The sequence below is a fragment of the Streptomyces sp. NPDC060232 genome (assembly GCF_042726555.1).
In the GTDB taxonomy this organism is placed as follows: Bacteria; Actinomycetota; Actinomycetes; order Streptomycetales; family Streptomycetaceae; genus Streptomyces.
In genome coordinates this window covers 109,984-165,406 of the sequence record NZ_JBHXAG010000013.1, presented here as the reverse complement: position 1 = coordinate 165,406, position 55,423 = coordinate 109,984, and the positions used below count along the sequence as shown (strand labels likewise).

Genomic DNA, 55,423 nt, shown 5'->3' with positions numbered 1-55,423 from the left:
TGGTGATGGTCGCGTACAGCCGCTCCTTCAGCCGGGCGGCGGCAGCCGCCGCCACGTCGGCGGGCGAATCGGCGGCTCCGGCAGCGGCTCCGGCGTGATCCATGCCGTCAGCGTAGGTCCTGTCGTCGAAGCGGCGGGTCAGGCGCCGCCTCGACGACAGGGCCGAGGGGTGGGCGCCCCGGACGTGCCCTCTGTCCTGACGGGGGCTCACGCGCCACACTGGGGGCTCGGGGGTGCAACGCCCCCGTCACGAGGAGGCGGTGGCGTGGTGTCGGAGGACCCTGCGGAGCGGCCCGCTCCGGCCGTGCGGCCCGAGGTGTGGGAGACGTACGGACCGGCCGATCTCAGTGCCGTGCCCGTGTTCGCCGGAGGGTTCATCAACTTCGGCTACTGGCACTCCGTCGACCTCGAAGGGCCGCTCTCGCAGGACGACCGGATCCGTAGCGAGCAGGACCTCTACCGCCATGTGCTCGACGCGGTCGCCCCCGACGGCGGCCGCGCCGTGGAGGTCGGCTGCGGCCTCGGCCTCGGGTGCGCCCTGGCCCTCGACGAGTACGGACCCGCCGCGGTCACCGGCGTGGACATCCACCCCCAGCAGCTCAGGCGGGCCCGCGAAGCGAACTCCCCGCTCCTCGCCGCCGAGCCGCGCAGGCTGCGCTTCGTCCTCGGAGCAGCCGAGAGCCTGCCGCTCGACGACGCGGAGTACGACTGCCTGTACAGCGTCGAGGCGGTCCAGCACTTCCCGGACCTGACGGCGTTCGCCCGGGAGGCGGCGCGGGTGCTGCGCCCCGGCGGGCGGGTCGCGGTCGCCGGCTTCTTCAGCGTCGAGGGCGCGCCCGCCCCCGAGGAGCGGCTCGCGGGGCTGCTGGAGACGTTCGCGAGCGGACTCGACATCGCCCGGCCGGTCTCCCGGCTGGCGCAGGCCCTGGCCGAAGCCGGCTTCGGTGATGTCCGGGCCGACTCGATCGGCCCGCAGGTCTGGCCGGGCTGGGACCGCTGGCTCGCCCGCCTCTGGGCGCCGGGCACCTGGCCGCGGAACTTCATGGCCGCCTGGGAGCAGCAGATCCTGGACTACTACCTGGTCACGGCCGCCCGCCGGTAGGCATCCGGGGAGCAGCCGAACGTCCGGGAGTCCCGGGCCGACAGCGCTGGAACGCCTCCCGGGCATCGGGAACGAACGCCCGGTCGTGGACCAGGTCGGCCAGTTCGCCCTCGGTCACCCAGCTGTGCCAGGCGATCTCGGCAGGATCCGGCCGGAGGGGTGCCGTCACCACTTCGTGCAGGCCGAGCCAGTACGGGCTGATCGCCCCCGCGCACAGGAACGTGAGCACGAAACGAGGACGGGCGAGAACGCCCAGTTCCTCCGCCAGCTCCCTCGCGGCGGCATCCTCGTACGACTCGGCGACGTCCACGGCGCCGCGAGCATCCAGTTGAGCTGCCCCGGAAAACGGGCGACGTCGTCAGGCCGCCGGTGGACGAGGATCCGTCCCCTGTCGTCCCGGCACACGATCGTCGCCACACGGTGCAGCCCCGCGGCGAACGGCCTCCCTCCGGTCCACGACGCCCAGCACCTCGTCATGCTCGTCAACCCGCTCGACCAGTTCACCCATGGGGCACACGACGCCAGGGCGTGCCGGCGGCCGGCGACGAGGACCGCCGGGCCGGCGTCCAGGACCGGCTGCATCCGTACGAGCGGTACGAAGCGCGCGGCAGGCTCACCGGCCTCGTCCGGCTCCTCGACGGCATCCCGACGATGGGACATGAACCCCCGACCCGCACGGGATGACCGTCCGGCGCCGCCCGTCAGGGCGTGGGCGGCGCCTGCTGCAGGTACGCGGCGATCATGGCGAGGTCGTTGGCTATGGCCACCACGTCCTGGGTGTTCGGGCCAGGGGTCGAGGCGCCGTTCACGCCCGCGTAGAAGGGGTCGAAGCGGCCGCCGCCCCGGTCCAGGTACCCGGCGATCGTGATGGCCCCGACGGCCAGCCGGTCGTTGAGATCGTCCCCTCCGACCGCCGCACCGGTCTTGGCGAACACCTTCCCGCGCGCAGGGCAGTCGCGGCAGTTCAAGGCCAGCAGACCGTCGACGCCGAGGATGGGCAGCGCCTCCCGGAAGAGCCGCGCGTCGGGGGTCCGCTGCCAGTACGCCAGCATCTGCACCAGCGCGGCGGGCGTGGCCCGGTCGGCCGGGTTGCCGCCCCGGCCGTCCGCCAACTGCAGCTGACCGCGGTCCACGCCCGCCTCCTCCAGGAAGTCGGCGAGGACCGGAAAGCCGTCCTCGCACTGGCGGCTGCCGGTCGTGACGGCCATCAGGCAGATGCCCAGGTTGGCGCCCAGGTTGTGGCTGACCTTGAGGATCAGCTCGGCGTACTGGGCGTAGGGCGGGGAGGTGTACGCGGCCACCCGCGGGCGCCCGTCGTAGTCGCGGGGCAGCCTGGCGACCGGATGGGGGCCGGCCGGGTCCGCGGTGACCTCCACCCCGACGCGATCGAGCGCCTGGATCAGTGCGGCGCGCCCGAACGCGGCGGGGTCGGTGACGGGGGAGGTGCGCAGCAGCGGCTGGGCGCCCGCCGCGATCGTGCCCGACAGCCGGATCCGGGTGCCGCCGTCGGTGGCCGTCACCGTGATGTCGGCCGGTTCGCCGGCGGCGACGGTCTTCACCGTGGAACTGACCTGGTACGGGGCGACCTTCGGCCGCCAGTCCAGCCGGGCGGCGGCGCCCGCGCTGTCCCCGGGAGTGGTCAGGAGGTCGATCAGGTTGTCGTTGATGATCAGCGGCGTCGGGGTCGGGTCGAGGACCGGGTCGGGGGCGAACAGCCGGCTGTCGACGATCACGTCCCCGTCGACGCGGGTGATACCGGAGGCGCGCACCTGCCGGGCGAGCTCGTCGATCCCGGCGAGGGGGTTCTCCGGGGTCAGGGTCGCGCCGGTGAAGTCGTTGGCGTAGGTGTGGTCGAGATCCGTGTACGCGACCGTGCCGTCGGGGCGCGTCCTGCCGCCCATGGTCAGGTCTCCCTGGGCGACGAGGGCGAGATCGCCGGTCAGGGTGGCGCCGCTGCGGTCGCCGACCGCGTAGACCGGGGTCACGAAGCGGTGTTCGGAGCCGAGGGTGTGCCACGGGCCGGAGACGCTGACCAGCTTGGCGGTGGAGCCGGGGACGAAGAACTGGTCGGGGTACATGCTGTGCACCACGCGGCCGCCGTCCGACCCGGTCTGCAGCAGACCCCACTGGGCGTTGCGGTACTCCGGCTTCCGCATGATCTCCGTGATGCGCGGGTCGAGCCCGCCGGTGTCCCCGCCGCCGGACGACGAGGGCGTGGGAGTGGGGGACGGGGCCGCACCGGTCGCGGTACCGGAGGCCAGCGCCACGAACAGGAGCGCGGCGCAGGCGGCGGCCAGGCCGCGGCGCAGCGGGGCGGAGGGGTTCGGACTGTTCACAGCGCGCTCCGTTCGTCGCGGGCTGCCTTCCCGAGGCCTGTGAACAGCGTGGCACGGCCGATTCCGGCCTGCATGTCACCGCCGGCCGCACCTGGCCGGGAACCTCGCCGACGGGGGCGAGGCCCCGGACAGCGACCTGCCGGGGCCGGCCGAGGCGGGGCCGACCGCTCACGTCGGTCCCGTGAAGGGCCGGTCCGGCGGTCCGCCAGTCGGCGTCGCGCCGCAGCCGATGAGGGCCACCGCGAGCGCGGCAGCGGCCCGGATACGCGCGCCCGTCACACCTGCACGCACTCGCGTGCCACCGGGACGGGGCGGTGGCGTGCGATGTTCTTCGTCAGCAGCCTCGTGGACTCGCCGACACCGACCTCCTCGCCGCCGTCCGCCGCGGGCAGCCGCCCGTCCGCGAGCCGCAGTTCGGCGAGGGCGGTGTCCATCGCCTTGTGCGCGGCGAAGAGGCACGGGGTGCTGTAGATGGCCACGTCGACACCGAGTTCGGTCAGCTCGCTGAGCGAGAGCCGCGGTGACTTGCCGCCGGCGATCTGGTTGAACAGCAGGGGCTTGCCGCCCACGGCCCCGCGGATCCGCTCGATCCACTCGACGCTGCGCACCCCGTCGACGAGTACGACGTCCGCGTCGGTCGCCGCCAGGGCCTGCGCGCGGTGGATGATGTCGGCCTCCTCCGTCGCGTCGGTCCGCGCGACGACGACCAGGTCCTTGCGGGTCGCCAGGACCATCTCCAGCTTCTCCAGGTACTCCGTCAGCGGAAGCACCTGCTTGCCGTCGGCGTGCCCGCACCGCCGGGGACGCTTCTGGTCCTCCAGGATGACGCCGGAGGCGCCCATCCGCTCCAGCCCTTCCACGACATGGCAGGCCACCTCGGGGTCGACGTACCCGTCGTCGATGTCGACGAGCAGGTGGTGGCGGGGGAACGCGCCGCGCAGTCGCTGGACGAAGGCCATCATGTCGGGCCAGGCGATGAACCCGATGTCGGGCAGCCCGTAGTAGGAGGCGGCGAACCCGAAGCCGGACACGAACATCCCGTCGTAGTGCGCGGCCGTCACCGAGGCCGAGTACATGTCGTACACCCCGATGAGCGGCGTGGTGCCCGGCATCGCGATCTGTTCCCGCAGCTTGTTCCCGTAAGTCATCGTTCGGTTCCTCCGTGGAGCGCATCGGCACAGGGAGGGCAGAGAGCCGCGCCACCAGGGCTCTTTACCTGAAATAGATCTTTCCTTGGTGAAGTGCGGAAGCTTCGCGGATGAAGGCTTTACTCACCCCGATGGCCCAGCCGGTTCACCACAGGAACGCCGCTTGGAGGAGGGGACGGCCGTATTCACGCCTCCGTGGGCAGCCAGCAGCCGTGCAGCCCGAGCGGTACCCGGACGGGGATGCGGGCGCGGGCCACCGGCCCCGCCGCGGGGTCCTCGGCGGGGATGACCAGGAACCAGCTCGCCCCGTCCGTACGATCGGTGGCGAAGGTCAGCCAGTAGCCGTGCTCCTCGGAGTTCCGCCCCGGCTCGGGGGCGAAGACCGGCTCACCGACCGACAGGTCGCCCGCATCCCAGACGCAGGAACTTGCGCTCTTCGCGTCGTACCAGCGCACGGCGTCGTACTCGCCCGGCAGCAGGTCCAGGCGCCCGGTCTCGGTGGCCAGAGCGGTGCGCCGGTGGCGCCGGCCGATGAGCCGGTCGTCGACCCGGGGGAACTCCACCCGGGAGTCGTCCAGCGGGGTACGGGCCATGCGGCCGGCGACCGGGTCGATGCGCGCCCGCACCAGGCCGCCGCGCACGGGCTCGGCCGCGGCCCCCGGGGCTCCGCCGACGGTCAGCCTGCTCCACTGCACGAAGTCGAGGACCACGGGGGCGTCCTCGCCGGGACCGTCGTCGTAGGCGTTCACGGTGTGCCACAGCCAGAACGCCTCGTCGGAAGCCCAGCGCAGCGGTCCGCCGTCGCGCGGGATCAGCGCCACGCGCGTGCCCCGCTCGGGCCGCCACGCCAGGAACGAGCCGCCCGCCATGGCCGAGGCCAGGTCGAAGAAGGCCGGGGCGAGCACGAGGACGGCGTAGCGGGCGGTCAGGGCCATGTCGTGGATCATCATCGGCTCGTCCACCCCGACGACGGGCGTGGGCCCACGGGTGACAGAGCCGTCCCGGCCGATGACCGACCAGGTGAGGTAGGGCGGCTCCAGGCCGTAGCAGAAGACGACCATCTCGCCCGTGAGCGGATCGATCTTGGGGTGGGCGGTGATGCCGGCGGGCAGCGCCCCGTCGAAATCCTCGCGGCCCACGGTCGCCAGGCCCGCGTCGATCCGGAACGGGCACGCCGACTCGGCGAGGGCCAGCAGCCGTCCGGCGTGCCGGACGACGTTGATGTCGGGGAGGTGGGGTGCCAGACCGGGCCGGGCCGGTCCGGGTCAGGCGGGGGCGAAGAGGTCCGCGTGGGCGTCGTCGAGGACGAAGCCGTTGTCGAGGCGGACGCGCACCGTCACCCGCGGTCCGTGCTCGCCGTGGGCGATCCACTCGGGTTCCAGAGAGGCGATCTGCTCCGCCAGTTGCTGCCTGCTCGCCGGGGGCATCTGGTGGCCGAAGTCGTCCATGAGCGCCTTGAGCCGCACGTACTCGCGCACTTCGCGGCTCTGCTCCCGTTCCCGGGGTGCGTCCACCCGCTCGACGGTGCCCGCGGTGCCCGACGCGAGGGCGAGCGAGCCGACGACGGCGTCGCCGCCCGCCGGGGAGGCCTCGGCCGTGACGACCGTCCCGGCCAGCCTGAGGTCTGCCGCCAGCTTGACCCGCTGGCCTTCCTGGAGCTGGGGCGTCATCGATCGTTCACTTCTCCGGTCGGGGTCGAGGTCGGGGTCGAGGTCGGGGTCGGGGTCGGGGTCGGGTTCGCGGTCGGGGCGGCTGCCTTCGCCCCAGTGTCCCACCCCGTCCGGCGACGACGATCTTGCGTCACGCGCTCGCCGGCCGCTCAGCCGCGCGGCGACAGCGGGGGAGCCGGGGGCAGGGCCCAGCGGATCGCCCGGGTCACCGCATGGCCGCCCGCCCGGGCGGCCGGGCCCGGTATCCGCTCGGCGGCGGCACCCGAGCCGGTGGTGACGGCCGCCCTCGCCCACGGCGGCAGCAGGTCCACGGCCGCCGCCGCGAGCAGCGCGTACGGCAGCCGGGCGGCCCCCGGCAGCGGAGGATCGGTCAGCAGGAAGCGGGCGGTGTCCCGGGACGCGGCCGTCGGCCGCAGGCACGGCCGGAACCGCGCCATCCGCGAGGCCAGTTCCCGCATGTCCTCCGGCGGCCGGTCCGCGCCCAGCGCCCGGGCCACCCGCGCCGCGTCGGCGAGGTAGGCGTCGCAACCCGCCCGGTCCAGCGGGTGCCTGCCGTACCGCTGGTGGGCGCGCAGGAAGCAGTCCGCCTCGGCGATGTGCACCCACGCCAGCAGCTCCGGATCGTCGGCCCGGTACGGCACGCCGTCGGCCGTCCGGCCTCGCACGCGGGCGTGCACCTCCCGGACGCGTGCCACCGCCGCCTCGGCGTCCGCGCTCGTGCCGAAGGTGGTGACCGCCAGGAAGGTACTGGTCCGGTGCAGGCGCCCCCACGGGTCGCCGCGGTACCCGGAATGCGCCGCCACGGCCGCCATCGCCAGGGGGTGCAGGGACTGCAGCAGCAGGGCGGCGAGGCCGCCGACGAACATCGACGCGTCCCCGTGGACCCGCCTGACCGGCCGGTCCGGGGCGAACCAGCGGGGTCCGGGAGTCGAGTGGATCCGCTCCCGGTTTCGGGCTCCGTCGGGCCCGGCGACGCGGAGGAACACCGCCTCGCCGGCCTGCCGCCTGATCCGCCGGACGGCCGTCGTCGGGCTCGCCATGCGCCCAGTATGCGCCCGGCGCCGCCCCGCGGTCCCATGGACGGTAGGACAGTAGGACGGTACGACGGTCGGGACGGTTGAGAGGTGCCGCGCCGGGCAGGTGCCCCGTGTACGAGGAGGTACGTCATGGCTACCGAGGACGCGCCCGTACCGGAAGCCGCCGCCGGCACCGGGCACCACGACCGCTACGTGGTGCGGGTGAGCGGCGACATGGACCTGGACCACGCGGGCGAGCTGCGCGAGACGCTCGCCGCCGCCCTGTCGCAGGCGCCGGAAGGCGCCGACATCACCGTAGACCTGCGCAATTCCTCCTTCTGTGACTCCACGGGCCTCAACACGCTGCTGAACGCCCGGCGGCAGGGCGCCCGGACGGGCCATGTCCTGCGCTTGGCCGCCCCCAGCCACCAGCTGCTGCGTCTGCTCGAACTCACCGGTTCGAGCGGCTCCTTCCCCCTGGACGCCTCCGTGCCCGGCTGAGCGCACCGGGGACCGGTGCGCCCCCAGCCGGCGGCACGCCGACCCCGAAAGATCGGAGAAACCGCGATGATGAGCCCCGACGAGACCTACGGCGATGACGTCTACCAGCCGCAGGAGACCGACGAGTCCGCCGAGGCGCAGCCCGACCTGGAGAACACCCTCGACGAACCGGGCCTCGACGACACCCTCGACACCGCGTACGTGCCCCTCGACCGCCCCTTGGCGGTCGACGACAGGGGCACCACCGCCGCCGAGGCGCGCACGGGCGAGACGCTCGAACAGCGGCTGGCGCGGGAGCAGCCGGAGGTGTCGGACCAGGACGAGATCTCCGACGAGGCCGGTGACGCCATGCTGGCAGGACCGGACCGGGCGGGCCGCCTCGCCGCGGTGGACGACTCCGCTCCGCAGCGCCACATCTCCGTACTGGCCCGCGATGTCGGGATCGACGGCGGTGCCGCCTCGGCCGAGGAGGCCGCGGTCCACGTCGTCGAGGACCTGCCGGTAGAGGACCTGGACGCCTGATCAGCACCGTGCGCTCCGCTTCGGCGGCGGTCGGCCGGCGTCAGTGAGCCGGTGACCACATGGCGGTCAGGTGCCCCCGCCCGGGAGTCAGGTCCTCCCAGCCGCCCGCGAGGTCCACCACCACGACACCGGAGGTCGGGAACCCGTCCCGCAGCTGCTCCACAAGCTCCGCCGGCCCGGTCCCGCACAGGGCCGTGGCCAGCTCGTGGATGCCGGAGTTGTGGCCTACCAGCGCCAGGCGGCCGAGTCCCGCTCCGCGCTCCCGCACTACGGTGACCAGCGTGTTCGGCGCCGCGTTGTAGAGCCTCTCGTCGTAGACGGCGTCCGGCGGGTCGGGCAGGGCGGGCACCAGCAGCTGCCAGGTCTGGCGCGTCCTGCGCGAGGGCGAGCACAGCGCCAGGTCGGCCTTGTAGCCGTTCTCCGCCAGCCAGCGGCCCGTCCGGGGGGCGTCGGCCCTGCCACGCTCGCCCAGGGCACGCTCGAAGTCCTCGGCGGGATCCCCCTTCGGTACCGCCTTGGCGTGCCGTACCAGCAGCAGTCGGCACCCGGTCGTGTGCGGCGCTGGGTCCGAGGACATGGCGGTCTCCCTTGTGGCTGGTGCGCGTTCACGAGGACACGGGCATACGGGTACACGGTCATGGTGCGGTCGGCCCGCGGCGCGCGCACCCGCACCCGCACGCATCCGGCCCCGGCCCGGCCACGGGCGGACTACGCTCCACAGGATGGAACGCGCAGACGTACTCAGGCGAGTGATCGGCATCCTCACCGAGGCCCAGGACATCCGCCGGGCCGCCGAGGCCGGGGAGGACGCGGACGCCCCGGCCGCGACGGCCGGAGTGGCCACACAGCTCCTGAACGAGATGCTGCCGTCGATCAGCGTCCCCGCCGACGCGTCACCGCAGCAGGTGGCGACCCTGGTGGCGGAAGCGCTCGGGCCGGCCCTGCACACGATGGTCTCCGGCTTCAGCCTGGCGTTCACCAGCCTCGCGATCGCCCACGACGGCGGGCGTACGGACATCTCCTCGATCGAGGTACTCCAGGAACTCGCCCTGGAAGTCGAGGCAGGCACCTACGACGAGGGCCCGTGGGAAACCTGACCCGGCCCGGGCACCGGCCGCCGCCCATGGGCGGACGGCGTCACTGGGCGTCCCGATCCCGCAGGTGGGACATCGTCCGCTCCTGTCGCATGCGCAGCTCCTCCGGCGTCTTGCCCGCGACCGGCTTGCTGGCCTCGGGGTGCACCGGGTCCGGACCCGGGTGTTCCTGAGCCTGCTCCTCGCGGCCTCCGACCGGCTCCTGACGCCTGTCATCCGTACCCTTCATGGCTGTCGCTCCCTCGCAGATCCGATCGACGCGGACTTCGGACGTCCTCCACCTACCCCGCGGGTCACTCCCGACACGGCCGGAGCCACCTGCTCCGGTACGCGTCATCCGCCACAGGCTGGGAAGATGCCCAGACATGCCGGAAACGATCAGCAGCTTCGCCACCCGTGTCGCACGGCGCCGCCGCGAGCCGGTCGCCGTCCAGGCGCTCCGCTCCACCGCCGCGGCCGTGATCAGCTACGTCGTCGCGCTGCGCCTGAGCAGCGAACCGAACCCGCTGACCGCGCCGCTGACGGCGCTGCTCGTCGTCCAGGTCACGCTCTACTCCACGTTGACCACCAGCATCCGCCGGGTCAACTCGGTGGTCGTCGGGGTCCTGATCGCCATCGGGTTCAGCGTGCTCGTCGGCCTTACCTGGTGGAGCCTCGGGCTGCTGATCCTGGCCTCCCTGGTGGTGGGCCATCTGGTGCGCGTGGACGAGTTCGTGCCCGAGGTGGCGATCAGCGCCATGCTCGTCCTCGGCGTCACTCAGGTGGCGGACACCGCCTGGGACCGGGTGCTGGAAACCGTCATCGGCGCGGTGGTCGGGCTGCTGGTCAACCTCCTCCTCGCGCCACCCCTCTGGATCGGCCCGGCGGGCGACGCGATCAGCGATCTCGCCCTGCGCATGAGCCGCCTGCTCGACCACCTCGGCGAGGAGTCCCTCGGCCCGGGCAAGGTCGAACAGGCCGCCGCCCGGCTGCACGAGGCACGCCGCCTCGACAACGACATCGCGCAGGTCGACACCGCCCTGCGGCAGGCCGAGGACAGCATCAGGCTCAACCCGCGGGTCAAGGAGGGCCTGCTCTTCCGGCTGGTGCTGCGCACCGGCCTGGACACCCTGGAGATCTGCGCGGTGGTCCTCCGCGTGGCCTGCCGGACCCTGACCGACCTGGCCAAGGCCCGCCCCGACGGTCCGCTGTTCGAGCCCGCGACCGCGGCGGCCCTGCGCGAGGTGCTGCGCCACACCGCGGTCGCCGTGGAGAGCTTCGCCCAGCTGATCACCGCCCAGGTCAGTGCCAACGCGGAAGAGGCCGAGGCGCGCCTGACCGGCGAGCTGGAAGTGGCCCGGGCCCACCGCGACCGGCTCGCGGACCTGCTGCTGGCCTCCGCCCGCGAGGATCCCGAGCACTGGCAGTTGCGCGGTGCGCTGCTCACCGAGATCGACCGGGTCCTCGACGAGCTGGGCGTGGAGAAGCGCTCGCAGCGCCTGCTGGAGGAACTGGACCAGAACGCCCGCACCCGGCACACCGGCCGGCTGCGGGCGTGGACCCGCGGGCGCGGCCGCGCGAAGCGGCCGGAGTGAGCGAGCGGGATGTGCGTGCGGGATGAGCGAGCGGGATGAGCGTCGGGATGAGCGAGCGGATGTGCGTGCGCCGGGGCGGTCCGTGCGCGAGGGTGGGGGCATGGTGCATGTACTGGGCAGCAGGATCCTGCTCCGTCCCACGGACCCGGAGCGCTCCCGCGCGTTCTACGGCGAGACCCTCGGCCTCGCCGTGTACCGCGAGTTCGGCACGGGACCCGAGCGCGGCACGGTGTACTTCCTGGGCGGCGGCTTCCTTGAGGTGTCGGGACGGGCCGACGCGCCGCCCGCGCCGGCTATGCAGCTGTGGCTCCAAGTCGCCGACGTACAGGTGGCGTACGAGGAGCTGCACAGCCGCGGCGCCGAGGTACTGCGGCCTCCGCTGCGGGAACCATGGGGGCTGATCGAGATGTGGATCACAGACCCGGACGGCGTACGGATCGCCGTCGTGGAGGTCCCGGCGGACCATCCGTTGCGCTTCCGCCCCTGATCGGATGCGCTCGCGCCCCTGGACCGAGGCGGATCCGGTCCGCCGGGAACGCCAGGAATGCCCGGCGTCAGTAGTAGTGCTTGCGGCCGCCCACGGCGTGTCCGAGTGCGCCCAGCAGCCAGAGCACCAGGCCGATGACGACGAGGATCACGCCTATCGTCCAGAGGATCGAGATCCCCGTGACGAAGCCGATGATCAGCAGGATGACGCCAAGAACGATCATGACTACCTCCTGGTTCTTGTCGAACCGGTATGCAGGGCGTCTACCACGGTTGTGCGTCCTTATGCCTGTTTCCGCCCAGATGTCAGTCGGCCCGGGCCGGCAGTCCCGCGAGGCCTGTGTCGCGCATGATGCGCTCGACCGTGTCGGCGAGGGCGCTGTGGGCTCCGACGACGGTCTCGACGCCACCGGGGAGGAGGTCGCGCTCGCGGTACCAGTCCCGCAGCTCCCGGTCGGTGACCTGGGCCAGGAGGTCGGGATCGGCCTTGGAGGCGTGGCGGGCCAGCGTCTCCTCGATCGGGACGTCGAGGTAGTAGCAGCGCGAGACGCCGCGGTGGTCGCCGAGCAGGTCCAGGAGCATGTCGCCGTACCGGTCGGCGTAGAGGATGCCCTCGACCACCACGTGGTAGCCGGCGTCCAGCGCGTGGCGGGCGACCGTGTCGATCAGTGCGATGTTGGCGCCGCCGGGCACGTCGCGCTCCCTCAGCACGATCCGCCTCAGGTTGTCCTGGCCGACCAGGGCCACGCCGCGGCCGAACCGCTCGCGGATCCCCGCCGCCACGGAGGACTTGCCCGACGCCGAATTGCCCCGGACGACCACGAGCCGGGTCTCCTCGCCTCCCACGGCCCTGCGGGGGATCCCGGTGCGGCCGGGGCCGGGGCCCGGGCCCGGACCGCCGTCCCGGTGTTCCACGGTTTCGCCCGGCCGCTGGAAGTGCACGATCGCCGGGAGTCCGGCCCGGTAGGCGTCCAGCCCGGCCCGGCAGTACGCGACCATCGGAGCCGGCAGCGCGTCCAGCGGGTACCAGCCCATGCCGTCGCACCGGTCGGGCTCCATCACGCGCGGCCGGCCGGACCACCTGCGCACCTCGAAGAAGACGCCGAGCCGGGACGACGTGCCCCTCGGGGGCCGGTGGTGCACGGTGACCGCTGCCCGCACGTCCGCCGTGTCGATGAGGATCCCGGTCTCCTCGCGGGCCTCCCGGATCACGGCCTCGACGAAGTCCTCGTCCGCCTCCAGGTGACCGGACGGCAGGTGCCACATGCCGGTCGCGTACACCGGGCCGGCCCGCCGCGACAGCAGGACCTCGGGGCCGCCATCGCCGGCGCGGCGCAGCAGGAGGTGGACGTCGACCGGCAGCGTGTGCCGGTGCGGGGCGGTCATCGGCCGCTCCCCGGGTGGCTCCAGCCGAGTTCGGTGTAGGGGCGTCCGGCGCGGATGCCCTCGACCGCGGCCCGGGTGTAGGGGACGATCGGCTCCGGCAGGGCGTCGGGCGGCCACCAGTCCCACGACACGCAGCGGTCGGGCTCGCGCAGTTGCGGCTCGCCGAGCCATCGGCAGGCCCGGAAGACCAGTTGCATGCGGGGTTGCCCGCCCGGTCGGTCCACGACGTGCACCAGGTGGACGAGATCGACGTCGGCGGGGTCGATGACGAGCCCGGCCTCCTCCCGCGCCTCCCGGACCAGGCAACTCACGGCGGACTCCTGCTCACAGTGCCCCGCGAGGAAGTGGTGGGTGGAGCCCGCGTAGGCGGAATCCGGGTGCCGCAGCCCGAGCAGGACCTTGCCGTCGCGCTCCAGATAGAGGTGCACACCGACGATGTGGGCGACGGGCGCGTTCCCGGCCTCGACGCGCCCGCCCCTGGGCACAGTTGGCATGTTCAGTCCCTCTCCCGCCTCACCAACCCTCAGGTGAGGGCGTGGGCGTCGAGATGCTCCGATGCGAAGTACGCGGCAACTGTCCCAGAAACAGGCGGGAGAGCGAGGCGTTTGGCAGCGGACCCAGCCGTTCAGGCTTCCTTGTCAGCGAACCTTGGCCTTGGCCGGAGTTCCGTCCGGGGCGAAGGAGTGGCGAAAGGTGAAGGCGTGTGGCGCGGAGCCGTGGACGTGGAGGTGCTCCAGCCTGGAAACCCCGTCCTGCCACGTGGGTATCACGTCGTCGCAGACCCACCAGAACACGTGACCCGGGTGTCCTGTCCTCTCGAACCAGTCGTGACGCCGGTTCAGCGCCTCACGGTGCAGGCCGGTGTAGACGGCGTCGAAGGCGGGGCGCAGGTCGGTCCAGAGCGAGAGGGTCGCGGCCAGAGCGGTGGTTTCCACCGTACGGCCCTTGCCGTACCAGGTCGGTACGGCGAACTCTCCCCATGCACCCCAGTCCGCCTCGAAGTGTCCGCCCAGGTCGCCGTCTGCCGCTTCAGCATGCGCGAGATATCCGGGGTGCTGACTGATCCTCCGGTAGACGGCCTCACCGGTGTCGTAGAGCTCGCGCGTGAGAGGTGCGGGATCGGCGAGAGGTGACTTCAGGACGCCGAATGTGTACAGAGCAAGATGAGGCAAGCTTCTCTCCCTGGTCGGGGGTGCCTGGTGTGGACCCCGTCCGGTGGCTTTCGCATGGGGCGAGGATCCCGTCGCGGGTGGCTCAGCACCGAGGAACCTCTGTGCGACCGTTGCCGATCGCCGCAGACCAGGTGAAGGTAGCTGCCTCTGCGGGCCCTGTCGAAGTTGCGTTTTCCCCGTCCAAGTGGCCTCCGGCACAGGTCCCGACCGCGCAGGAGCAGCACCGGCTCCCCGGTACCTCCGGGAGCACAACTAGGGCCTGTATCGAGTTGCCCCGCGGCGTCGCGGCGCCCGGCACGCACTCTCGCCGCACCGACCGGAAGCCACGTACGTCCCGTACGAGCACTTCCGGCCGGCACGCCGAGAGCACGCACCGGACGCCGCTCCTGACGGGCAAACGTTGCCTGGCGCGGCACTAGCCCAGGCTGGACGGCTGGAAGCGCTGGGCTACGGCCAGGGGAGCCACACCGCCTGGACGGCATGAAGGCCTCCCACCCCGACGTGGTATCCCACCGCCGCCGACACACCCCGGCGTGCGTCCCCGTACCCGCGCCACTTTGACGACAGGACCTGGGTCGGCTGACGTGGGAATGCGGGGGCGGAGTTTCGATATGCCGGACCGGTCTCGGTCGAGCTGAAGGCTGCGGTCCGGCCTGGCGGGGGCGGGTGCAGGATCGGCTCGGTGGACCGCTGATCAAAGAGACAGGTCCTCATCACGTTGCCGGAAGCTCCAGGCCTCGATGTCGCGGTAGTGGATCGGGCCAGGGCCGCGGCCGAAGTTGCTGCCCACCAGGTGCAGGCGGGCGGCCCGCCATCGGCGGCCGGAGAATGCGGCGAGGCCGGCGGCGGCCTCCACCACGCACGCGGGGTCGTTGCGGCGGGTGCGGGCCAGAGTGAGGTGGGGGCGCAGGGGGCGGTCCTCGAAGGGGACACCGCACTCCTTGACCACGGCGCGCACCTCGGAGGCGAGGAGGTGCAGGCCTTCGAGGTCGCCGTCGATGCCGCTCCACAGCACCCGCTCGTCGAAGTGTCCGCCGCCCCGCAGCGCCAGTTCGAGGGGGCGGCGGGCCGCCGCCAGGTCCGCGAGCGGCGGACGCAGGAGCGGAACGGTTCCGACCGGGAGCTCCCCGAGGAACGCCAGGGTGATGTGCCAGTCCTCGATGCGGTTCCACCGCATGCCCGGATACGCCGCGTAGGCGGGCCGGAGCGCCCGTGCGAGCTCCTCCTTGGCGTCGTCGGGCGGGGCGAGCGCTATGAACACGCGAACGGTCGAGGGCTGGATCTGTTCCTTCACAGAAGTCTTCGTACCGTACGCCGCGCGCTCCAGTCATCTTCCGGCCCGCCGCTGCGCGCGACCGCTCAGCCGACGAGTACGCCCGGGGTGAGGATGCCCCGCGGGTCGAGCGCGCCCTTGGCGGCGCGCAGCGCGAGCGCGACGGGGTCGGGGCGCCGGCGATAGACGTGGGTGAGTCGGCAGTTGACGGATGCCCGGATGCCCGGACGCCCGGATGCCCGGAGGCCTTGAGCGCGGCCTCCCCGACCTCCTTGCGGACCGCTTCGATCAGGCCTGGGATCCGGTCCCAGGTGGCCGCCGTCTCGAAGGTCTCCGCGACGGCTCCCATCCGGGCCAGACCGTCGCGGAGGTAGGGCATCCGCAGGAAGGCCGAGCGCCAGGCGCTCACGGCCGCGTCGGCGCCCGCGGCGCCCGCCCCGTCCGTGCCGTCCGCGCTGCCGTGCGTGCCGCCGCCGCACCGGGGTCGGCCTGGACGGGGGAACGCGACCCCGGCCGCGGTGGGCGGCGCGGCGGCGGGAGCCGCGGGCACCGCCTGGCCCGCGGACCGCCTGACCGCCCACCGCGCGGCGGTGGTGGAGCCCGTCCACCGCACCCCCGCCCCGGCAGCTCCCGCCCCCGCCCGTCCGCTACAGCGGCTGGGCTCCTGCCGGGAGATGCGGTCAGTGCGTCGGCGGGGCCGGAGAGCGCTGCGTCAGCAGGTCGGCCACCTGCCGGGCGGTCTTCTCGCCCGCCCGTTGCCTGATCAGGCCCTCCTTGGCGGCACCGCGGACGCGGGCCGCGGTGGCCTGCGGGCCGGTGCCCGTCAGCGTCACGGTGACCAGGACCGGGTTCATGTTCCCGAAGCCGCCGCCGACGAGGGCCCGCACGACCCGTACCCCGGCGTGGGGCTCCGCACCGGCCGTGCGCACCGGGGTCCCCAGGCGCAGGAGGACATCGGCCGTGCGGGCGGCGGCCTCGGCCGGCGAGACACCCGTCAGGGTCACCTCGACCTCGTGCACGTTCTTCTTCAGCCGCCGGGCCGCGAACTTCGCGCCGAGCCGGCCGCCGGAGCCACCGCCGACGGCTCCCATCGAGCCCAGCGCTTCCGCGAGTATCAGGTCTTCGTCGTCCGTGTCCGTCACGGCGGTAGCGTACGCCGTCACCGCACGCGCCCCCGAACCGGTCCCTCCTGCAAGGAAGTTGACCGTCCGGCGCGGCTCTGGCGGGAAGTGTACGGCGCACGTGTCCGGAACCGCCGAGGCCATGAACAAACGCGGCGCGGCTCAAGATCACCGGTTCGAGGTAACCCCCACCCCTTCCGATGGGCGATCCGGTTCGCGGCTGGTTACTGTGCTTCCGGATCTAGAGGGATTGCCCGGGTATTCACCCAATTTTTCTTCTTCCATCGGTGACGTGCACAGGCATGCGCTGATCACCGCCCGCACGAAGGACACGAAGGAAAGGCCTGCGCGATGACCGTGGACACCAGCCCAGAGGCCCAGCTGGAGCCGACCCAGCAGACGAGTCTGGGCACGGCGGCCGCCCGCAACCTTGCCACCACGACCAAGTCCGCACCCCAGATGCAGGAGATCACCTCCCGGTGGCTCCTGAGGACGCTCCCCTGGGTGGAGACCAAGGGCGGCACCTACCGCGTCAACCGCCGCCTCACCTACACCGTCGGCGACGGCCGCATCGAGTTCGTCCAGGACGGGGCCACCGTCCGGGTGATCCCGCGTGAACTCGGCGAACTCGCCATGCTGCGCGGCTTCGAGGACGAGCAGGTACTGACCACGCTCGCCGACCGCTGCGTCCAGCGCGACTTCCGCGCCGGTGAGGTGCTGGTCGAGCGGGGTGCCCCTGCCGAGCGGATCCACCTCATCGCACACGGTCGCGTCAACCAGACCTCCGTCGGCAAGTACGGAGACGAGATCGCCGTCGCGGTACTGGCGGACGGCGACCGGTTCGGCGAGAACGCGCTGCTGGACGCCGACGCGACCGCCGACTACACGGCCACCGCCGAGACCTCCGGCACCCTGCTCACCCTCTCCCGCGCCGACTTCGCCGCCGTCCTCGACGCGGCGCCGAACCTCCGCGCCCACGTCGAGCGCTTCGGCTCGCTCCCGAACCAGCGGCAGAACAAGCACGGCGAGGCCGAGATCGCGATGTCCGCCGGCCACACCGGCGAGGCCGAACTCCCCGGCACCTTCGTCGACTACGAACTGAGGCCGCGCGAGTACGAGCTCTCCATCGCCCAGACGGTACTGCGCGTCCACACGCGCGTCGCCGACCTCTACAACGGGCCGCACAACCAGACCGAGGAACAGCTCAGGCTCACCATCGAGGCCCTGCGCGAGCGCCAGGAGTACGAGCTCGTCAACAACCGGGAGTTCGGCCTGCTCCACAACGCCGACTTCAAGCAGCGCATCCAGACCCACTCCGGCCCGCCCACCCCGGACGACATGGACGAACTGCTCTGCCGCCGCCGCGGCACCAGGTTCTTCTTCGCCCACCCCCGGACCATCGCGGCGATCGGGCGCGAGTTCAACGCCCGCGGGCTCTACCCGGACCACGTCGACCTCGGCGGCCAGCAGGTCCCGGCCTGGCGCGGGGTCCCGATCCTGCCCTGCAGCAAGATTCCCATCAGCAAGGAGAACACCAGCTCCATCCTCGCCATGCGCACGGGCGAGGACAACCAGGGCGTCATCGGCCTGCACCAGACCGGGCTGCCCGAGGAGTACGAGCCGGGCCTGTCCGTGCGCTTCATGGGCATCAGCGAGCAGGCGATCATCTCGTACCTGGTCACCACCTACTACTCCGCCGCGATCCTGGTGCCCGACGCGCTCGGCGTCATGGAGAACGTGCAGATCGGCCGCCGGCGCGACTGACGGGCGGGCCGCCGCCGGCCCGGCCCCTCCCGAATCCCGGCCGAACGCGCCCGGGATCCGGGACAGCACCACCCCGCCCGCCGGGGGTGTCCTGCCCATCACGGCGGGCTCGCGGCGCCTGGCGCCGTGCCTCGCCGCGACGTCCTCGCCCGGCGACGCTCCGCGTCGCCTTCCTCGTCCGCCTTGCGATCCTTCCCCTCAGCTCAGCTCAGCCCTGCGGGCCTGGGGAGACCCCATGACGTCATGCGCCGCTCCCTGAACCGGCCTGATCGACAAAAACCTAGGAGCCACGGATGCCCGTTCCCGGGCCTTCCCCTGCGCAGTCGAGCCTGCCTGCCGCCGCGGCGCGCTTCGGGACCCATGGTCACGGCCGCGGGGCCGACGCCGTCACCGTAGGCAAGCCCGCACTGCCGACCGGGCCCGCGCTGCCCTTCGGGCCGGCGGCCGCCCTGCCTGCCCACCTCGTCCCCGGTCCTCCGCCCGCACCGGGCGGAGGACCGGGCGGCGACCTGGTCGCGGAGCCGGCACGGGAGGCCGCCGCAGCGACGGCCGCACCGAACCCCGCCCTGGAGCGGATCATGCGCGGCCCCAGCGGCGTGGGCACGGCGGGGCTGTTCTTCACCCCCCGCCAGGCCCCGCCCGCAGAGCCGGCGCCCGCAGAGCCGGCGCCCGAGGCGCCCGCGCCCGCGGCGCAGGGCCGGCCGATCCCCGGCCTCTACCACCACCCGGTCCCGGAGCCCGACCCCGCCCGCGTGGCGGAGGTCAGCCGCCGCATCAAGCGCTGGGCGGTGGACGAGGTGGAGGCGTACCCGCCGGAGTGGGAGGACCAGTTCGACGGCTTCTCCGTCGGCCGCTACATGGTCGCCTGCCACCCGGACGCCCCGACCGTCGACCACCTGATGATCGCCACCAGGCTGATGGTCGCCGAGAACGTGGTCGACGACTGCTACTGCGAGGACCACGGCGGTTCGCCGGTCGGACTGGGCGGAAGGCTTCTGCTGGCGCACACCGCACTCGACCCCGTCCACACGACGGCGGAGTACGAGCCGGCGTGGGCGCAAACGCTCCTCTCGGACGCGCCCCGGCGCTCCTACCGCTCGGCCATGGAGTACTTCACCCGGGCGGCGACGCCGTCGCAGGCCGACCGGTACCGGCACGACATGGCCCGGCTGCACATGGGGTACCTCGCCGAGGCCGCCTGGGCCGAGACGAAGTACGTCCCGCAGGTGTCCGAGTACCTGACGATGCGCCAGTTCAACAACTTCCGCCCCTGCCCCACCATCACCGACACGGTGGGCGGCTACGAACTCCCGGCCGAGCTCCACGCGATGCCCGCCATGCAGCGGGTGATCGCGCTGGCGGGCAATGCCGCCACCATCGCCAACGACCTGTACTCGTACACCAAGGAACTCGAAAGCCCCGGCATGCACCTCAACCTGCCGGTGGTCATCGCGCAACGGGAGGGCCTCTCCGACAAGGAGGCCTACCTCAAGGCGGTCGAAGTCCACAACGACCTGATGCACGCCTTCGAGGCCGCGGCCGCCGAACTGGCCGTGTCCTGCCCCGATCCACGCGTGGTGCGCTTCCTCCGGGGCGTGGCCGTCTGGGTCGACGGCAACCACTACTGGCACCAGACCAACACCTACCGCTACAGCCTGCCCGACTTCTGGTAAGGATGGACTTATCCGTGACTAGCACCGATCTCCCCGTTGCCGCCCCCACCACGGCCTTCATTCCCGCCCCGGCGACGCCCTACCAGGGCGACATCGCCCGGTACTGGGACCACGAGGCCCGGCCGGTGAACCTGCGCCTCGGCGATGTCGACGGCCTGTACCACCACCACTACGGCATCGGTGACATCGACCACGCGGCCCTCGGGGACATCGAGGACAGCGCATACGAGAAGAAGCTGATCGCCGAGCTCCACCGCCTGGAGTCCGCGCAGGCGGACGTCCTGCTGAGCCACCTCGGCGCGATCGGCCGCGACGACACGCTCGTGGACGCAGGCTGTGGCCGCGGCGGTTCGATGGTCATGGCCCACCAGCGGTTCGGGTGCAAGGTCGAGGGCGTCACCCTGTCGGCCAAGCAGGCCGACTTCGCGAACCGGCGCGCCCGCGAGCTGGGCATCGGGGACTCCGTACGCGCCCGCGTCTGCAACATGCTCAACACGCCCTTCGAGACCGGGCAGGCCGCCGCCTCGTGGAACAACGAGTCGAGCATGTACGTCGACCTGCACGACCTGTTCGCCGAGCACTCCCGCGTCCTCGCGGTCGGCGGCCGCTACGTGACCATCACCGGTTGCTGGAACCCGCGTTACGGCCAGCCTTCGAAGTGGGTCTCCCAGATCAACGCGCACTTCGAGTGCAACATCCACTCCCGCCGCGAGTACATGCGCGCCATGGCCGACAACCGCCTCGTACCGCAGGCCGTGATCGACCTGACCCCCGAGACCCTGCCCTACTGGGAGCTGCGTGCGACGTCGTCGCTGGTCACCGGTATCGAGGAGGCCTTCATCAACTCCTACAAGGACGGCTCCTTCCAGTACGTCCTGATCGCCGCCGACCGCGTCTGACACCGCGCCGAGGAGGCCGGGCCCGTGCGGACGGGCCCGGTCGCCGCATGTCAGAGGTTGTCCTGTACCGGCCAACCTCGTAAGAGATCGATCAGATCTCGCGCTACTGTGCGCCCGTGAGTCTTCATGTCGTCATGGGTTTCGGGCCCGCGGGCGCCGCCACCGCCCGTCTGCTGGCCGAGCAAGGACATTCCGTACGCGTCGTCACCAGGTCGGGCAGAGTACCGGAACCGGGGATCGAGCACGTCGCGCTCGACGCGACCGACCGGGGGCGGCTGACGGCCGCCGCACGGGGCGCGGCGGCGATCCACCACTGTGCCGCGCCGCCCTACCACCGCTGGGTGCGCGACTGGCCGCCGCTCGCCGCCGCGGCCTGCGCCGCGGCCGAGGACACCGGGGCCGTACTGGTCATGCTGGGCAACCTCTACGGCTACGGGCCGGTGGACGGACCCATGACCGAAGGGCTGCCGCTCGCGGCGACCGGCCCCAAGGGCCGCGTACGGGCCGCCGCGTGGGAGCAGGCGCGGACCCTGCACGAGCAGGGCCGCATCAGGGCGGTCGAGGTACGGGCCAGCGACTTCTTCGGCCCCGGCGTCACCGACGGCGGGCACCTCGCCGGACGCGTCGTGCCGGCGCTGCTGCGCGGCAAGCCGGTCTCCACGCTCGGCGACCCGGACGCCCCGCACAGCTGGACCTACCTCCCCGACGTGGCCGCGGCGATGGCCGAGGTCGCCGGCGAGGAGCAGGCCTGGGGGCGCCCCTGGCACGTCCCGACCCGGCCTCCGCGCTCCGTACGGGAGATGGCCGACCTGCTCGCAGCCGCGGCGGGAACCGGTCCGGCGGTGGTGCGCAGGATCCCACCGGCAGTACTGGGCCTCGCGGGGCTGTTCTCCCCGCTGATGCGCGAACTGAAGGAGATCCGCTACCAGTTCGACCGCCCCTTCGTCGTCGATTCGAGCGCCTACGAGGCCGCGTTCGCGGTGCGCGCCACTCCCGTCGGCGAACAGGTCGACGCCACGCTCGACTGGTGGCGCGCACTCCCGACCACCGCCCGATGACCGCCGTGACGGGGACGGGGCCCCCGGTGGCGGGGCGCGAGGCGATAGCGGTCGTGGGCATGGCGTGCCGGTTCCCGGGAGCCCGGAACCCGAACGAGTACTGGCGGCTCCTGACGGCCCCGCGGGCACAGTTCTCCACCATCCCGGACGCGCGCTGGCGCAGCGCCGCCTTCCTCGGCGACGACTTCCGCGACGCATCGTCCACCTACACCGACACGATGGCGCTGCTGCCCGACGTGGGCCACTTCGACGCCGCGCACTACGGGATACCGCCGCGCCGGGCCGCCGCGATGGACCCCCAGCACCGGCTGCTCATCGACCTCGCCCGGGAGGCGATCCAGGACGCGGGGTGGGAGGCCGACGGCTTCGACCGTGAGGAGACCTCGGTGATCACCGCGCTCACCGAGAGCGGCTACCGCGAACTCAGCACCATGCGGATACGGATGCGCCAGCTGGCCGGCGGCGAGTTCGGAGCCCCGGCGGCGGACCCGGGTTGGCAGGAGACCGTACGCGCGGTCCCAGGCCTGCACGGCACGTCCGTCGCCGGCCTGCTCCTCAACATGGGACCCAACACGATCAGTTCGGTCTTCGACCTGCACGGCGAGAGCTACGCCCTGGACTCCGCGTGCTCCGGCGGGCTCATGGCCGTCGCTAACGCGGTCCACGCGCTGCGCGCGGGCCGCTCCCGCATCGCCATCGCCGGTGGCGCCCAGCTGATCCTCGCCCCGGACCTGCTGGTGGGACTGTGCCGGATAGGCGCCATCTCGCGCAGCGGCAGATGCCTGCCCTTCGGCGCCGAGGCCGACGGCTTCGTCCTGGGGGAGGGCGCCGGTGTCCTGGTGCTGAGGCCCCTCGCCGACGCCCGGGCGGCCGGCGACCGCGTCTACGCCGTGATCCGCGGCGTGGGCACTGCCAACGACGGGACCGTACAGGGCGGACTGCACCCCCAGGCGGGCGGCCAGCTCAGGGCCCTGCGCCGGGCCTACCGCGACGCGGGCCTGTCCCCGGGAGCGGTGGGCTACCTGGAGGCGCACGGCACCGGGACCACCGTCGGCGACCCCGTCGAGCTCGCGGTCCTGGGCGAACTGCGCGGTGCGGACGCCGCCCCCGCCCACCTCGGCGCGGTCAAGGCGGTCGTCGGACACTCGCTCAACTCCGCGGGCCTGGCCGGACTCATCAAGACGGTCCTGGCCGTGCAGCGGGGGGTGATCCCGCCACAGCCGGAGTTCGGCCTCGCCGACAGCGCCGCACTCGACGCCGCGCGGCTGACCGTCGCCACGGCACCGGTTCCGTGGTCCGGGAACGGCCTGCCCCGCCGAGCGGGCGTGAGCGCCTTCGGCTTCGGCGGTACCGGTGTCCACATGGTCGTGGAGGAGTGCCCCGAGCCGCCCGCGCCGCGGCCGCCGGCCGAGGGGCCGTACGAGCTGCTGCTCACCGCCCGGGACCGGCCCGGACTGGCCAGGTACGCCAGGGACGTGGCACGGACCATCACCGAGGACGGGCCGCCGCTGGCCCGGGTGGCGGACACCCTGGCCCGGCGCGCGCCGCTGGCGGAGCGCCTGGCCCTGGTGGCGCGGGACGCCGCCGACGCGGCTGCCCGGCTGACCGCGGCGGCCTCGGAGCTGGAGGCCGGGCGCGGCGGTGCCCGGGAGTCCGGGCCGACGGCGGCCGAACCCTGCGCCGGGGGACGTACACCGCCGTGCACGCTGCCGCCGAGCCCGCTCGCCCCGCGCCGCCACTGGGTCGTGGACGATGCGGCACGCGAGGCGGCGGAGCCTTCCGCACGCCCCGCGGCGGTGCGCGCGGACGCCGAGCCGGCCACCCCCGCCGTCTCCGCCACCCCCGCCGAGCGCACCGAGCGCACCGAGCGCACCGAGCGCACCGAGCGCACCGAGCGCGCCGTATCCGTGGCTTCCGGCGAGGACGCCGCGTCCTTCGTGCTGGCGGAGGTCTCGCGCACCGGGGTGTTCCCCCTCGCGGACCTCAGCGAGGACATGAAGCTGGTGGCCGGCCTCGGCTTCGACTCCCTCATGCTCCAGGAACTGGCGGTCAACATCGGCAAGCACGCGCCCGGCTTCCGCTCCGAGGAGCTGTTCACGCCCGAACTCACCGTCGGCGCCCTGATCGCGCTGCTCGATCCGAACCGTGCACGGCCGGCCGGCCCCGGCCGGCCGCCGTCCCCGGTGGCGCAGGCGGTCCCATGGCGTGCCGATGCCGCGAGCGTCGACGACTTCCCGGAGGTCGCCCTCTTCGAGCAGCGCCTGGACACGGTCACCGCCAGTGGCGCCGCCTTCCCGTACTTCCGCGTCCACGAGGGCACCATCCGCGACACCACCGTGATCGGCGACCGCTCGTACCTGTCCTTCGGCAGCTACAACTATCTGGGGATCTCCGGTCATCCGGCGGTCAACGAAGCCGTCCACCGGGCCGTGGAGCGGTACGGGACCTCGGTCTCCGCGAGCCGCGCCCTCTCGGGCGAGCGGGAGCTCACGGTCCGGCTCGAACGCGCCCTGGCCGATTTCCTCGGCGTGGGGGACTGCCTCACGCTGGTCAGCGGCCACGCCACCAACGTGACCGCGATCGGGCACCTCGTCGGCGCCGGGGACCTGGTCCTGCACGACGCGCTGGCCCACGACAGCATCCTCCAGGGCTGCGCCCTGTCGGGGGCGGCGAGACGTCCGTTCGCCCACAACGACGCCGGCAGTCTGGAACACCTGCTGCGGCTCAACCGGTCGCGCTTCCGAAGGGTGTTGATCGTCGTGGAGGGCGCGTACAGCATGGACGGCGACCTGGCCGACCTGCCCGCCGTGATCGAGCTGAAGAAGCGGTACGGCGCCCTGCTGATGGTCGACGAGGCGCACAGCATCGGCACCGTGGGCGAACGGGGCCGCGGGGTGGGCGAGTTCTTCGGCGTCGACCGGTGCGACGTGGACCTGTGGATGGGCACCCTCTCCAAGTCCTTCGCCAGTTGCGGGGGTTACCTCGGCGGCTCGGCCCGTATGGTGCGCTGGCTGCGGCACACCCTCCCGGGCTTCGTCTACAGCGTGGGACTCACCCCGGCCAACGCGGCCGCCGCACTGGCCGCCACCGAGCTGATCGCCGCGGAACCGCACCGCGTACGCGCGCTCACACGCAATGCGGCGCTGTTCCTCGGTCTGGCCGCCGAGGCCGGTCTGGCGACCGGCTCCAGTGCGGACACCCCGATCGTGCCGGTCGTCCTCGGCGATTCGGCGCGCACCCTGCATGTCGCCGACCGGCTCTTCGCCCGCGGGGTGATCGCTGATCCGATCTTCCACCCCGCCGTCGAGGAGGGCCTGTCGAGGCTGCGGTTCTTCCTCACGTGCGAACACCGCGAGGACGACATCCGCCGGGCGGTCGCTGTCGTGGCCGAGGAGGTGGAGGCTTCCGCAGGAACCTGAATCGGCCATTTTCAGAACAGTGTTCGTTCGATCCGGCTGAGCATGGCGCTGGTCCCGGGGTCGCCGGCCGCCCCCGCCTCCGCGGTCGGGGCGGCGCCGTCCCTTCCCTCCGCACCGCCCATCCGCTGGGAGAGCAGGTAGGCGATGATCTCCGCCTCCTGCTCCTGCACGTCGTCGTAGGCGGCGCGCAGGAGCATGTCGCGGACGAGTTCGGGGTCGAGGTTGGGAAAGAGCAGACGGGCGGCCGTCTCGTCCAGCCCGCCGGCGCCGCGATGGCAGCAGATGATGTGGCCCAGCTCGTGCAAGATGATGTGCTCCTGATGCGCGCTGGTGGTGTTGGCGTCGTAGAAGATGAGGTCCTCGTCGCGGGCGGCGACCCACATGCCGCACGGGTGCGACGAGGGCATCTGCATCGGGACCAGGATGATCGGGCGGCCCCGCGCTTCGCCGAGGTGGCGGCACAGCTCGGCCACGTCGGTCGTCTCCGGCAGGGCGAGTTCGGCGATCCGCTCCGCACCGGCCTTCCGTAGCTTCTTGAGCTGACTGCGGCGGTCCTGGTCCGCCGACCGCTCCTTGCGGGCGCCCCTCATTCGGGGCCGGAGGGATCGTCGACGGGCGGGAGGCCCTGCAACTGCCGGTACTGGTCCATGATGGCCGTGATGGCCTGGAGGTTCTCCTTCTTCATCCCGGCCGCCCGCATCGCCACGGCGCGGACCCCGGACTGCCGCAGCGCCTCGACGGCGGCGATCTCACTGAGGACCGACTGGGCGACCTTGTCGTCGAAGAAGTAGGCGACGGAGACGCCGAAGAAGCGGGCCAGTGCGGCGAGGAGGTCGGGCGAGGGATTGGAGCGCTTTCCGGTCCGCAGCTGCGACAGATACACGCCTCCGACCTTGAGTTCGGGGTTGACCCGCTTCAGTTCCTCCGCCACTTCGGCGTTGGTCCAGTGCTTGCCCTTGGGACGAACTGTTTTGAACAGGTCGTCGAGACGCACTGCGAGCAGGGGCCGGTCATCGCCCCCGGTCTCGGTCTCCGTCATGGTGAACCTTCCTCCCGTCACCTCCTCGGCATAGCCCTTGGCTATGCGTCACTTTCCCAGAATAGCGGTCAGTTGACAATCGGCCGGGACTCCGCCAACGTTGGGTCTCGCCGATAGCTGTCAGCTAACGCGACTCACGGGGGAAACGGGGTCGGGTTGCTGCGGAAATCGGACTGGCCCGGCCCTCGGGGGATGGGCCGGGCCAGTCCGGGCGGAAGCCACCCGTCCGGCCCGATGAAACACGGGGGAACGGGAGAAGCCCGCCCGGTTTGACGGGGGATGCAAACCGGGCGGGAGCTCTCAGCTCGCCTTGCTGAGCTTACTGTAGGCGGCGGCAACCTGGGTGAGCCAGGCGACTTCCGCTACGAAGTTGTCGGTATCGCGGTCGTCGAAATCACCCGCGTCCTTGCTGTGGTCGGGGACGATCCCGGTCCGCTTCGCCTCCAGGGCCTGCCTGATCTGCGCCGCTTCGGCGAAAGCCTGACGCAGCTCCGCGCCCGCCTCGCCGTTCGTCTCCCCGCCCGCCATCCTGCCCGGAACGCAGGCGGCGTTCGTCTCGCGGTCGATGTAGGGCCTCAGGTCCCGCCAGCCGTCCCGGATCTCCACCACCCGGCGGTGCAGCCGGTAGTTGAGGTCGGAGACCGAGGGCCCCGGGGGCTCCAGTGCGATGTCCGGCGAGGCCTCGTACAGGTCCCGCCAGAGCGGGTGCAGCGCCCGGTAGGACCGGTAGCTGCGGGCCCAGTCCGTCAGGCGTGAAACGGGCGGCCCCCAGAGGGAGTTGATCAGGCTGAGCGAGAGGATCACGATCCCCGAGGCGCTGAAGATGTTCGAGGCGAGCTTCCAGGCGCCGATGTCCACCCCGGCTGCCAAGGTCAGGATGTTGACCGTGCGGGCCGTGCAGTAGAGGAACAGCACCACGGCGGCGACCGACAACATCCGCAGGGCCTGCCGCAGCGAGGCGTTGTCCGTCATCCGGGCGTACGGGCCGCACTGGCGGTAGATCGTCACGCACGGCACCGCCTGGGACACGATGAAGACCAGGAGGTAGGTCAGGAGCAGCGGCCTGCTGGTGCCGTCGAAGTCCGAGGCCGGCCGGCCGGGGCCGTCCGCGAGGAAGAACAGGGCCGTCAGCAGCACGTCCAGGACGATGCCGGTGATCAGCCAGTACCTGGTCCCGCGAGCCGCCGCCTCGTCCGTCGCCGCCCAGCGCAGCAGGATGATCTGCGCCGCGACGCAGAAGGCGACAGCGGCCAGGTGCATGATGAGGATGGCCAGGTTCCCCACGCCCAGGATGCTTCCGCCGCCCATGGCGACGGCGCCCATGGTGAAGGTGAGGCACTGGAGCAGCAGGGTGGCGATCAGCGCGCGGTAGGCGCCGTCGCGCCAGCTGCGGCGGGCCTGGGAGAGGCGGTAGAAGAGCGCGGCGTAGGAGGAGAGCGCCGCTGTCGCGAAGCAGAGGGTTCGGATCGCGTTCACCTCAGTGGTCGCCCTCGCCCAGCGGGACCACGAGTCCGACGGTCTCGGCCGTCACGGCGACGGCGTGGTCGAAGTAGGCGGCCTCGTCCCGGACGCTGTCGTGCGTACGGCTGAAGACCTGGAACACCAGCAGCCCGATCAGGCTGCTCCACAAGGCGATGCCGCGCTCGACGATGTCCGAGAACGGAGCCGGGGGCGCACCGCCGAAGAGGGCCAGGGCCTCCGGGCGGAGCAGCGACGGGCCCGGCAATGTCCGCCGGGGCGGGGTCAGTTCTCCGCTCTCCAGTGCCGACCGGAGGATGCCGGCGAGCACCGCGGGAGTGCGCGAGGCGGGCAGGACGGTGTCCTGCGGGGCGTGGTAGCCGGGCACGGGCGAGCCGTAGATCAGCGTGAACTCGGCGGGGTTGGCGAAGGACCACTGCCGCAGGGCGCGGGCCACCGCGAGGAGCCGGGCGCCGGCCGGTGCACCGGCGTCCACGGCGGCCCGGTCGGCCTGCTCCATCGCGGCACCGGACGCGTCGTAGGCGTCGACGACCAGCGCCGTGAACAGGTCGTCCCGGTGCGGGAAGACGGCTTCCACAGCGGTGACGTCGAGACCGCTGCCGCGAGCCACGGCGTCCAAGGACAGTCCTGCCGCCCCCCGTTCCACCAGTTGTCGGCGGGCGGCGTCCTTCACCACCGCCGTCAGGGCCACGTCGTCACTCGATTGCGTTGCGGAAACGTTCATGCGCGAACCGTACCCGCGGACGGCCGAACGGGGGACCGGGTGGCTCGAACGCCCGTGCCACCCGCCGTGATCCGGCCACGGCGGGTGGGGACGGAGGCCGGGGAAGACCGGTTGGCCGCAGGCCCGGGTCCCGGCCGCCCGTTCAGGAGACGGTGACGAACTGCCCGATACTCGGCACCCCTTGGGCGTCGAGGGCGAAGAGCATGTACGTACCCGGCAGCACCACACCGGTGTCCGAGGGGATCGACACCGTGTACGTGCCCACCCCCGCGGGAGTGGACACGAGCGGGACCCGCCGCTGGTCGTTGTCGGTGGAGTGGGTCGCGGCCGCCGCCCGCATCAGCACGAACGACGCCACGGACGAGTCGGTGCCCACCGTCAGCGACGTGCCGGGAGCCGCCCTCGGGGGCACGCCACCGGTGATGGCGGGCCTCGGCTTCGGCGTACCGTCCGCGTTGAGCAGGTAGGGCGGAGTGAAGACCGCCCCGTCGGGATGGTTGGTGGCGCAGTCGCCGCACAGGCCGCCGCCACCGGAGAAGATCCGGCCGTCCGGCAGCAGGTTGGCCACGCTGTGGTAGTTGCGCGGGACGGCCATGGTGGCGAGCGGGGTGAACCTGCCCGTCGCAGGGTCCCAGAGCTCGGGGGTCAGGACCGAGGTGGCGTCGCTGAACGGCACCGGATAGGCCTGCCCGCCGAAGACGGCCACCTTGCCGTCCGGCAGGACGACGCTGTTGCTGAACGCGCGGGCGTACTCCATGTCCCCGGTACGGGCCGCCTGGACCTGGCTGCCCGAGATGCCCACGGTGTAGGCGCGCCGCGTGGCGGGGGAGTCCTGGTACGCCGGCGAGCCGCCCAGCGTGACCAGCTTGCCGATGTCGTACGGGACGGCGTTGCCGGTCATGGCGTCCTGACTGTCGGCCCGGTCGCCGGCCGGCGTGACGGCGCCCTGCCCACTGGTCGATATCCAGTTCATCTGCTTGCTCGGACCCAGTTGCAGGACCTTGCCGCCCGAAGTGGCGTGCAGCCACATGTGGTTGTCCGCGCGGTACGGGCCCGCCGGATCCGCGGTCAGCGCCTGGGAGGCGGGAACGCCGGGGAGCCGCCGCCACGTACGCGTGTCCGGCGACCAGACCTCGCCGGCCTTGTCGGTGCTCGCGTTCCCGCTCCAGGACCCGCCGAGGACGAAGGCCTCGCCGGTGGAGAGCAGCGTCATGGCCTGATAGCCGCGGGCTATGTCCATGCTGGCGGTCGCCGACCAGGAGTCGGTGGCCGGGTCGTAGACGCTGGCCTTCTCCGCGTTGCTGCCCCCGGTGACCAGCACCCGGCCGTCGGCCAGCATGGCTATGCCGGGGCAGAACATGTCGTGGCCGGTGTTGTCGATGCGGCGCTGGGTGACCTTGCCCGTCTTCAGGTCCAGGATCGCCGTCTGGGTGTAGCCGCTGCTGCCGCCGAAGCGGTCGACCGCGTACGCGGACCACGCGAGCAGCTTGTCCCCGGGCAGCGCGGCGGTAGCCACGGGTACCAGCGGGAAGCCGATGACCCGGCCCCAGGAACCGTGCACGGCGGGGCTGGCCGGCCCGCTCAGGCGTATCTCGCCCGCCGAGGTCCACGGGCCGCGGCCGCCGGCCTCGCTGCTCACGGTGAGGCGTACGTACCGGGCGTGCTCGGCTCGGGTGAAGGTGGCGGTCTTGGCGGTGTCGTCGTCCCGCCAGGTGCCGGAGGCCACCGCGGCGCCGAAGGTGATGCCGTCGGTGCTGGTCGCGACGGTGTACGCGCCGGCGCGCCCGTTGGGCCCGTCGCCGCGGGGACGGTAGACGAGCGCGGAGACGACCGCGGTGCGGTGCATGTCGATGGTGATGCTGTGCGGCAGCGGTGCGGGGGTGCCGGTCCACTTGCTGTGCCAGATGGTGTTGGCGTTGCCGTCGAGGGCGTTGGCGGCGCGACCGTTCTCACCGGTCGTCTCCTCGTCGCTCGCCGTGGCCGTCCACCCGGCTCGGGGCAGGTCGACGGTGGCGGCGGGGGTGCCGGGGTCGCCCAGCAGGTCGATCTCGGCGGCGGAGGTCCAGGGCCCGCGGTTGCCGGCCTCGGTCTGCGCCGTCAGCCGTACGAACCGGGCGCCCGTCGGGGCGAATCCGAGGGTCTTGGCGGTGGCGTCGTCCGCGAGGGTGCCGGTGGCGAGGGCGCTGCCCCAGTTCCGGCCGTCCGCGCTGACGTTGATCGCGTACTCCCCGACGCGCCCGTTGGGGCTGCCCGCGCGGGGGCGGTAGACCAGCGCGGAGACGACCGCCGTGCGGTGCATGTCGATGGTGATGGTGTGCGGCAGCGGAGCGGCCGTCGCGGTCCACTTGCTGTGCCAGATGGTGTTGCTGTCACCGTCGAGGACGTTGGCTGCGCGGCCGTTCTCGCCGGTGGTCTCCTCGTCGCTCGCCGCCGCCGTCCATCCGGCCCGGTCGAGAACGGGGGCCGCGGGTTCCATGGCGTTCGCCGGCGCGACGCCGTGGTGCGGTGACTGCACCGCCGCCTGCTGATCGGTGGGCACGGGCGCGGCCCGTGGCCCCGGGGCCCGGCCGGCTGCGGTGCTCGTTACCCCGAGCCACGGTGTCAGGCCTATCAGCAGGGAGCCGAGGGCGAAGGCTATGAGCAGGTGGGAGCGGCGTAACAGACGAGAGAGCGCGAAGGAGCGCCTGGACTGCAATCTGACCTCCTGGGGCGAACCGATGAGCCCCGTAGAACATAGTCAGCGCAGGGACAACTCGTCCGGGAACAGGCAGATTTGGCGGGAACCCGTGTGCCCGCCCCGGCGGGTCGCCGGGCCGTGTCAGGAAAGGCCTTCCCAGAAGCCGAGGCGGTGCTCCCGGCGGTAGTCGACCGGACCGATCCGCTGCGGCGCAAGGGACTGCGTGTACGGCCGGTCCGCCCGGTGGGGCGGCCAGCCGGGCAGGCCGGACCCCCGCGGCGCACCGGTACGGGCGAACGCCGCCCAGTAGCCGGTCATCGTGGCCGACAGCCGGCGCTGCGCCGGGGTGAAGCGCGGCTCGGCGGCCTCGTCCTCGAACAGGTACGGGACGTCACCGGCATGGAAGGCCCCGAAGGCGAAGCCGCCCGGCAGCGGCAGGAACATCGGCGCGTCGCGGTCGGCGAACTCGTACGCGTACACGGGCACATGCGGCGCGAGCGCGTCGTGCTGGGCCTGAGTGCCGCGCGCCCACATCCGGTCGGTGACCACCGCGGCCCACGCCAGCGCGGGGGAGGCGAAGGCGGACGGCGGGTACGCGGCCCGTACCCGCGCCGCGGACGCCGCGCCGAACGCGCTGCGCAGCGCACGGTCGTAGTCCGCCTCGGTGAAGGGCCGGCCGGCCGCGTCGTACGTCATCGCGACGAAGGTGCGGTGCTCGTCGCGGGTGGCGCCCGACAGCACGGGCACCCGGTGGAAGCGCCCGGCCCGCAGGGCCGCGGGCGGCAGTTCGGGGAGGGTGGCGTTGCCGTACCCGAACGCCTGGAAGGCGTTCATGACGTTCGGCACCTCCAGGATCCTGCGTACGGGCAGGGCGCGCAGGCAGGCGAGGGTGCGCTCCGGGCGGTCGTCACCGCAGCCCAGGGAGGAGGTCATCGCCGTCGTGATGTCCTCCATCTCCCGCCCGGTCCGCCAGACGTACCACGGGTATCCCGGTACGCCCGGCCCCATCGCGCCCGGCGGCATGTCCATCGTGCCCTCACCGCTCGCCATGACCGCGCGGTGGAACAGGCCCGCGGAGGCGGGCGAGGTCAGGTGCCCGGCGACGGCCGACGCCCCGAAGGACACGCCCGCGACGGTGACATTGCCCGGATCGCCGCCGAAGGCCCGCGCGTTCCTCCGTACCCAGGTCAGGGCCGCCCGCTGGTCCTGCAGGCCGAAGGTGCCGGAGCCCTCCAGACCCGGCAGTGCCAGGCCCCCGAAGACGCCGAGCCGGTAGTTGACGGTGACGACCACCAGGCCGCGCGCGGCCAGTCGGCGCCCGTCGAAGAAGGAGCCGCCGCCCACGGAGCCGTCCCCGTGGATCCAGACCAGCACGGGCGCGGCCCGCCGCCGGTCCGCCCCGGGCGGCGTGGTCACGTTCAGGACCAGGCAGTCCTCCTGCGTGCTGGAGATCCGCGCGTACGGTGAGGGCACCTGCGGGCACAGCGGCCCCGGCGCGGTGGCGTCCCGCACCCCCTTCCACGGCCGTACGGGACGGGGCGGCGCCCACCGGTGCCGTCCCTCGGGGGCACCCGCGTAGGGGACGCCCCGGAAGACCAGGTGCGGGCCCGACCGCCCGCCGCGCACCGGCCCGGCGTCCGTGCGGACCGTCTCGCCGACCGGCTCCGGTCCCGGCCGAGCGGCGCAGCCGAGCGGCGCGGACACCGTGGCGGCCAGCGCCAGGGCGCAGGCCGCCGCCACGAGGGGCCGGCCGGCGAGGGACCGGCGGGCAGATCCGCGAGGAGTCACCGTCACCCGGCAAGCCTTCCGCGCGCTGCCCGGTCCCGCGCGCGTACGTGCCGTACGCGACCGGATCGGACGCAGGTCCGCGGCCGCCGGGCCGCCCCGGCGGTCAGGCGCCGACGTAGGCCGCGAGGTGCTCCCCGGTGAGGGTCGAACGGTCGGCGACGAGGTCGGCGGGGGTGCCCTCGAAGACGATCCGGCCGCCGTCGTGGCCGGCGCCGGGGCCGAGGTCGACGATCCAGTCGGCGTGCGCCATGACCGCCTGGTGGTGCTCGATGACGATGACCGACTTGCCCGAGTCGACGAGCCGGTCGAGCAGGCCGAGGAGCTGCTCGACGTCGGCGAGGTGGAGGCCGGTGGTCGGCTCGTCGAGGACGTACACACCGCCCTTGTCGGACATGTGCGTGGCCAGCTTCAGCCGCTGCCGCTCGCCGCCGGACAGCGTGGTGAGCGGCTGGCCGAGGCTGACGTAGCCCAGCCCGACATCGGCGAGCCGGTCCAGGATGCGGTGCGCGGCCGGTGTGGCCGCCCCACCGGACCCGAAGAACGCGAGCGCCTCGGTCACCGGCATCGCGAGCACCTCGCTGATGTCGCGGCCCCCCAGGTGGTAGTCCAGCACCGACGCCTGGAACCGCTTGCCCTCGCAGTCCTCGCAGGTGGTCGCGACACCGGCCATCATCGCCAGGTCGGTGTAGACGACTCCCGCGCCGTTGCAGGTGGGGCAGGCGCCCTCGGAGTTGGCGCTGAACAGCGCCGGCTTCACCCCGTGGGCCTTGGCGAAGGCCTTGCGGATCGGGTCGAGCAGACCGGTGTACGTCGCCGGGTTGCTGCGCCGGGACCCGCGGATCGCGCCCTGGTCGATCGACACGACGCCCTCGCCCGCCGGGATCGAACCGTGGATCAGCGAACTCTTCCCGGAGCCTGCGACTCCGGTGATGACGGTGAGAACGCCCAGCGGAATGTCCACGTCGACGTCACGCAGGTTGTGCTTCGAGGCGCCGCGGATCGCCAGCACGCCGGTCGGCTTGCGCACCGCCTCCTTCAGCGCCGCCCGGTCGTCGAAGTGCCGGCCGGTGACGGTGCCGCCCTTGCGCAGCCCGTCGACGGTGCCCTCGAAGCAGACGGTGCCGCCCGCCGTCCCGGCGCCGGGACCGAGGTCGACGACGTGGTCGGCGATCGCGATCGTCTCCGGCTTGTGCTCCACGACGAGCACCGTGTTGCCCTTGTCCCGCAGCCGCATCAGCAGGCCGTTCATGCGCTGGATGTCGTGCGGGTGCAGCCCGGTGGTGGGCTCGTCGAAGACGTACGTGGTGTCGGTGAGGGAGGACCCGAGGTGGCGGATCATCTTCACGCGCTGCGCCTCGCCGCCGGAGAGCGTGCCCGCGGGACGGTCCAGGGAGAGGTAGCCGAGCCCGATCTCGACGAACGATGCGAGGGTGTGGTGGAGCGCGGTGAGCAGCGGTGCCACGGAGGGCTCGTCGAGGGAGTCGACCCATGCGGCCAGGTCGCTGATCTGCATCGCGCACGCGTCGGCGATGCCGACCCCCTTGATCTTCGAGGACCGGGCCGCCTCGGTGAGCCGGGTGCCGTCGCAGTCGGGGCAGGTCGTGAAGGTCACCGCCCGGTCCACGAACTCCCGGATGTGCGGCTGCATCGACTCGCGGTCCTTGGCGAGCATCGACTTCTGGATCCGGGGGATGAGCCCCTCGTAGGTCATGTTGATGCCCGCGATCTTCATCCGGACCGGCTCGCGGTGGAGGAAGTCGTGCAGCTCCCTCTTGGTGTACGCGCGGATCGGCTTGTCGGCGTCGTAGAGGCCCGACTCGCTGTAGAGCCGGTAGCTCCAGCCGCCCGGCTTGTAGCCGGGGACGGTCAGGGCGCCGTCGTTCAGCGACTTGGAGTCGTCGTAGAGCTGCGTGAGGTCGAGATCGGTGACCGAGCCCCGGCCCTCGCAGCGCGGGCACATGCCACCGGTGATGCTGAAGGAGCGGCGCTCCTTCACGGTCTGGCCGCCGCGCTCCACGGTGACCGCACCCGCGCCGCTGATGGAGGCGACGTTGAAGGAGAACGCCTTGGGCGAGCCGATGTAGGGCTTGCCGAGCCGGCTGAAGAGGATGCGTAGCATCGCGTTGGCGTCGGTGGCGGTGCCGACCGTGGAGCGGGGGTCGCCGCCCATCCGCTGCTGGTCGACGATGATCGCGGTGGTCAGACCGTCGAGGACGTCGACCTCCGGCCGCGCCAGCGTCGGCATGAAGCCCTGCACGAAGGCGCTGTACGTCTCGTTGATCAGCCGCTGCGACTCGGCGGCGATCGTGTCGAAGACCAGTGAGCTCTTGCCCGAGCCGGAGACGCCGGTGAACACCGTCAGCCTGCGCTTGGGGATCTCGATGCTCACGTCCTTGAGGTTGTTCACGCGGGCGCCGTGCACGCGGATCAGGTCGTGGCTGTCGGCGGCGTGCCGGGCGGGGGGCTGCGTGTACTTCCTCGTGGCCATGCTTGACGTGTCTCCATCCATGGATCGGGCCGGGGCCGCGGTCACGCCGGTGACGCGAGCGTGACCGCGGCCCGTGAGGGGAAGGGGTTCCTACTGCTTGCGCGGCTGGTTGAAGCGGAGCATGTTGCCGGCCGGGTCGCGGAAGGCGCAGTCGCGGACACCGTACGGCTGGTCGATCGGCTCCTGCATGACCTCCCCGCCGGCCGCCCGGATGCGTTCGAAGGTGGCGTCGACGTCGTCGGTGGAGAAGATGACGCCGCGCAGCATGCCCTTGGCCAGCAGTTCCGCCATCGCCTGCCGGTCCGCGGCGGGGGCGCCGGGGTCGGCGAGCGGCGGTTCGAGGACGATCTCGACGTCCTGCGAGGGTGAGCCGACGGTCACCCAGCGCATCCCTTCGAAGCCGACGTCGTTGCGTACCTCCAGGCCCAGGACGTCGCGGTAGAAGGTGATCGCCTTGTCGTGGTCGTCGACTGCGATGAAGCACTGCGAGAGGTTGATGTTCATGGCTCCGACGCTACGAGGCGCCCGCCGATTCCGCTTCTCCATTCCTGATCGGTTCACGGCGGACCGGTTCACCACCCCTGACCGGTCGTGTCATGTACTTCGCGACGCACGCCGGGATGGCCTCGCCCGCCTCGTGCCGGCGGGCCCGGTAGGCGCTGGGGCTCTCGCCGACCAGCTCGGTGAAGCGTGAGCTGAAGGACCCCAGCGACGTGCTCCCGACGGCGAAGCAGACATCCGTCACGCTCATGTCGCCCCGCCGCAGAAGGGCCTTCGCGCGCTCGACGCGCCGGGTCATCAGATAGCTGTACGGGGTCTCGCCGAAGGCGGCGCGGAAGCTGCGGGAGAAGTGCCCGGGGGACATCAGGGCGACCTTCGCGAGCGCCGGAACGTCCAGGGGCTGCGCGTAGTCGCGGTCGATCACGTCCCGGGCACGGCGCAGCCTCACCAGGTCTTCCAGGGTCATGCGTACCAGCATCGCACGGTGCGGACCGCTCGCCTCGGCGTCCGCGGGATCCGGCGATGTTCTTGATCCCCGAGATGAACTCCAGGTCTGCGAGCTTTGCCCCGAGCCCTTCCCCGGGCGGTTCGAGGCTGCTCGGCCGGGTTCGTCCTGAGCCGGCTCTGACCGGCCCCGGGCCGAGGACGGGCCGGGCGTCCGGCTCGGCCGGACGGTCAACCGGACGGGGAGTCGCCGACGATCAGGCTCCTGAGGGCCGGCATGCCGCCCTCCCGCAGGGCACGGCGCTGCCGGTCGGCCGGCGTCCCCTCCTGCAGGAGCCGGTGGACGAGGGACGACACCTCGCGTTCGTCACCCGACTCCGCCAACGCCGGAGCGACATGGGCGAGCAGGGAGTACAGCACGTCACCGCTGCTGCGGCAGCGCCCGTCTGGATCGACCAGCGTGGAGTTCAGGCCGTGCCGGGCCGCGTGCCAGTTCGCGGCCTGCAGCAGCTCCGGCCGGCACCGCACGGGAGCGGCCCCGGCCTTCTCCTCGGCCAGGGCTACCGCGACCAGCGCGCGGACCAGGCCCGCCAGCATCACCGCGTCCTCGGCCCGCAACTGCACGTCCAGGCACCGCACCTCGACGGTCGGGAAGCGGTCGGAGAGCCGCGCCTGCCAGTACAGCTGGCCCCGGTCGGCGATCACCTCGGAGGCGACGAGGGCGTCGATCCGCCTCTCGTAGTCGTCGAACCCGTCGAAGTAGGGTGGCGGGCCGCTCACCGGCCAGCGGCCGAAGACGATCGTGCGCCAGCTCGCGAAGCCGGTGTCCTTGCCGTCCCACAGCGGGGAGTTCGCCGACATGGCAAGCAGCGTGGGGAGCCAGACCCGGATGCGGTTCAGTACCGCGACGCCGGACGCCGGATCGGGCACCCCCACATGGACGTGCATGCCGTTGATCAGCTGCTCGTCCACCAGCTGCCGCGCCTGGCCCTCCATCCTGAGGTAGCGCGGCTTGCGGGTGACCGGCACCGCCGAGGTGTCCCTGAGCGGCGCGGCCGCGGCCATGGCGACCCGGCAGCCGTGCTCCTCCGCGGCCGACCCGACCGCGTGCCGCAGCCGCAGCAGGTGGCCGCCCACCTCCTCCAGCTCGGTGCAGACCGGCGTGGCGACCTCGACCTGGGCCTGGAGCAGTTCGTCCTGGACCTCGTCGTCCTCCGCGAGCGGACCGAGCCCCGCCGCCCTGCGCACGTCCTCGGCCACGGGGACAGGCAGCACCGTCACCGGGTCCACCAGGAGGTATTCCTCTTCGACGCCGAATGTGATCACGCCGTGCGGTTACCCCGGGAGCGCCCCGATCATCCGCCGAATGCGCCGACCGGCCTAGGGTCTGTATCGAGTTGCCCCGCGGCGTCGCGACGCCCGGCACGCACCCTCGGCGCACGAGCTAAATGTCCAAGTAGCTCCGCTACGAGGACATCCGTCCCGCACGCCGAGGGCACGCACCGAACGCCGCTATCCACGGGGCAACTCGATACAGACCCTAGGAGCCGGCCGGCGGTCACGGTCGGTACCCGCCGTGCCGCTCAGTGGTCGCCGTCCGGCGCCGGCTTGCCGCCCGGGGGGTGCGGGCGGACCTGTTCCTCCCGGCCGGTGCCCGTCTGCTGCCGCTTCGCGGCGTGGGCGCCCGCCTCGCCGGCGTCCCCGCCGTCCGTGCCGCGCAGGACGGCCTCGTCGGCCTCCCGGCGGGCCTCCCGGTCACCGCTCTCGCCCGGGGCCTGCGACGGGGTGGTCCGCCGGCTGTGGCTCTGCCCGTGTCGTGTCATCGTGTCCTCCTCCTTCGTCGGCGGGCCGGGGCTCAGTAGCCCAGCTCCCGCTTGAGTTCGGCTTTGTCCATGGACGACCGGCCATGGACGTTCTTGCGCCGGGCCTCCTCGTAGAGCTGGTCGTAGGTCGGGCCCTGGGCACCCTTGTGGGAGTGCAGCCCGCCGCGCCTCGCGGACGACATGTCCTCCAGCGACGTCCTGCTCGCCGTCTCGGACTCGCCGGCCCGGGCCCGTTCCTTGTTCACGGTCCGAGCGGCGATCTCCTTCGCCCGCTCGGGGCTCTCGCCCCGCTCCTCGGCGCTCTCCTTGATGTGCTCGTACTGGCGTTCCCGCTTGGGGCTGGAACCGCGAGGCATGATGGACTCCCTGGCTGGTGTGCGGACGGTCCGGTACGTCCCGCGCCTACCCCTGGCGAGCCGCCGCACACGGCGCCGGCCCGCCGCCCGGGGGACCGGGTGGATTGGCCCGCCGCCGACCGGGTAACCGCCGCGGACAAGGGTTCTCCGGGAGGGCTTGCCATGATCCACGTGTCGATACCGCTGATCCCCGCCACGGACGGCGTCCTGCTGATCCCCGCCGACCACGTGACCACCCTGCTGCGCCGCCTCGCGGCGGACTGGGTGGAGTCGGCCGAATCCGGCGAGCTGCGGGGCGACCGGCAGACCGCCGGCGACCTCTCCGGAGTGCTGACGGAACTCGCCGACCAGATCGACGTCGAGTGCATCGGATTCGCCTCCGCACTCGACGACGACAACGCCTGAAGGGGAGTCCCGCCGGTCAGTCCGGCCCCGCCAGGTGCAGTTCGGCTGCCAGGACGGCCTCGTGGACGGTCGACCGGCCCATCAGCACGCACAGGGTGTAGGCGACGTCGTCCATGGCCCTCCGGGCCGTCCCGTCGCCGGGGGCCGCCGCGAGGCGCTCCCGCGATACCCGGAAGCGGGCCAGGACCTCCCCGGTCCGGGCCCGGCTGGGCAACAGCCCCACGCCCCGGACGCCCCGGCCGCCCTCCTGGCCCGGCCGGGGGCACAGCAGGGCCTCCACGGCCCGGCGCAGCGCTCTGTCCCACCGGGCGGGTACCGGTTCACCATGCGCGCCCGCGACCACGGCGGCCGCGAAATCCGCCACCGGTACCTGCGCCCGCTCGGCGGCGGCCGCGAGGACGAGCCGCGCCTCGCGCGTCCCGCAGGGTGCCGTGGCCATCACCATGCCCGTCGCCCACTCCACCGCCTGCTCGCCCCGGAGGACCGATACATGCCCTGCAGAGGACTGATGAATGCTTTGAGACGTCACCGATCATCCTTTCAACCGAAGGCTGCACGTGCGGTGGGGGGAAGTATGAAAGGTATGCCCGCTGCGGTTGCCTTCCCACACCCGAAGAACGCACCCGGCCGCCGCCTTGTAGGTTCGGCCCCATGACCCTCACGACCCCACCGCGCCCGCTCGACGTCGAGGCCCTGTTCCCCGGGCTGGCGGCCCACCGCGCGACGGCGACCAGGCTGCACCCCCGTGCCGGAAGCCCCACGGCGCGGGACAGCCACGTGGGAGGTCCGCTGCTGTGGCCGGCCGGCGAGCCCTGGCCGGTGTGCGACGAGCCGCACCGGCACAGCGGGCCGCTGCTCGCGGTGGCCCAGCTCTACGCCCGGGACGTCCCGGATCTGGCCGCCGGACCCGACGGCTGCGATCTCCTCCAGGTCCTCTGGTGTCCCTTCGACCTCCACGGACCCACGGGTCACGGCATGCACGTACAGCTGAGGTGGCGGCGGTCGGCCGAAGTCCGCGAAGTGCTGGCGCCGCAGCCGGCACCGGCGCACGTCGGCTTCGACGGCTACCTGCCCACCCCCTGCGTGCTGCACCCGGAGCGGGTCACCGAGTACCCGTACATCGAGCTGCTGACCGGCGAGCTCGGCGAACGCGTCGAGGAGTGGGAGGACGCGCAGGAGGAGGCCGCCTACGAAGCCGAGGACGAGGAGGAGGCCGCCTACGAAGCCCAGGACGAGGAGGAGGACGGGTACGAAGCCGGCGGCGGGGCGCGGAACGCCCTGCCGAGCTACCAGAGCGACCTGTCCGTCGCGCCCGGCTGGAAGGCCGGCGGGCACGCGGCGTGGAACGTCACCGGGCCCGGGAGTACGGACTGCCCTGGCTGCGGCGCCGGGATGCGCCTGCTGCTGACCGTCGACTCGTACGAATGGCGCGCCGACAGCGAGAGTTGGCGCCCGCCCGCCACGTCCGGAGCCGACGGCAACCGTCCGACCGGGGTGGCCGTCGGCAACTTCGGCAAGCTCAACGTCTTCGCCTGCCCCCACGACCCCGCCCACCCCCACCGCTTCAGCGTGCAGTGAGGTTGAACGTCGAACTTTCGCCCCGTACTTCGCCCCCACAGCGCTGCCACCTCACCCCCGCTTCGTCAGGGCCGTGCGCCGAATCGGTGGGATAATCCTGTGTGGGGAGAGACCGGCGCGGGGCACCGGATCGTGAGGCTCGGGCGGTTCGAAGGAGGACGCGATGAGCACCCCCGACGCTCGCATCGCCGACCTGCTGGAGAACGTACCGACGGCCGCCAACCCGGCCACGCGGCCACCGCCCCCACCCCCCGGACAGGCACCGCGCGCCGACGGCCCGACCCTGCGCATCACGGTGATGTGGGGAGACCTGTCGGAGGCCGCCGCCGACCTGCACGTCACGGGGCACTACCAGTCGGTGGTGCCCGCCGACGCGGAGCTCGCCCTCGACCGCGCCATATCCGTCGGGCCCCGCGGGCTCATCACCGCCCACACCCAGCTCGGCTGGATCGACGCCCAGCTGGGGGAGGTCACGTACTTCCCGTGCGGAGACGGAACGGTGCGGTCCGCCGCCGTCGTCGGCATGGGCCCCATGGGAACCCTCACGGAACGCCGCGCCGGCCAGCTGTACGCCTCGCTGCTCGGCGAAGCGGTCGCGCTCGGCCACGTCGCCACCATGGCCACCGTGCTCATCGGATCGGGCCCCGGCAACCTCAGCGTGAACAACGCGGTCCGCGCCCTCGTGCGAGGCTTCGCCGGGGTCCTCACCGCGCTGGCGGCCTCCCCGACACCGCCCCGCCTGACGGAGGTGTTCCTCGTGGAGGTCGACCGCCTGCGCGCCGAGCAGCTCCACCTCGCGCTGACCGAAGCCACCGCGAACCTGCCCCAGCTGAAGATCACCCCGGAGCTGCGCGAGGGCGGCGGCGGCCGGATGTCCAGGCCCTCCGCCGCCGTGTACGCCCTGGCCGCGCTCACCCGGCTCGGCGGACCAAACGACGAGAGCGCCCTGCGCGCCGTACTGAAGGACTTCGACGACGGCATCCAGGCGCAGATCCGCGAGCAACTCACCGACCTGGCAACGGTGAAGCGCACCGACCTCTCCCTGACGGTCGGGAGGTCCGCGGAGCCCCCGGACGGCTCCGTACCCGTCCGGATGTCCGTTCAGTCGGGCTTCGGCGGGCTGCGCTGGGCCGCACTGACCGGGCGGGCGACCATACCCGAACGGCTCGTCCCCGTGGAGATGGGCCTGCTGCGGGAGCTCGTCGACCGGCTGACGGAGCCGAGCGTCGAGGACGCGCGTGAACTGCCCGACCTGCTCTCCCGGTTCGTCGTCCCGTCGGAGTTCCAGAGGCTGCTCACCGACGACGCCACGGTGCTGCTCGAACTCGACCGGGACACCGCCTCCGTACCGTGGGAGTTCCTGACCGAGATCCGGCAGCCGGGCGCCGAGAGGCGCGACCCGCTGGCGATCCGCACCCAGCTGTCCCGGCAACTGCGCACCCCCTACTCGCGCGTGATGACCGAGGCACTGTCGGACGGGCCGCTGCGGGCCCTGGTGATCGGCGACCCCGGGGACCCCGAGAAGGGCTTCAGACTGCCGGGCGCCCGGGAGGAGGCCCTCGGCGTCGCCGCCCAGCTCAGGGAACTGGGCGTGGACGTGACCTTGTTCATCGGTGCGACCAATGCCTCCCGCGAGCAGGGCGTCGATCTCGCGCGGCGCCTCGACGTCCTGCGGGTCCTGCTCTGCGGAGGCAACCACATCGTCCACTACTGCGGCCACGGCGACTTCGACTTCTCCGGTACGGGGCGACGCGCCGGCTGGGTCTTCGCCGACGGCCTGCTGACCTCCCAGGAACTGACCATGCTCGAACAGCCGCCCCTGATCGTCATGGCCAACGCCTGCTACACGGCCCGCCTCGCCGGCCCGAGCGGTCCCGGTACGGCGGCCGGGGCCGGCGGGGCCGGCGGTGGCGTGGGCGCCGGCGCCCAGCCCGTACCAGCCGCGGCCGTGGACCGGACGCCGTGGGGGAACCCGCAGGCCGCACTGGTTCCGAGCCTCGCCGACGAGTTCCTCCGCGCGGGTGTCGGGCACTACATCGGGGCGGCCTGGCGGATCCCCGACGACCAGGGAGTCACCTTCGCCAGGCAGTTCTACAAGAACCTGTTCTCCGACGGCACCGGCGACGGCCCGCCGACCGTGGGCGGCGCGGTCCGGGCGGCCCGCAAGGCGATCTACCGGCCGGATGCCGTGAGCGAACAGGACCCGGGCACCGTGGCGAACGGGCAGCGCCAGAGCGCCTGGGCCGCCTACCAGCACTACGGGAACGCTGCCGAACCGTTCACCCCGCCCGGCACGTCCGACCGGCCAGGGGGCAGTGAGAGAGGGTCCGCTCATGGCCAGGATCCCGATGGGTGACGTCGTCGTACTGCTCCCCGGCATCACGGGCAGCGTACTGACCAGGAACGGCAAGGACGTCTGGGCGCCCTCACCGTCCGCCGTACTGGGCGCGCTGGCCAGCCTGGGCGGCTCACTGGACTCCCTCGAACTGCGGGGGGACGACTGGCGCGTGGACGACCTCGGAGACGGCGTCGTCGCCGACCGGCTGGTGCCCGACCTGCACACCCTGCCCGGCCTGTGGAAGATCGACGGCTACACGGCGGTCGAGAGGTTCCTGCTGGACCGCTTCGACCTGGAGAAGGGCAGGAACTACTTCCCGTTCCCCTACGACTGGCGGCGCGACAACCGGGCCGCCGCCCGCCGACTCGCCGAACGGAGCGCCACCTGGCTGCGCGACTGGCGCGAGTCGAGCGGCAACACCGCGGCCGGACTCGTCCTGATCGGGCACTCGATGGGCGGACTCGTCGCCCGCTACTTCGTCGAGGCCCTGCAGGGATGGCGGGACACCCGCGCCGTCGTGACCTTCGGCACCCCCTACTACGGCTCCCTCAACGCCGTGGAGTTCCTGTGCAACGGCTTCCAGAAGCGGATCGGGCCCTTCGAACACGACCTCACCCGCCTGCTGCGCTCCCTCACCTCCCTGCACCAGCTCGTGCCCGTCTACAAGTGCGCGTACGGGCCGGACGGCCAGGCCACCGTCCCCGCCAGGGCCGCACTGCCAGGCTGGCAGCCGCAGTGGAGCAGCCACCTCACGGAGTTCTTCCGCGAGATGGAGGAAGCAGCCGCCGAGAACCGCAAGGACCCCGCCTGGGAAGCGGGCCCGGTGGTCTACCACCCCATCGTCGGCATGGACCAGCCCACCCTGCAGTCGGTCCGGATCACCGACCACAAGGCCGTCACCCTGAGGACCCGCGACGCCGGCGACGAGGGCGGCGACGGCACCGTCCCCAAGCTGTCCGCCGCGCTCTCGGGCACCGAGGACGCCCGCACCTTCGTCCCGCAGAAACACGGGAGCCTGCAGAACCAGGAGGCGATGCTCGACCACCTCAAGGGGATCCTGCAGTCCCTGCACGACATCCGCATCGACGACCTGCGATCCGCCGTGACCTCCTGGTTCAGCTACCTCGGTGACGACCTCTACCTCGCCGACGAGCCCTTCGTCTGCGAGATCGGAGCCAACAGCGCCCTCCGCGAGAGGGACCTGCCCGAGATCGAGGCCACCCTCTCGGTGACCGACCGGTCCACCGGTCTGAGCGTCCGCAGCGTGCCCGTCACCGTCCCCCGGGTGCGGCAGCAGTTCACCCTGGGCCTCCTGCCCCCCGGCACCTACGACCTGCTGATCAGGGCGGAGGCGGACACGGCCCCCCTGTCCGACGTCTTCGTCGTGGCCGACCCGAACGCCGCGGCGCCCTGACCCGGCTCACCCCGGATTCGCGTCAACGCCCGGGTGTCTCGCCGACGGCGTCCGGCCACCCGCCGACACCGGCCCGGTTGCGCCCTCGCGGAGTGGGGCGGCGGGAGGATGGCGGCATGGCCGACACCTTCGTATCGCGCATCATCGACGTGACGACCGGGGAACGGGAGACGGTCCACGACCTGACCTCCGCGTGTACCGCCTTCCTCGGGGAGGTGGCGCGCGGCCGGAGCGGACTGCTCAACATCTTCACGCCGCACGCGACCGCCGGGCTCGCCGTCATCGAGACGGGAGCGGGCAGCGACGACGACCTGCTGACCGCCCTGGAGTCGCTGCTGCCGGCCGACGACCGATGGCGCCACCGGCACGGCTCCCCGGGCCACGGACGCGACCACGTCCTCCCGGCGATCGTCCCGCCCCACGCGACGCTTCCGGTGATCGACGGGACGCTGGAACTCGGAACGTGGCAGTCCGTCACCCTGGTGGACACCAACCGGGACAACCCCCACCGCCAGGTCCGGCTGTCCTTCCTGGCCGGCTGACCCGGCCGCCCGGTCCCGGCCGGCGCGGTGGCGGCCGGCGGTGGCGGGCGGTCGACCGTGGGCGCGGCCCCCGGGGCCGCGCGCCCCTTTCCCGCGCGGACCGGCCGCCCGACGTGCCGGACCTCCCTGGCTGCCCCATCCTGCTCATGGAGGGCAACCGCAGCTGACAGGCGCCGTCCGCGGAAGGGAGCCGTCACCGTGTCCGGACCGCGCGACAAGCCGCCCCGCTTCACCGTGCCGGGCTGGATGCGCAAGTACACGCCGTTCCTGGGCCGGACCCTCGAACAGTTCGCCCGCGTCAACGTGCTGGACTGCGCCACCCGGCTGGCCGCGCAGGCCTTCCTCGGCGCGATCCCCGCCATCTTCGTCATCGGGGCCCTCGCACCCGACTGGCTGCGCGAACAGCTCGTCTCCACCCTCCGCACGACCCTGGGCCTGACGGGCCCGGCGCTGGACCAGATCCGTGCGGTGTACGAGGACGGCGACGCGGTGGCCGTCACGAGCACCGGCCTGGCCGGCGTGTTGATCACGCTGCTGTCCGCCACCGCCTGCAGCCGCGCCCTCCAGAGGACGTGCGAGCGGTCCTGGCACCTGCCGAAGGCCGGGGCCCGGCTCGCGGCCTGGCGCTGGGTGGCCTGGCTGCTGGTCTGGCTGGCCGCCCTGTTGTTCCAGGGGCCGCTGCAGGAGGCGTTCGGCATCGGTGGGATCCTCGGCGTGATCGTCTCACTGGTCAGCGGGACCCTGCTGTGGTGGTGGACCCAGCACCTGCTGCTCGGCGGCCGGGTCGCGTGGCTGCCCCTGCTGCCCGGCGCGGTACTGGTCGCGGTCGGGGCGGGCCTGGTCAGCTGGGGCTCCCGGTTCTACATGCCCCGCGCCGCGAACCACAGCCTCCAGCAGTTCGGCGGCCTCGGACTGGTCTTCGTCGTCCTGTCCTGGCTGATCATGTTCTTCGTCGTCGTCACCATGGGCATCGCCCTGGGATACATCGTGGCCCACGAGCCCTGGACGGCACGCTGGTTGCACACCCCGGACGACCCGCCGGAGCCGACCGCCACTCCGCTCGCCACCCCGCCCGCCACGCCGCGGCCCACCCCAACCCCCACCCCCACCTCACCCGATCCGGGTGACCCGAGTGGTGATCACGACCGATGACGGCTTGAGTGGAGGCTGTGGCCCGACCACAGTGCGACCCGATGCTCACGGCCAGGTTCACCGCACCGGCCGTGCCCAAGACCCTCGTCCGCCGCCCCGAGCTGCTCAGACGCCTGACGGCCGGGGTACAGGGCCCGCTCACCCTGATCAACGGCCCGGCCGGCTCCGGCAAGACGGTGCTCACCGCCCACTGGGCGGCGTCCGGCGGGCGCGCGCCACGGGCCCCCTTGTGGCTGACCGTCGAACCCGACGACGCCCCCGGCGTCTTCTGGGCGTACGTCCTGGAGGCCCTGCACCGGGGCGGGGTCGAGCTGCCCGCCACCGTGGGCAGGCCCAGCCGCGCCGAGGGAGTGACCCAGTCGTTCCTGGTGCGCCTGGCAGAGGGTCTGGCCGAGGCCACACAGCCCGTGGTCCTCGTGCTCGACCAGTTCGACACGGCCCAGCCGCCCGCCATGACCGAGGGACTGGACTTCGTCCTCCGGCACGCCGCCGGAGGGCTGCGCATCGTACTCACCAGCCGGACCGACTCCCTGCTCCCGCTGCACCGCTACCGGGCGGCCGGCGAGATCGCGGAGATCCGGCACGCCGACCTCAGGTTCACCCACGAGGACGCCGAGGCCCTGCTGGGCGAGCACCGGCTGCACATCTCCCAGGCAGGCATCCGGCTGCTGATGCTGCGGACCGAGGGATGGGCCGCGGGAGTGCGGCTGTGCGCCCTCGCGATGCAGCGCAGCCCCGACCCGGAGGCCTTCGTCCGCCAGTTCGCGGCCGACCGCACCACGATCGCCGACTACCTGCTCAAAGAGGTACTCGACGCGCAGCCGCCGGACACCCAGGACCTGCTGCTGCGCGTCAGCGTCACCGACCGGGTCCACCCCGACCTGGCCGACGCGCTGACCGGCCGCGACGACGCCGCCCGGACACTCGCCGGGCTGGCCCGCGACAACGCCTTCCTGGAGCAGGTCGACGCCTCGGCCTGGTACCGGCTGCACCCCCTGTTCGCCGAGGTCCTGCGCGCACACCTGCGCCAGCGCCACCCCGGCCTGGAGCAGCAGCTGCACGGGCGGGCGGCGCGCTGGCTCGCCGGGACCGGCCGGCTCACGGAGGCCGTCGTCCAGGGGGCCGCCGCCGGCGACTGGCCGTTCGCCGCGGGGCAACTCGTCGACGACCTCGCGATCGGCCGACTGTTCACCGGACTGGAGGCCGAGCAGCTGAACCGGGCCTTCGCTCCTCTGCCGGCCGAGGAGCCGGGCGCGGCACCGGCGCTGGTCGGCGCGGCCGCCCGGCTCGTCGTACAGGACCTCCCCGGATACGAGGACGCGGCGCGGCGCGCGGACTCCCGCCTGAGCCCCGCTTCCGGCGCGGCCGCCCGGTTCAGCCGTGCCTTCCTCACGGTGCTCGCCGGGCGCACGACCGGCGACCTGGCTGCCACCGAGCGGGCGGCGGCCGACGCCGAACGCATGCTCGGGGAGCTGCCGCCCCTGCGCGTCGCCGCGCACCCCGAGTTGCGCGCCCTGCTCCTGGCTGCCCTGGGCGCGGTACGCCTCGGCGCCGGACGGCTCGGCGCCGCGGAGCACGCCCTCACGGCGGCCGTCGAGGCCTGCGCAGGGCCGGGTACGGGCCCGGGTACGGCGCCCGTACCCGGCGCGGGCACTGGTCCGGGAGGGGAGCCGGGCACCCATACAGGAACCGATCCGGGAACCGGTCCGGCCATGCAGTACCCGCTCTGCGACGCGCTCGGCTCGCTGGCCCTCGCCGAGCTGATGCAGGGCCGGCTGCGGCAGGCCGCCGAGCACGCCCGCGCGTCCCTCGTCGTGGCCGAGCAGTCGGCGCTCCCGCCCGAGCGCCACTCCGGCGCCGGCCACCTCGTCCTGGCGGGCATCGCAGCCGAGCACGACGACCTGCCGAACGCCCGCTCCCACCTGGAGCTGGCGACGACGATCGCGGCCGCGGCCACCGGTTCCCGCCCCGACCCCGTGGCCGCGGTCCTGGCCGCCGTCATCGGCGCCCGGATCGCGGTGTACGAGGGCGACGCAGAGACCGCGCTCGCCGTACTCACCCGCCTGCGCCCGGCAGCCACGGCCACGGCCACGGCCACGGCCGCGTCCGCGCCCTCGTACGCGTGGGCGGTGGACGAGCTGGCCGTCGCCGAATCGGCCGCGCACCTGGCGCGCGGAGACGCCGCGGCGGCCCTTCAGGTACTCGACGCCGCGCCCTCCGGGCGGCCCGAGCACACCGTGGCCCGCGCCCGCGCCCTCCTGGCGGCCGGCCGTACCGGGCCCGCCGCGCGGGAGCTGGCGGGCCTGCCCGCGGACGAAGGTCTCGCGGCGCCGGCCCGGCTGGCGGCCTGCCTGCTCAGGGCGGACATCGCCGCTGCGGAGGGCGACACCGAGGAGGCCCGGCGGAGGCAGGCCGAGGCCGCGGACCTCGCCCGGCCGGAGGGACTGCGTCTGCCGTGCGACGAGAGCGGGCCCCGTGTACGCCGGACCCCGCGGGCGGCCCCGCGGGGTCCGGCACCGCGCCACGGCCGCCCGGCCGACGGGCCGCCACCCGTGGTGGAGTCGCTCAGCGCGCGGGAGACCGAGGTGCTGCGGCAGGCCGCGCAGATGCTGTCCACCGAGGAGATCGCCGGCGAGCTGTACGTGTCGGCCAACACGGTCAAGACCCACCTGAAGAGCATCTACCGCAAGCTCGGCGTCACCCGGCGCAGCGACGCCGTCCACCGGGCTCAGGACCTCGGCCTGCTGTGAGGCGCACGGCGGACTCGCCCGTAGCGGGCGATGCCCGGATGCGGGGCGCGGGCCGACGATGGCAGGGCACCACCAGCACCCCAAGCACCAGCACCAGCACCAGCACCTGAAGTCTTCCTTCGGAGAGAAGTGAGTGCTCTCATGCGCTACGAGTTCCGCATCTCGGGCGTCGTGCCGGACACACTCGCCGCGAACTTCCCCGAGCTCGACCGGATCCCGGTCCGGGAGCAGACGCTCCTCCTCGGCATCGTGGCGGACGAGGCACACCTGTACGGGCTCCTCACACGCTTCCAGTCCCTGGGCCTGCGGGTGCTCGAAATGCGCCAGGTACCCGCCTGACGCCGCGCCCGCAACCCGACCCGGAAGGGAGGACCACCCGCTTCGGGTGATCACGAGAAGCCGTCGGCCGGACGACACTGCGATGGTGTCCGGCGCGGTACCGCCAACTGTGAGGTGAGTTCGAATGGGCCAGTCCACACCGACCGGGGGAACTTGGAACACCGGCCCCGCGCCGGGCACCACACCGCTGTCCAGCGGTGGCGACGGAACCGGAGGGGCGGTCGGCACGTTCTTCGCCGCGGTCCTCCTCGTCGTGACCGGATGCCTCGCGATCTTCCAGGGCATCGCGGCCATCGCCGAGGACGACGTGTACGCGCGCCTCGGCAGCTACGTCTTCGAATTCGACCTGACGGCGTGGGGCTGGATCCATCTCATCGTCGGACTCGTCGTCGTCCTGACCGGAGTGGGCCTGTTCATCGGCTCCAATGTGGCCAGGGGCGCGGGCATCGTCCTCGCCGGCCTCAGCATCATCGTCAACTTCCTGTGGCTGCCGTACCAGCCGTGGTGGTCGATCATCATCATCGCCATCGACGTGTTCATCATCTGGGCCCTGTGCACGAGTTGGTCGCAGAAGCCCGCATGACGTGACGCGGTGGGTACGCGAGCACCCGGTCCGATCCCACTCGGACCGGGTGCCGTCACGCGCGCCGTCCCCGGCCGGCCGGCTGCGGGATCAGCTCAGGGCCGGGATCAGCTCAGGGTGAGGAGCACTTCGTCGATCTCGCCGTCCCGCGCCCGGGCGAAGCCGCGCCCGCGCCCGGTGACGACGAAGCCGCACTTCTCCAGAACCCGGATCGACCCCTGGTTGTCGGCCGCCGAGTGCGCGTGCAGCGGACGGGTGCCCGCGAGGTCGACCAGCGCCGCGAGCGCTGCAGTGGCGATCCCGCGCCCCCAGTGCGACCGACCGATCCAGTACGTGACCTCCCGCTCGTCCGGCGGCCCGTACACGGCGGCGTGCCCCCACCACCTCGTCGCCGGCCAGCACGGTGCGCACGAGGACCTCGGGGTTCGAGCGGATCCGCGCTCAGTGGCCCTCGAATCGCCCGGTCGTAGTGGTACTCCCGGGTGACCGCCGCGACGTGCTGCGCCGCCGGGTCGGAGAGCTGCTCCCAGAAGGCGGGCAGGTCACTGTCGCGTACTTCGCGGAGGGAGATCATCTGGAGGGTGGCTCCTGTGCGGGGTCGAGGAGAATGTGCTGCCCTGATCGCCCCGGAAGCGTACCTGGCATGCCCCGGCGGGCGCCCTGCCCGAGCCGGCGCGGCACGGCGCGGACCCGTGGCGCGGACCCTGGTGCCGCGTCAGGCAGCGTTCGCCCCGTCGCGGCGTCCGGCACGCACTCTCGCCGCACCGGCCGGGAGCCACGTACGTCCCGCACGACCGCTCCCGGCCGGCACGCCGAGTGCACGCACCGGACGCCGCTCCTGACGGGCCAACGCTGCCCGGCGCGGCACAGCTGCCGCACCCCGCCTCAGGACCGTCGTCCACGCGGCCGGCTCGGTCAAGCCGATCGTCCCCGACGCCTGTTGGGAGCGGGGCGTCGTGGTCTGCGCCGCCGCGTCCTGCGGCTGGAGAGGCCTACCGCGCCGCGCGCGGCCGGCACCGCGACCGGCATCAGGGCCACGGGAACACCGGCACCTCCCGCAGCCGCGTCGGCGTCGTCGGCGCCTCCCGGATCGGCTGCCGCGTCATCGCACTCCTCACCCCATACGACCTCGAACTCGCCGTGTACGAGCCGTGCATGAGCGCCGAGCAGGCACCAGGTCTCGGTGCCCGCGCGGTCGGACTCGACGAACTCCGCCGCACCTGCGACGTCGTCAGCCGGCACACGCCCCCGCCCTGCCGGAGACCCAGGGTGGTGAGCGACCGCTACGGCGCCGGTCCGCCGTTCGCCCACGAGGCGCGCCGAGAGGACCTCCACCGGAGCGCATGAACCGCTTTCGAGCGGCCCTGGTGTTGGGGGGAGGCTGAGGAAGCAGGGTCGGCCGACTGCTCGAACAGGGCCTCGAACCGGCCCCCGCGCACATACCTCCAAACGGAGCCCGCGGGGCACCTCTTCGGGGGAATGGGGCCTTGCGGACTTCGGTCGACGGTGGTCGGCTGCCGAAGAACGAGGGGCGGCCCCCCTCGGGGCCGTGCGGTGCTCCGGCACCGCACTGCACGACAAGGAGATTCCACGTGTCGCGTGTTTGGAAGAGTGCGGGCGTCGCCCTGGTGCTGGGCCTGGCGGTCATCGGCGGTGCGTCCTCGGCCTCCGCGGACTCCGTCGCGGAGGGCATCGCGGTCGGCTCGCCGGGCATCCTCTCGGGTAACGTCGTCCAGTTCCCGATCCACGTTCCGATCAACTTCTGCGGGAACAGCGGCAACTTGTTCGGCGCGCTCAACCCGGCCGTCGGCAACACCTGCGTCAACGCCTGAACGACGTAGCACCGAGCCCGTCCCGGCCGGACCCCCCGGCCGGGACGGGCCGTACGTGCGTCCGGGTGCCAGACGGCCCGCACGGACTCAGGGTCCCGGCGGACGGGTTCGCCTGACCACCGGCAACACGGCAACCCGGCAACCCGGCCGACCGGCGGTGGCCGAACGAGCGGTCCACGGGATCACGCGGCCGGCGGCGGACCCCCGTACGGCATCGAGAACTCCGCGTGCGACGCTTGCACCGCACCCGGAAGGAGATCACACGATGCACACGCCGAGCCGGCCCGAAGACCTCGACCACCCCGAGCAGTTGTGGAGCAGAGGCGTGATCATGGCCATGGTCGACGCCGCATGCTCCAACGGCACGGAGTTCGCCCTCGACGAGGACGGCTTGTGGTGCCACAGCACCGGCGCCGGAGGCTGGTGGCGCCTGAGCGTGTTCGACGGGGGACGCGCCGTCTTCTGCGGCCAGGACCCCGACGGCAGCCACACCCACGTACGCGGCGAGCAGATCGACTTCCTGGCGGGCGGGCCCGACTGGCTGCCCTGGGACCTCCTGCGGGACGACGCCGACGGCAACATGTTCGGCTTCGTCTACTGGTGGGAGAACGGCGCCTGGCACCGCATCCCGTACCCGGAGGAGCTACGCGAGGACGGGCTGGAGGGAGCCGCGCCCTGGGTCGGCTCGCACGAGGAGTTCCTCGGGCTCACGGCTTCCTCCTTCGACGTCTCCTATGTGCAGGAGCGGGCCCTCACCGAGGCCGTCGACCGGTTCGCGGCGCTCGCCCGGGAGGGCAAGGCCGACTCCGACGCGGTGACGGCCCTGCTGACCGCGCCCGGTGCGGAGGGCCGCCCCGCGCCACGCCTCGACGTGGCGCTCGACATCGCCACCCGCGCGGGCATCCTGGCCTGATCCGACCGAAGCCGGCCACGGCGTCCGCTACTTGAGGGCGGCGAACGCCCGGGTGAAGGCCAGCGGCTGCTGGAGGATCGAACTGCACGTGGCGTCCGCGTAGTTGACGGCGCCGGCGGCGCACTGCTTGTCACGCGTCGAGGACCACATCGCAAGCCTGCCGATCCCCTTCGCCGCCGCGAACTCCACGAGCTGCGTGGCGTCCGCGACGGTGAAGATCTCGCTGGTCACGTCGTTGACACCGATCATCGGCGTGACGGCGACGGCCTTCCACGCCGCCGCGTCGGAGAGCCCGAGCACCCCCTTGATCTGCGCCTGGGTTGCCGTCGCGGCCTGGATCGCGTACTGCCCCATGTCCCCGCTGTACGCCGGACCGTAGTCCATCGCCATGATGTTGACGGCGTCGACGCGGACGCCGTTCTTGCGGGCGTCGGCCAGCAGCGCCACGCCGGGCTGGGTCAGGCCCTCGGGCATCACGGGCAGGGTGAAGGCCACGTCCAGCCCTGGGTGGGACTTCTGGAGCTTGGCGATGGCCTGTGCGCGGCGCGCGTTGGCGGCGGTGTCCGGCAGGGCCGCGCCCTCGATGTCGAAGTCGACCTTGGTGAGCCGGTACTGGTCGACGACCTTGCCGTAGGCGGCGGCCAGGTCGTCCACGGTGGCGCAGTTCAGGGCCAGTTCGTGTCCGGCGGCCCCGCCGAAGGACACGCGGACGTCGCCGCCCTTCGCGCGCAGCGCACCGATCTGCGCGGCGACCTTGTCGTTCGCGAGATCGGTGACGCCGCCCCACAGCGGTGCGCAGCCGCCGCCGGAGGTGATGAAGGCGAGGTGGAACTCCTTCACACCGGTCTGGGCCGCGGTGTCGAGCAGGTCGTACGCGGGGAACAGCGAGGTGTCCACATACGGGGCGAAGCGCGCGCCGCCGCCTGTGGGAGCGGGCGCGGTCGCCGTGGGGGAGGGCGAAGCGGTCCGGGTCGGTGCGGCGGAGGTGGCCGACGCCGTCGGGGCCGTGGTCGGCGCCGCGGTGGCGGTGGGACGGGCGGTGGGGCGCCCGCTCGGCTGGGCCGTCGCGCCCTGGTCCACCGAACACTTCACCCCGTTGATGCGGCAGCCCGTGGGGTCGCCGGGGGCGCCGGAGCCGCTTGCCACGAATCCGACGGTGACGGAGGCACCGGCCGCCAGTCGGCCGTTCCACTCGGCGGGCTTCACGGTGACGCGCCGGCCGTCGACGGTGTGGGTGCCGTTCCAGAGCGAGTCGATCTTCGTGCCCGCCGGCAGGTCGAACTCCAGCGTCCAGCCCGACTGCGCCTGACCGGTGCTGTTGGTGATGACGTACTGGCCGGTGTAACCCCCGCTCCAGGAGCTGGACTTCGTGTAGACGGCGCCGACGGTGCCGGCGTGGGCGGTCCCGGTGAGCGCGAAGGCCGCACCGCCGATCACCGCCGCCGCCACGATCGCGCCCGTGACCCTCGCCGTACGACTCGTCCTGCGCCGGTGACCGACTGTGCTGCCCATCGCGTGCCTGCCTCTGTTGCGTTACTGGGGAGTTGGGGTTGCGGCAGCACGCTAGCCGCACCGAAACGGACATTCGTTCGTTTCGGTGCGGCTCTGATGAGTCTTAGGTTCCGCTTAAGGAAGGGGAAAGCGGGGGATCAGGTAGCGGCCTCGCGCGGGTGAGGTGGGCTCCATGCGAAGGTCCATCCGAAGCGCCGGGGTCCTCACCGGCCTGGTCCTCACACTCGGCGGCATCGCCGCCGCCCCGACCGCTCCGGCGGACACACCTGCCCGCACGCAGAGGGCGGCCGGGGCCGGTACGGACACCACCGAAGCCGTCACGGCCGCCGGCCGCCGCCGACCGGCCAAGCAGCGCCTGGCAGAACGGCGTTGGGGCATGCCGCGAGCCGTCCGGGCCAGATCACCCTGGGTCGGCGCACGCTCGCACTCCGACGCCCGAAGCCGGGGCCCGGGGAGTCAGCCGTGGGTTGCGTCGATCACGCAGAACCGGTTGCCCTCGGGGTCCGCCAGCACCACGAAATCGGGGTCCTCCGGGTAGGAGTCCCAGTCCACGTGCCGCGCACCCAGCGCCACCAGGCGTGCCACCTCCGCCGCCTGCTCCGCCGCGTCCGCCGCGTACAGGTCGAGGTGGACACGGGGGCGCTCCTGGACCGGCGTGACGCTGCGCCCGAGCGCCAGGCCGGGGCCGCCGCCGTCGGCCGGGACCAGGACGGTCCAGCCGTCGTCCACCTCGCCGTCGCGCGGTACGTAGCCCAGTGCCCCGCCCCAGAAGTCCGCGGCCCGCCGCACGTCCGCGGCGCCCATGACGATCGTTCCGATGGTCAGCATGATCCGATTCTGGCAAACGCGGCCCGGCCGGCCCGTCTCAGGGCTGCGCGGGCCGCTCGACCGCCGCCACCGCCGCGTCGTCGCCCAGGGTGTCCCCCGTCGCGTGCGCGAGCAGGTCCTCGCACACGTGGTCCAGCAGCGCCCGCGGGGGCGTGCCGGTGCACCCGGCGACCTGCTCCGCGAGGGGATGGAAGGTGCCCGTCCGGTCGCGGGCCCCTCCTGCAGACACCGGGAGGCGACCGTGATCTCCGAAGCCAGGCCCTCGGCGGCCCGGCCGGCCACCGACGGCTCAGCCGGTCCCGTAGGGGCTACGGCCGCCGGCGGGGCTTGCCGCCCTTGCCGCCCTTGGCTCCGCCGGATCCGGCGCGCGAACTCTTCCCCGCGGACTTCCCGGACGCGGGCTTTCCGGCCCCGCCCCCGCCCCCGCCCCCGGTCCCGCGCCGCGCCCCGGCGCCGCCGGCCTTGCCGGTGCCCGTCTCCGGCCGCTTGCGCTTCGCCTTCGGCTGCGCAGGGGTCTGCGGACGGCCCCGCGTACTGTTCACGGTCCGGCCGCGGACGATCCCGATGAACTCCTCCACCAGATCCGGGGTGGGTTCCGCCTGCGGCCACGACAGCGCGACCCGCGACGTGGGCGCGTCCGACACGGGCCGGTAGGTGAGGTCCCTGCGGTGGTGCAGGCGGGCCAGGGACTGGGGTACGACGAG

Annotated in this window: 54 protein-coding genes and 4 pseudogenes (2 of these 58 running past the window's edge); 24 read left to right on the top strand and 34 right to left on the bottom strand. The window is 72.8% G+C overall.

The annotated features are described in order from the left end of the window. Positions 1–103, bottom strand: the start of a protein-coding gene (locus ACFWFZ_RS20590; RefSeq protein WP_387124225.1) for a hypothetical protein. It extends 428 nt beyond the left edge of the window; 103 of the gene's 531 nt are visible here — the first part of the coding sequence; it begins with the start codon at positions 101–103; its stop codon lies off the left edge, out of view. Between the two features lie 165 nt (positions 104–268). Here ACFWFZ_RS20590 and ACFWFZ_RS20585 point away from each other — a divergent pair, with 165 nt between their 5' ends. Continuing rightward, positions 269–1,102, top strand: coding sequence for a class I SAM-dependent methyltransferase (locus ACFWFZ_RS20585; RefSeq protein WP_387124224.1), 834 nt, complete (start codon positions 269–271; stop codon positions 1,100–1,102). On the opposite strand, the pseudogene ACFWFZ_RS20580 reads toward ACFWFZ_RS20585, so the two are convergent. Continuing rightward, a pseudogene (locus ACFWFZ_RS20580) lies at positions 1,083–1,610 on the bottom strand (NUDIX hydrolase). The gene ACFWFZ_RS20585 and the pseudogene ACFWFZ_RS20580 sit on opposite strands and share 20 nt — an antisense overlap. Before the next feature lie 20 nt (positions 1,611–1,630). Between ACFWFZ_RS20580 and ACFWFZ_RS20575 the strand changes: the two are divergent. After that, positions 1,631–1,786, top strand: a complete 156-nt coding sequence (locus tag ACFWFZ_RS20575; RefSeq protein ID WP_387124223.1) for a hypothetical protein — start codon at positions 1,631–1,633, stop codon at positions 1,784–1,786. 17 nt (positions 1,787–1,803) lie between these two features. Here the strand turns inward: ACFWFZ_RS20575 and dacB are convergent, their stop codons facing one another. The 5 genes and pseudogenes from dacB to ACFWFZ_RS20550 form a co-directional block, all read right to left on the bottom strand. After that, positions 1,804–3,438 (bottom strand): D-alanyl-D-alanine carboxypeptidase/D-alanyl-D-alanine-endopeptidase, encoded by a 1,635-nt coding sequence (gene dacB, locus ACFWFZ_RS20570; protein ID WP_387124222.1) that lies wholly within the window; start codon positions 3,436–3,438, stop codon positions 1,804–1,806. Between the two features lie 275 nt (positions 3,439–3,713). Then, positions 3,714–4,586 (bottom strand): oxaloacetate decarboxylase, encoded by an 873-nt coding sequence (locus ACFWFZ_RS20565; RefSeq protein WP_387124221.1) that lies wholly within the window; start codon positions 4,584–4,586, stop codon positions 3,714–3,716. 185 nt (positions 4,587–4,771) lie between these two features. Beyond that, positions 4,772–5,848, bottom strand: a pseudogene (locus ACFWFZ_RS20560) (carotenoid oxygenase family protein); the annotation flags it as partial. Between the two features lie 3 nt (positions 5,849–5,851). Continuing rightward, entirely contained in the window at positions 5,852–6,361 is a 510-nt protein-coding gene (locus tag ACFWFZ_RS20555) for a hypothetical protein (protein WP_387124220.1), read from the bottom strand. A 44-nt stretch (positions 6,362–6,405) separates the two neighbouring features. After that, positions 6,406–7,296: an oxygenase MpaB family protein gene (locus ACFWFZ_RS20550; protein WP_387124219.1), complete on the bottom strand. Its 891-nt coding sequence runs from the start codon at positions 7,294–7,296 to the stop codon at positions 6,406–6,408. Positions 7,297–7,422: 126 nt separating this feature from the next. Here ACFWFZ_RS20550 and ACFWFZ_RS20545 point away from each other — a divergent pair, with 126 nt between their 5' ends. Further along, positions 7,423–7,773, top strand: coding sequence for an STAS domain-containing protein (locus ACFWFZ_RS20545; RefSeq protein WP_387124218.1), 351 nt, complete (start codon positions 7,423–7,425; stop codon positions 7,771–7,773). 66 nt (positions 7,774–7,839) lie between these two features. Further along, positions 7,840–8,295 carry a DUF5709 domain-containing protein gene (locus ACFWFZ_RS20540; RefSeq protein WP_387124217.1) on the top strand — a complete coding sequence of 152 codons (456 nt, stop codon included), beginning with the start codon at positions 7,840–7,842 and terminating at the stop codon, positions 8,293–8,295. A gap of 40 nt (positions 8,296–8,335) precedes the next feature. On the opposite strand, the gene ACFWFZ_RS20535 is transcribed toward ACFWFZ_RS20540, so the two are convergent. Then, a complete protein-coding gene (locus ACFWFZ_RS20535; RefSeq protein WP_387124216.1) occupies positions 8,336–8,872 on the bottom strand; it encodes a SixA phosphatase family protein in 537 nt (178 codons plus the stop codon). Positions 8,873–9,017: 145 nt separating this feature from the next. Between ACFWFZ_RS20535 and ACFWFZ_RS20530 the strand changes: the two genes are divergently transcribed. Next, positions 9,018–9,392, top strand: coding sequence for a hypothetical protein (locus ACFWFZ_RS20530; RefSeq protein WP_387124215.1), 375 nt, complete (start codon positions 9,018–9,020; stop codon positions 9,390–9,392). 40 nt (positions 9,393–9,432) lie between these two features. Here ACFWFZ_RS20530 and ACFWFZ_RS20525 read toward each other — a convergent pair whose 3' ends face one another. After that, a complete protein-coding gene (locus ACFWFZ_RS20525; protein WP_387124214.1) occupies positions 9,433–9,618 on the bottom strand; it encodes a hypothetical protein in 186 nt (61 codons plus the stop codon). 136 nt (positions 9,619–9,754) lie between these two features. On the opposite strand from ACFWFZ_RS20525, the gene ACFWFZ_RS20520 reads away from it, so the two are divergent. Next, positions 9,755–10,963, top strand: a complete 1,209-nt coding sequence (locus ACFWFZ_RS20520; protein ID WP_387124213.1) for an aromatic acid exporter family protein — start codon at positions 9,755–9,757, stop codon at positions 10,961–10,963. A gap of 100 nt (positions 10,964–11,063) precedes the next feature. Further along, on the top strand, positions 11,064–11,450 hold the full coding sequence (locus ACFWFZ_RS20515) for a VOC family protein (protein WP_387124212.1): 387 nt from the start codon (positions 11,064–11,066) through the stop codon (positions 11,448–11,450). A 67-nt stretch (positions 11,451–11,517) separates the two neighbouring features. On the opposite strand, the gene ACFWFZ_RS20510 is transcribed toward ACFWFZ_RS20515, so the two are convergent. The 7 genes and pseudogenes from ACFWFZ_RS20510 to ACFWFZ_RS20480 all read right to left on the bottom strand — a co-directional run bounded on the left by ACFWFZ_RS20510 (position 11,518) and on the right by ACFWFZ_RS20480 (position 16,422). After that, a complete protein-coding gene (locus ACFWFZ_RS20510; protein ID WP_199816197.1) occupies positions 11,518–11,673 on the bottom strand; it encodes a DUF6131 family protein in 156 nt (51 codons plus the stop codon). A gap of 82 nt (positions 11,674–11,755) precedes the next feature. Further along, the gene (locus ACFWFZ_RS20505) at positions 11,756–12,295 is read right to left on the bottom strand and encodes an AAA family ATPase (protein WP_387124280.1); all 540 of its coding nucleotides are present in this window, start codon (positions 12,293–12,295) and stop codon (positions 11,756–11,758) included. A 213-nt stretch (positions 12,296–12,508) separates the two neighbouring features. After that, positions 12,509–12,835: pseudogene (locus ACFWFZ_RS20500) on the bottom strand (NUDIX domain-containing protein); the annotation flags it as partial. Further along, on the bottom strand, positions 12,832–13,329 hold the full coding sequence (locus ACFWFZ_RS20495) for an NUDIX domain-containing protein (protein WP_387124211.1): 498 nt from the start codon (positions 13,327–13,329) through the stop codon (positions 12,832–12,834). The pseudogene ACFWFZ_RS20500 and the gene ACFWFZ_RS20495, both read right to left, overlap by 4 nt. A 144-nt stretch (positions 13,330–13,473) precedes the next feature. Further along, positions 13,474–14,007 carry a DUF3291 domain-containing protein gene (locus ACFWFZ_RS20490; RefSeq protein WP_387124210.1) on the bottom strand — a complete coding sequence of 178 codons (534 nt, stop codon included), beginning with the start codon at positions 14,005–14,007 and terminating at the stop codon, positions 13,474–13,476. Positions 14,008–14,701: 694 nt separating this feature from the next. After that, positions 14,702–15,301 (bottom strand): RNA 2',3'-cyclic phosphodiesterase, encoded by a 600-nt coding sequence (gene thpR / locus ACFWFZ_RS20485; RefSeq protein WP_387124209.1) that lies wholly within the window; start codon positions 15,299–15,301, stop codon positions 14,702–14,704. A gap of 659 nt (positions 15,302–15,960) precedes the next feature. Beyond that, entirely contained in the window at positions 15,961–16,422 is a 462-nt protein-coding gene (locus ACFWFZ_RS20480) for a hypothetical protein (RefSeq protein ID WP_387124208.1), read from the bottom strand. 330 nt (positions 16,423–16,752) lie between these two features. Here ACFWFZ_RS20480 and ACFWFZ_RS20475 point away from each other — a divergent pair, with 330 nt between their 5' ends. The 5 genes from ACFWFZ_RS20475 (at position 16,753) to ACFWFZ_RS20455 (ending at position 25,214) form a co-directional block, all read left to right on the top strand. After that, the gene (locus tag ACFWFZ_RS20475; protein ID WP_387124207.1) at positions 16,753–18,165 is read left to right on the top strand and encodes a family 2B encapsulin nanocompartment shell protein; all 1,413 of its coding nucleotides are present in this window, start codon (positions 16,753–16,755) and stop codon (positions 18,163–18,165) included. A 293-nt stretch (positions 18,166–18,458) separates the two neighbouring features. Next, positions 18,459–19,838: a family 2 encapsulin nanocompartment cargo protein terpene cyclase gene (locus tag ACFWFZ_RS20470; RefSeq protein WP_387124206.1), complete on the top strand. Its 1,380-nt coding sequence runs from the start codon at positions 18,459–18,461 to the stop codon at positions 19,836–19,838. Positions 19,839–19,852: 14 nt separating this feature from the next. Further along, the gene (locus ACFWFZ_RS20465) at positions 19,853–20,737 is read left to right on the top strand and encodes a geranyl diphosphate 2-C-methyltransferase (RefSeq protein ID WP_387124205.1); all 885 of its coding nucleotides are present in this window, start codon (positions 19,853–19,855) and stop codon (positions 20,735–20,737) included. 116 nt (positions 20,738–20,853) lie between these two features. Beyond that, positions 20,854–21,795 carry an NAD-dependent epimerase/dehydratase family protein gene (locus ACFWFZ_RS20460; RefSeq protein WP_387124204.1) on the top strand — a complete coding sequence of 314 codons (942 nt, stop codon included), beginning with the start codon at positions 20,854–20,856 and terminating at the stop codon, positions 21,793–21,795. Further along, a complete protein-coding gene (locus ACFWFZ_RS20455) occupies positions 21,792–25,214 on the top strand; it encodes an aminotransferase class I/II-fold pyridoxal phosphate-dependent enzyme (RefSeq protein WP_387124279.1) in 3,423 nt (1,140 codons plus the stop codon). The genes ACFWFZ_RS20460 and ACFWFZ_RS20455 overlap by 4 nt, the downstream gene beginning before the upstream one ends. An 11-nt stretch (positions 25,215–25,225) precedes the next feature. Here ACFWFZ_RS20455 and ACFWFZ_RS20450 read toward each other — a convergent pair whose 3' ends face one another. The 12 genes from ACFWFZ_RS20450 to ACFWFZ_RS20395 all read right to left on the bottom strand — a co-directional run bounded on the left by ACFWFZ_RS20450 (position 25,226) and on the right by ACFWFZ_RS20395 (position 38,533). After that, complete coding sequence (locus ACFWFZ_RS20450; RefSeq protein ID WP_387124203.1) at positions 25,226–25,804, bottom strand: toxin; 579 nt, start codon at positions 25,802–25,804, stop codon at positions 25,226–25,228. After that, positions 25,801–26,253, bottom strand: a complete 453-nt coding sequence (locus tag ACFWFZ_RS20445) for a helix-turn-helix domain-containing protein (RefSeq protein ID WP_387124202.1) — start codon at positions 26,251–26,253, stop codon at positions 25,801–25,803. The genes ACFWFZ_RS20450 and ACFWFZ_RS20445 overlap by 4 nt, the downstream gene beginning before the upstream one ends. Positions 26,254–26,553: 300 nt before the next feature. After that, complete coding sequence (locus ACFWFZ_RS20440; RefSeq protein ID WP_387124201.1) at positions 26,554–27,729, bottom strand: MAB_1171c family putative transporter; 1,176 nt, start codon at positions 27,727–27,729, stop codon at positions 26,554–26,556. 1 nt (position 27,730) lies between these two features. Beyond that, entirely contained in the window at positions 27,731–28,456 is a 726-nt protein-coding gene (locus tag ACFWFZ_RS20435; protein WP_387124200.1) for a TetR/AcrR family transcriptional regulator, read from the bottom strand. Positions 28,457–28,598: 142 nt separating this feature from the next. Then, positions 28,599–31,151, bottom strand: a complete 2,553-nt coding sequence (locus ACFWFZ_RS20430) for a discoidin domain-containing protein (protein WP_387124199.1) — start codon at positions 31,149–31,151, stop codon at positions 28,599–28,601. A gap of 123 nt (positions 31,152–31,274) precedes the next feature. After that, positions 31,275–32,927, bottom strand: a complete 1,653-nt coding sequence (locus ACFWFZ_RS20425) for a carboxylesterase/lipase family protein (RefSeq protein ID WP_387124198.1) — start codon at positions 32,925–32,927, stop codon at positions 31,275–31,277. Between the two features lie 97 nt (positions 32,928–33,024). Then, positions 33,025–35,409 carry an ATP-binding cassette domain-containing protein gene (locus ACFWFZ_RS20420; RefSeq protein WP_387124197.1) on the bottom strand — a complete coding sequence of 795 codons (2,385 nt, stop codon included), beginning with the start codon at positions 35,407–35,409 and terminating at the stop codon, positions 33,025–33,027. Positions 35,410–35,499: 90 nt separating this feature from the next. After that, the gene (locus tag ACFWFZ_RS20415) at positions 35,500–35,913 is read right to left on the bottom strand and encodes a VOC family protein (RefSeq protein ID WP_387124196.1); all 414 of its coding nucleotides are present in this window, start codon (positions 35,911–35,913) and stop codon (positions 35,500–35,502) included. 10 nt (positions 35,914–35,923) lie between these two features. Continuing rightward, entirely contained in the window at positions 35,924–36,376 is a 453-nt protein-coding gene (locus ACFWFZ_RS20410; protein WP_387124195.1) for a helix-turn-helix domain-containing protein, read from the bottom strand. Positions 36,377–36,585: 209 nt separating this feature from the next. Continuing rightward, complete coding sequence (locus ACFWFZ_RS20405) at positions 36,586–37,680, bottom strand: glutamate--cysteine ligase (RefSeq protein ID WP_387124194.1); 1,095 nt, start codon at positions 37,678–37,680, stop codon at positions 36,586–36,588. 257 nt (positions 37,681–37,937) lie between these two features. Continuing rightward, positions 37,938–38,177: a hypothetical protein gene (locus ACFWFZ_RS20400; RefSeq protein ID WP_387124193.1), complete on the bottom strand. Its 240-nt coding sequence runs from the start codon at positions 38,175–38,177 to the stop codon at positions 37,938–37,940. A 32-nt stretch (positions 38,178–38,209) separates the two neighbouring features. Continuing rightward, the gene (locus ACFWFZ_RS20395; protein ID WP_387124192.1) at positions 38,210–38,533 is read right to left on the bottom strand and encodes a plasmid stabilization protein; all 324 of its coding nucleotides are present in this window, start codon (positions 38,531–38,533) and stop codon (positions 38,210–38,212) included. 162 nt (positions 38,534–38,695) lie between these two features. Here ACFWFZ_RS20395 and ACFWFZ_RS20390 point away from each other — a divergent pair, with 162 nt between their 5' ends. Continuing rightward, a complete protein-coding gene (locus tag ACFWFZ_RS20390; RefSeq protein ID WP_045321909.1) occupies positions 38,696–38,938 on the top strand; it encodes a DUF6213 family protein in 243 nt (80 codons plus the stop codon). Between the two features lie 16 nt (positions 38,939–38,954). Here the strand turns inward: ACFWFZ_RS20390 and ACFWFZ_RS20385 are convergent, their stop codons facing one another. Next, the gene (locus ACFWFZ_RS20385; RefSeq protein ID WP_387124191.1) at positions 38,955–39,383 is read right to left on the bottom strand and encodes a DUF5133 domain-containing protein; all 429 of its coding nucleotides are present in this window, start codon (positions 39,381–39,383) and stop codon (positions 38,955–38,957) included. A gap of 206 nt (positions 39,384–39,589) precedes the next feature. Here ACFWFZ_RS20385 and ACFWFZ_RS20380 point away from each other — a divergent pair, with 206 nt between their 5' ends. The 8 genes from ACFWFZ_RS20380 to ACFWFZ_RS20345 all read left to right on the top strand — a co-directional run bounded on the left by ACFWFZ_RS20380 (position 39,590) and on the right by ACFWFZ_RS20345 (position 49,634). Beyond that, on the top strand, positions 39,590–40,516 hold the full coding sequence (locus tag ACFWFZ_RS20380; protein ID WP_387124190.1) for a hypothetical protein: 927 nt from the start codon (positions 39,590–39,592) through the stop codon (positions 40,514–40,516). A gap of 163 nt (positions 40,517–40,679) precedes the next feature. Next, positions 40,680–42,872, top strand: coding sequence for a CHAT domain-containing protein (locus ACFWFZ_RS20375; RefSeq protein WP_387124189.1), 2,193 nt, complete (start codon positions 40,680–40,682; stop codon positions 42,870–42,872). Then, entirely contained in the window at positions 42,850–44,268 is a 1,419-nt protein-coding gene (locus ACFWFZ_RS20370; RefSeq protein WP_387124187.1) for a hypothetical protein, read from the top strand. The genes ACFWFZ_RS20375 and ACFWFZ_RS20370 overlap by 23 nt, the downstream gene beginning before the upstream one ends. Positions 44,269–44,384: 116 nt before the next feature. Next, a complete protein-coding gene (locus tag ACFWFZ_RS20365) occupies positions 44,385–44,810 on the top strand; it encodes a secondary thiamine-phosphate synthase enzyme YjbQ (protein WP_387124185.1) in 426 nt (141 codons plus the stop codon). A gap of 198 nt (positions 44,811–45,008) precedes the next feature. Continuing rightward, the gene (locus ACFWFZ_RS20360; protein WP_387124183.1) at positions 45,009–45,962 is read left to right on the top strand and encodes a YhjD/YihY/BrkB family envelope integrity protein; all 954 of its coding nucleotides are present in this window, start codon (positions 45,009–45,011) and stop codon (positions 45,960–45,962) included. A gap of 41 nt (positions 45,963–46,003) precedes the next feature. Beyond that, positions 46,004–48,712 (top strand): LuxR C-terminal-related transcriptional regulator, encoded by a 2,709-nt coding sequence (locus ACFWFZ_RS20355; protein WP_387124181.1) that lies wholly within the window; start codon positions 46,004–46,006, stop codon positions 48,710–48,712. Positions 48,713–48,853: 141 nt separating this feature from the next. Continuing rightward, on the top strand, positions 48,854–49,051 hold the full coding sequence (locus ACFWFZ_RS20350) for a hypothetical protein (protein WP_030662027.1): 198 nt from the start codon (positions 48,854–48,856) through the stop codon (positions 49,049–49,051). A gap of 124 nt (positions 49,052–49,175) precedes the next feature. Continuing rightward, positions 49,176–49,634, top strand: coding sequence for a hypothetical protein (locus ACFWFZ_RS20345; protein WP_387124179.1), 459 nt, complete (start codon positions 49,176–49,178; stop codon positions 49,632–49,634). A gap of 107 nt (positions 49,635–49,741) precedes the next feature. Here ACFWFZ_RS20345 and ACFWFZ_RS20340 read toward each other — a convergent pair. Next, positions 49,742–50,208 (bottom strand): annotated as a pseudogene (locus ACFWFZ_RS20340) (GNAT family N-acetyltransferase). A 242-nt stretch (positions 50,209–50,450) separates the two neighbouring features. On the opposite strand from ACFWFZ_RS20340, the gene ACFWFZ_RS20335 reads away from it, so the two are divergent. The 3 genes from ACFWFZ_RS20335 (at position 50,451) to ACFWFZ_RS20325 (ending at position 52,379) form a co-directional block, all read left to right on the top strand. Next, positions 50,451–50,981: an NAD(P)-dependent oxidoreductase gene (locus tag ACFWFZ_RS20335; protein ID WP_387124177.1), complete on the top strand. Its 531-nt coding sequence runs from the start codon at positions 50,451–50,453 to the stop codon at positions 50,979–50,981. Between the two features lie 245 nt (positions 50,982–51,226). Further along, entirely contained in the window at positions 51,227–51,466 is a 240-nt protein-coding gene (locus ACFWFZ_RS20330) for a chaplin (RefSeq protein ID WP_387124175.1), read from the top strand. A gap of 265 nt (positions 51,467–51,731) precedes the next feature. Beyond that, the gene (locus tag ACFWFZ_RS20325; protein ID WP_387124173.1) at positions 51,732–52,379 is read left to right on the top strand and encodes a hypothetical protein; all 648 of its coding nucleotides are present in this window, start codon (positions 51,732–51,734) and stop codon (positions 52,377–52,379) included. A 27-nt stretch (positions 52,380–52,406) separates the two neighbouring features. Here the strand turns inward: ACFWFZ_RS20325 and ACFWFZ_RS20320 are convergent, their stop codons facing one another. The 4 genes from ACFWFZ_RS20320 to ACFWFZ_RS20305 form a co-directional block, all read right to left on the bottom strand. Further along, positions 52,407–53,891: a cellulose binding domain-containing protein gene (locus tag ACFWFZ_RS20320; RefSeq protein ID WP_387124172.1), complete on the bottom strand. Its 1,485-nt coding sequence runs from the start codon at positions 53,889–53,891 to the stop codon at positions 52,407–52,409. Between the two features lie 456 nt (positions 53,892–54,347). Then, complete coding sequence (locus tag ACFWFZ_RS20315) at positions 54,348–54,719, bottom strand: VOC family protein (RefSeq protein ID WP_387124170.1); 372 nt, start codon at positions 54,717–54,719, stop codon at positions 54,348–54,350. A gap of 37 nt (positions 54,720–54,756) precedes the next feature. Beyond that, the gene (locus tag ACFWFZ_RS20310; RefSeq protein ID WP_387124168.1) at positions 54,757–54,948 is read right to left on the bottom strand and encodes a hypothetical protein; all 192 of its coding nucleotides are present in this window, start codon (positions 54,946–54,948) and stop codon (positions 54,757–54,759) included. A gap of 79 nt (positions 54,949–55,027) precedes the next feature. After that, a protein-coding gene (locus ACFWFZ_RS20305; protein ID WP_387124166.1) for a LysR family transcriptional regulator substrate-binding protein crosses the window boundary here: on the bottom strand, positions 55,028–55,423 show its 3' end. 429 nt of this gene lie beyond the right edge of the window; the window shows 396 of its 825 coding nt (coding positions 430–825); its start codon lies off the right edge, out of view; its stop codon occupies positions 55,028–55,030.

Excerpts from the sequence above, each read along its gene's own strand:
- ACFWFZ_RS20435 (WP_387124200.1), bottom strand. The coding sequence starts at position 28,456 with ATGAACGTTTCCGCAACGCAATCGAGTGACGACGTGGCCCTGACGGCG.
- ACFWFZ_RS20400 (WP_387124193.1), bottom strand. The coding sequence starts at position 38,177 with ATGACACGACACGGGCAGAGCCACAGCCGGCGGACCACCCCGTCGCAG.
- ACFWFZ_RS20445 (WP_387124202.1), bottom strand. The coding sequence starts at position 26,253 with ATGACGGAGACCGAGACCGGGGGCGATGACCGGCCCCTGCTCGCAGTG.
- ACFWFZ_RS20525 (WP_387124214.1), bottom strand. The coding sequence starts at position 9,618 with ATGAAGGGTACGGATGACAGGCGTCAGGAGCCGGTCGGAGGCCGCGAG.
- ACFWFZ_RS20550 (WP_387124219.1), bottom strand. The coding sequence starts at position 7,296 with ATGGCGAGCCCGACGACGGCCGTCCGGCGGATCAGGCGGCAGGCCGGC.
- ACFWFZ_RS20540 (WP_387124217.1), top strand. The coding sequence starts at position 7,840 with ATGATGAGCCCCGACGAGACCTACGGCGATGACGTCTACCAGCCGCAG.
- ACFWFZ_RS20565 (WP_387124221.1), bottom strand. The coding sequence starts at position 4,586 with ATGACTTACGGGAACAAGCTGCGGGAACAGATCGCGATGCCGGGCACC.
- ACFWFZ_RS20315 (WP_387124170.1), bottom strand. The coding sequence starts at position 54,719 with ATGCTGACCATCGGAACGATCGTCATGGGCGCCGCGGACGTGCGGCGG.
- ACFWFZ_RS20390 (WP_045321909.1), top strand. The coding sequence starts at position 38,696 with ATGATCCACGTGTCGATACCGCTGATCCCCGCCACGGACGGCGTCCTG.
- ACFWFZ_RS20475 (WP_387124207.1), top strand. The coding sequence starts at position 16,753 with ATGACCGTGGACACCAGCCCAGAGGCCCAGCTGGAGCCGACCCAGCAG.
- ACFWFZ_RS20355 (WP_387124181.1), top strand. The coding sequence starts at position 46,004 with ATGCTCACGGCCAGGTTCACCGCACCGGCCGTGCCCAAGACCCTCGTC.
- ACFWFZ_RS20530 (WP_387124215.1), top strand. The coding sequence starts at position 9,018 with ATGGAACGCGCAGACGTACTCAGGCGAGTGATCGGCATCCTCACCGAG.
- ACFWFZ_RS20420 (WP_387124197.1), bottom strand. The coding sequence starts at position 35,409 with ATGGCCACGAGGAAGTACACGCAGCCCCCCGCCCGGCACGCCGCCGAC.
- ACFWFZ_RS20415 (WP_387124196.1), bottom strand. The coding sequence starts at position 35,913 with ATGAACATCAACCTCTCGCAGTGCTTCATCGCAGTCGACGACCACGAC.
- ACFWFZ_RS20395 (WP_387124192.1), bottom strand. The coding sequence starts at position 38,533 with ATGCCTCGCGGTTCCAGCCCCAAGCGGGAACGCCAGTACGAGCACATC.
- ACFWFZ_RS20380 (WP_387124190.1), top strand. The coding sequence starts at position 39,590 with ATGACCCTCACGACCCCACCGCGCCCGCTCGACGTCGAGGCCCTGTTC.
- ACFWFZ_RS20320 (WP_387124172.1), bottom strand. The coding sequence starts at position 53,891 with ATGGGCAGCACAGTCGGTCACCGGCGCAGGACGAGTCGTACGGCGAGG.
- ACFWFZ_RS20450 (WP_387124203.1), bottom strand. The coding sequence starts at position 25,804 with ATGAGGGGCGCCCGCAAGGAGCGGTCGGCGGACCAGGACCGCCGCAGT.
- ACFWFZ_RS20520 (WP_387124213.1), top strand. The coding sequence starts at position 9,755 with ATGCCGGAAACGATCAGCAGCTTCGCCACCCGTGTCGCACGGCGCCGC.
- ACFWFZ_RS20495 (WP_387124211.1), bottom strand. The coding sequence starts at position 13,329 with ATGCCAACTGTGCCCAGGGGCGGGCGCGTCGAGGCCGGGAACGCGCCC.
- ACFWFZ_RS20535 (WP_387124216.1), bottom strand. The coding sequence starts at position 8,872 with ATGTCCTCGGACCCAGCGCCGCACACGACCGGGTGCCGACTGCTGCTG.
- ACFWFZ_RS20385 (WP_387124191.1), bottom strand. The coding sequence starts at position 39,383 with ATGGTGATGGCCACGGCACCCTGCGGGACGCGCGAGGCGCGGCTCGTC.
- ACFWFZ_RS20345 (WP_387124179.1), top strand. The coding sequence starts at position 49,176 with ATGGGCCAGTCCACACCGACCGGGGGAACTTGGAACACCGGCCCCGCG.
- ACFWFZ_RS20545 (WP_387124218.1), top strand. The coding sequence starts at position 7,423 with ATGGCTACCGAGGACGCGCCCGTACCGGAAGCCGCCGCCGGCACCGGG.
- ACFWFZ_RS20325 (WP_387124173.1), top strand. The coding sequence starts at position 51,732 with ATGCACACGCCGAGCCGGCCCGAAGACCTCGACCACCCCGAGCAGTTG.
- ACFWFZ_RS20375 (WP_387124189.1), top strand. The coding sequence starts at position 40,680 with ATGAGCACCCCCGACGCTCGCATCGCCGACCTGCTGGAGAACGTACCG.
- ACFWFZ_RS20515 (WP_387124212.1), top strand. The coding sequence starts at position 11,064 with ATGGTGCATGTACTGGGCAGCAGGATCCTGCTCCGTCCCACGGACCCG.
- ACFWFZ_RS20455 (WP_387124279.1), top strand. The coding sequence starts at position 21,792 with ATGACCGCCGTGACGGGGACGGGGCCCCCGGTGGCGGGGCGCGAGGCG.
- ACFWFZ_RS20350 (WP_030662027.1), top strand. The coding sequence starts at position 48,854 with ATGCGCTACGAGTTCCGCATCTCGGGCGTCGTGCCGGACACACTCGCC.
- ACFWFZ_RS20370 (WP_387124187.1), top strand. The coding sequence starts at position 42,850 with ATGGCCAGGATCCCGATGGGTGACGTCGTCGTACTGCTCCCCGGCATC.
- ACFWFZ_RS20365 (WP_387124185.1), top strand. The coding sequence starts at position 44,385 with ATGGCCGACACCTTCGTATCGCGCATCATCGACGTGACGACCGGGGAA.
- ACFWFZ_RS20510 (WP_199816197.1), bottom strand. The coding sequence starts at position 11,673 with ATGATCGTTCTTGGCGTCATCCTGCTGATCATCGGCTTCGTCACGGGG.
- ACFWFZ_RS20410 (WP_387124195.1), bottom strand. The coding sequence starts at position 36,376 with ATGACCCTGGAAGACCTGGTGAGGCTGCGCCGTGCCCGGGACGTGATC.
- ACFWFZ_RS20470 (WP_387124206.1), top strand. The coding sequence starts at position 18,459 with ATGCCCGTTCCCGGGCCTTCCCCTGCGCAGTCGAGCCTGCCTGCCGCC.